The organism is Pseudomonas sp. C1C7 (genome assembly GCF_013359595.1).
In the GTDB taxonomy this organism is placed as follows: Bacteria; Pseudomonadota; Gammaproteobacteria; order Pseudomonadales; family Pseudomonadaceae; genus Aquipseudomonas.
The window spans coordinates 222,195-279,865 of sequence record NZ_JABFMP010000001.1; the positions used below are offsets into that span (position 1 = coordinate 222,195).

Genomic DNA, 57,671 nt, shown 5'->3' on the forward strand with positions numbered 1-57,671 from the left:
ACGTTCATCGAAGAACAGGTCGGCGGAGTCACTTTGCTGTACCTGCCCGACAGCCCCGATGGCCGCTTTCTGCGTCGATACGACAATCTGGAAACGGCACGCAAGGCCCTGTTCAACCTGTGTCAGCAGGACTGGATGATCCGCTACCTGGCGGGTCGGGCTTTGCACGGTGATCCGCGGGCCCATGAAAGCCGCATCAATGCAGCGGTCCAGAAAAACTTCGACACTTTGATCGAAACCGGCACCGCCTGGCCGGCCACCACGTCGCTGGCCGCCCACCTGCTCGATGCTCATATGGGCCGCCTGATTGCCACCCACCGCGACACTTCTCGCTCCAACGCGACGCTGTACCTGGAGCGGTATGCCCTTGAGGGGCCGCGCGCGTTCAATTACATCAAAATGGCTCTGGGGATGATGCCCTTCATCGGCACCGCCATTGCCCTTTACGATGCCTGGACCGCCGCGAATCAGGCGGCGGCAGCCTTCTTGCGCGGCGACGTGGCCGATGGGGTGGAGGAGCTCAAAACGGTTCTGCTGTGCCTGATCGACGCAGCCATGGACCTTGTTCCGGGTGAGGCGGCAGTCTCCGGGCCATCCCGCGCCGCTCGCGCGTTGACCCGCACCCGGCAATTGCGTGGATTGGCCAGCGGTGCCGCTGCCTTGCAGATACCCTCCTTGCGCCAGGCCCGGCATGTGGCGGCCCGCTTCGCCGGTTATGACTATGAACAACCGATTTCGCTGTCCGGGTTGCAGCCGGCGCCCCATGGCATTTACCGCAATGTTTACCGACATGCCGATGGCGACTTCATCGTGCGCCAGGGACGCATCTTCAAGGTGGAGCTCGGCAAGGATTCACGCCAATGGCGTTTGTCCGGCAATTCCCGAAAAACCTACAAACAACCCATTGCCCTGGATGAGTCCGGCCACTGGGACACCCACTTCGGGGTTTACGGCACGACGTTCGAGGGCGGCGGGCTGGGTGGCGGAAACGTACAAGGAATGCTGCTCGATGTACTTGATCCGCTCTGGCCGCAGGCCATTCGTGAACGGTTGCCACGCTGGTGGACCGATCAAGCCCTTCGTCGACATCATGCATTGACCGAAGCCTGCGATCAGATTGGCTTGCGTACTCAATCACAAAAGCAGCGCACCGACACTATTTTGGCCAGGTATGACAACACAGCTGCCAGTCAACGCGCAAAGTCGCTGATTCTGGAGGCCGATCTGTCATGTACGGCCGATATTGCGTTGGCACGTCAGCATTACCAGAAGTTGGTCGAGCTGTTTCCCCTGACCCAGGGCAACAAAAGGCGGAAAAACCTGGATATCCAGAGCAAAGCCGCCTCGTTGTTAACGCTGCGGTACGGGCAACGCATCAATCTGGCCCATCATCGAGCCCTCCCGCTGCTGGAGCGCATCGATGCGCTGACGGCCGATCTGGGGGCGTTACCTCGAGAAGCCGTTTCCGAACATCTCAAGCTGCTGGGGGACAAAAGAAAAATACGGTTGCAACTGATACAAGAACTGGACGCGATCAATTCCCTCATGGGTGAGATGAACTATTGGCATCAGCGCATCACCCTCAGCGCTTATAAAGCGGAATTGACTCCACACGTCGCACCATTGAACAAGCGGTTTAGTGATCTAAAAATCGCTCACTTGAAAACGGGTCAGTTATTGGAAGTCGTGACACGATATGAACTCGAAACTGATGTGTCCTGGTTCTATCTCCAGAGCCAGGTAGGCCCCATCAGACGCCAGGCCGACCAATCGCTTCTCATCCATCTCAGTCTGCCGGAAGTCAATGCCACCAGGCCTCAACGCAACCAGATTCTTCAAGAATGCATTGATAACTACACGAGACTGATTCGCGAAATGAGGGTCTGGACCATCCGCTATCCACAACACTTTCATTTGGATGCGGTAGAGCTGCTGCTGACCGGACTTGAGCGAATGATCGTCCAGGCTCGCAAGGACATACACGAACTGCCTTCAGCTCCAGTGAGGACTGCCGGAACATCGAACAAACGTGTGTTCACTACTGAAAATGACCAGTTGTTGATCGGCGTGGAACGATGGGAAACGACGACACAGCGGCGCCAGTACATCATGACCGGCAGTGGTGGACGGGAGGAAGTTTGGGAACAGGCCAGCAACGGCAAATTCCGCCTGTTGAATCCGCAAACCAGCACATCACTTGCTCCAGGAATGAGCCTTGCAGCGTTAGTGGCCGGTGCGCAAAAGCGCCTGGACGAACAACCGGCGTACCTGACAAAAGTGCGCTCCTATGCCGAGCAAGACATGCTACCGGTCGACCTTGAACACATGATGGTCACCGAGGCCGATGACCTGAGCCGTCGCGCTGATGACATCCAGGCACTGGCTGCACAGGATGCAATCATCGCCCGATTGCGCGACAAGGCCACCGAGCTGAAAACCATTGGCCGGCAATTGCGTACCCGGCAGTCATTGATCAGTAAAAAGCCTACCGATGGCATGCTGGACGACCTGGTCAGGCAAAACGCAGTGGACATCCGCAAGAAAGCGCCCTTGAAACACCTTGGCAAGCGCAAGGATGGCCGGACCGATTACATGCAGGAATACGAAGTCTGGGACCTCACGTCCACACCTCAAAAAGTGCTTTGGTATGCCCACTTCCACTATTCCAAGGCCGCGCCGGGTTTAAACGAATTCGAAAAAGCCCATCTGAAATTGCCGGAACATCGCTACCAGACCCACGCGGACAACCCCGACCTGCCCTTTGCCGATATCGGTAAACGGTCGGCGGTGTTACCGCACTTCGAAAATCTCTGACACAACACCCGACCCCTGTGGGAGCAAGCCTGCTCCCACACAGGCACTACAACTGGCAAACGCGTCAAGCCAACTGACTGCGCAACTGTCGCGCCGCCGCGACCATGTTCACCAAAGCCGCTTCCGTCTCCGGCCACGCCCGGGTCTTCAAACCACAATCGGGGTTGACCCACAGGCGCTCGGCCGGGATTCGTTTCACCGCCTTGCTCATCAGATCCACCATCTGAGCCGTATCCGGCACCCGTGGCGAGTGGATGTCGTAGACGCCCGGGCCGATGTCGTTCGGGTAGTCGAATGCCTTGAACGCTTCAAGCAGCTCCATGTCCGAACGCGAGGTTTCGATGGTGATCACGTCGGCGTCCATCGCCGCGATGGCTTGAATCACGTCATTGAATTCGCTGTAGCACATGTGGGTGTGGATCTGGGTTTCGTCCCGCACGCCGCTGGCGCTCAGGCGGAACGCTTCCACCGCCCACTCCAGGTATTCCTGCCATTGCTCACGACGCAGCGGCAGGCCTTCGCGGAACGCCGCCTCATCGATCTGCACGATCCGGATGCCGGCCGCTTCCAGGTCCACCACTTCATCGCGAAGGGCCAACGCCAACTGCTGCGCCTGGACCTTGCGCGACACGTCTTCGCGGGGGAACGACCACATCAGCATGGTCACGGGACCGGTGAGCATGCCCTTCATGACCTTGTCGGTCTGGCTCTGCGCATAGCTGATCCAGTCCACCGTCATGGCCTGCGGACGGCTGAGGTCGCCGTAGATCACCGCCGGTTTCACACAACGCGAACCGTAGCTCTGCACCCAGCCGAAACGGGTGAACAGGTAGCCGTCCAGTTGCTCGGCGAAGTACTCGACCATGTCATTGCGCTCGGCCTCGCCATGCACCAGCACGTCCAGCCCCAGGCGCTCCTGAATCTGAATGGCATGGCGAATTTCGTGGCGCATGGCGTCGTGGTAATCGTTGGCCGAGAGCTTGCCCTGCTTGTACGACTGACGTGCCAGACGAATCGACCCGGTCTGCGGGAACGAACCGATGGTGGTGGTCGGAAACGCCGGCAGCTTCAAACGCGCACGCTGCTGCTCGATGCGTTGGGCAAACGGCGACTGACGCTGACTGTCCCTGGCATCGATGGCATTGACCCGCGCCTGCACGTCTGCCTTGTGAATCCGCGGCGACTGCGCGCGACCGGCGGCAATGGCGCGGCTCTCGGCAAGAGCGGCCTGCACCTTTGGCGCTTGCGGATCGTTGAGCGCATCGCGCAGTACGGCGATTTCGCCACACTTCTGCACCGCGAACGCCAGCCAGCTTTTCAGCTCGGGGTCGAGTTTGTCTTCGCGCTCCAGATCCACCGGACTGTGCAGCAGCGAGCAGGAACTGCTGACCCACAGGTTCTCGCCAAAACGTTCCTGGGCGAACTGCAGTTGCTCGAGTACCGGCTCCAGCTCGCAACGCCAGACGTTGCGGCCATTGACCAGCCCCACCGAGAGAATCTTGTAGATCGGCAGGCGATCGAGCACGTGCAGCAGTTGATCCGGCGCACGCACGGCGTCGATGTGCAGGCCTTGCACCGGCAGGCCGACCGCCAGGCCGAGATTGTCCTGCAGGCCGCTGAAGTAAGTCGCCACCAGCTTTTTCAGCGGCGAGTACTGGAGGATGTGGTAGGCGCGCTCGAAGGCGTTTTTCCATTCCTGAGGCAGGTCGAGGGTCAGGATCGGCTCATCGATCTGCACCCACTCCACGCCCTGGGCAGCAAGACGGCCGAGGATTTCGCCGTAGATCGGCAGCAGGCGCTCCAGCAGGTCGAGCTTGTCGAAGTCGGCACCTTTGGCCTTGCCCAGCCACAGGTAGGTCAACGGACCGATGATTACCGGCTTGACGTTGTGCCCCAGGGCTTTCGCTTCATCGACCTCGTTGAACAGCTGCTCCCAGCTCAGCTTGAACTGTTGGTCGGCGCTGAATTCCGGCACCAGGTAGTGATAGTTGGTGTCGAACCACTTGGTCAGCTCCTGGGCGTACTGCCCCTGGCCGTGTTCGCCGCAGCAGCTGGCGGTGGCGCCACGGGCCATGGCGAACAGCGTGTCGAGGGTCGGCAGGCCGCGTTCGTCGCGGGTGCTGGCGAAACGCTCGGGGATGACGCCGAAGGCCAGGGAATGGCTCAGCACCTGGTCGTACCAGGCGAAGTCGCCGACCGGTAGCAGGTCGATGCCGGCGTCTTTTTGCAATTGCCAGTGGGTGGCGCGCAACTGGCGGCCGACGTTTTCCAGCGCGGTCCGGTCCAGATCACCTTTCCAGTAGGCTTCGAGGGCTTTTTTCAGTTCGCGGTCGGCGCCGATGCGCGGGAAACCCAGGGTATGTGCCACGGCCATGGTGAAGGTGCTCCTGTATAAAAGATGGCGCTATTGTCGACAGCCAGAGCATCATGAGACAAACTCAACCTTTTCGTGTTGATCACAAGTTTTCCTCATGGAGCCATTCCGGTGCTTGAACTCCGCCACCTGAAAACCCTGCACGCCCTGCGCGAAGCCGACAGCCTGGTGGACGCCGCCGACCGCCTGCACCTGACCCAGTCGGCGCTGTCCCACCAGTTCAAGGAACTGGAAGAGCGCATGGGCATGCCGCTGTTCGTGCGCAAGACCAAGCCGGTGCGCTTCACCAGCGCCGGCCTGCGCCTGCTGCAACTGGCCGACGCGACACTGCCGTTGCTGCGCGCCGCCGAACGGGACATCGCGCGCCTGGCCGGTGGCACCGCGGGGCGCCTGCACATGGCCATCGAATGCCACAGCTGCTTCCAGTGGCTGATGCCGACCATCGACCAGTTTCGTGATGCCTGGTCGGAAGTCGAACTGGACCTGGCCTCGGGCTTCTCCTTTGCGCCGCTGCCGGCCCTGGCCCGTGGCGATCTGGACCTGGTGGTGACCTCCGACCCTGTGGATCTGGTGGGGATCACCTACGTGCCGCTGTTCACCTACGAAGCGATGCTCGCGGTGGCCAACCAGCACCGCCTGGCAAGCAAACCCTACATCGTCCCCGAAGACCTGCTGAGCGAAACCCTGATCACCTATCCGGTGGAGCGCGATCGCCTGGACATCTTCACGCGTTTTCTGGAACCGGCCGACATCGAACCGGCCCAGGTGCGCACCTCGGAGCTGTCGGTGATGATGATGCAACTGGTGGCCAGCGGCCGCGGCGTATGCGGCATGCCCCACTGGGCGCTGCATGAATACAGCTCACGGGGTTATGTGAAGGCCAAGCGGCTGGGCGAGAAGGGATTGTTCGCGACGCTGTACGCGGCGATTCGGGCGGACATGCTGGATGCGCCTTACATGCGCGACTTTCTGCTGACGGCGAAGGACACATCGTTTTCTACGTTGGATGGGGTGAGTGCGGTCCGCTGATATTTCCTGAAGGAACGCAGACAACATGTGGGAGCGCGTGACAATCAGATTTCGCGCCACATGTGAATCTTGTCGAAGTATTCCTCCCCCACCCGCACCGCCATCGGCTCCAGCCCGAACTGGATGAAGCCACAACGCTGGTAGAGGTTGATCGCCGCCTGATTGCCAGCGGTGACGGTCAGCTTGACCAGCCGCAAGCCCTGATGCCTGCCCGCCTCGTCCAGCACCGCCTGCACCAGTTGATACCCCAACCCCTGCTGCCGCACGCCGGACGATACATACATGCCAAACAACGTCGCCTTGTGCCGGGCCTTTTCCCGGGGCTCGAACGCCAGCCCGGCGATGCCCGCCAGGCGCCCCTCGACGAACCCGCCGAACACCGCGTCCAGCTTGCCGCTCAGGCGCGCCTCCCACCAACTCAAGGGCAGTGATGAGCGTTCGCGCACGCTGGAGGTGAACGCCTGGGGATGACGGTCATAGGCCTCGAGCGTCAGGGCCCGATAGTCGAGGGCATGACTGGCATTGAGCCGCTCGATCCACATGTTCAGGCCATCCGGCGCTGTTCAAGTATCAGCCGCAACGCCAGCGCCGACAGCACAAAGCCCATGAAATAACGCTGCATCGCCAGCCAGGTCGGGTTGTTGACGAACCAGGAGGCGATGCCGGCGGCGAACAGGGCGATCAGCAGGTTGACGCAGAAGCTGACGCTGATCTGGGTCAGGCCCAGCACGATGCTCTGGGTGAACACCGAACCGTGCTCGGGGGAAATGAACTGGGGAAACACCGACAGGTAGAACACCGCGATCTTCGGGTTCAGGGCGCTGGTGAGAAAGCCCATGGTGATCAGTTTGCGCGAAGAGTCCGGTGGCAGCTGTTGCGCCTCGAAGGGCGAGCGAGCGCCGGGTTTGACCGCCTGCCAGGCCAGCCACAACAGGTACAGCGCACCGGCCCACTTCAATGCTTCGTAGGCCATCGGCACCGCCAGAAACACCGCGGTAAGGCCCGCCGCCGCAGCGAACACATGCACGAAAAAGCCCGCCACCACGCCCAGCAACGAGGTCACGCCGGCCTTGCGCCCCTGGCAGATCGTGCGCGAGATCAGGTAGATCATGTTCGGCCCCGGTGTCAGGACCAGCAGAAAGGCAGCAGCAGCAAAAATAAGCAAGTCCTGGAGCGGGATCATGGCGGGTCCTTGGCGTGGATGATCAGGCGATCGCCGTCAGCGAATTGCGATAAAACGGCAGGATCAGGTCCCGCGTCAATGGCGCCAGCACGAGCTCGCCATCGGTCGCAGGGTCGATCCACACCACCTCTTCGATCTCGGCGGCCGGGGTTACGTCGGCATCAATGTTCAGCAGGAAGATCTCGGCCTTGACGACGTGTCCAGGCTCGTTGGCGGCGGGGGCGGAGAATTGACCGAGGAAGTTGGCTTGCTCAGGATTGATGTCCAGCCCCAGCTCTTCTTCCAGCTCACGGGCCAGCGCGTGGACGGGCAGTTCATGGGGTTCGATCTTGCCGCCCGGCTGCATGAACGCTTCGGTGCCGCGCTTGCGTACCAGCAGGGTTCGGCCGTCGGGGCCGATCAGCAGGGCGGCGGCGATGTGGATAAGTGCAGGGATGGAGGTCGACATGAACGAAAGGCCTTTGACTCGAAAACGGCAAGGATCACATGTCCGCCACCTCCAATCAAAGGCCTCACGTCGCCGCTTTTGCGCAGGGTTTATGCCGCTTCCTGGAAATCCATCTCCGGCGGCTGGCGGCGGAAACCGCCAGTCAGCACGGCCAGGTACACCACGCCGATCGCCAGCCAGCTGAGACCCAGGTAGATCGCCAGGTGGTCGAGGCTGACCATCAGCCACAGGTCCGCCGCCAGGCCGATGAACGGGAACAGCAGGAACAGCACGAACTCGCGCAGGCCCTTTTTCTCGCCGCCGATCCAGTAATGAAAGATCACCGACAGGTTCACCAGGCTGAACGCCAGGAACGCACCGAAGTTAATGAACGAGGTCGAGGTGGTGACGTCCAGTTTCAGTGCCAGCAAGGCCACCACGGCGCACAGCAGGATGCTGTTGATCGGCGTGCCAAAGCGCTCGTGCAGGGTGCCGAAGAAGGATTTCGGCAGCACGCCGTCGCGGCCCATGGCGTACAGCAGACGCGAGCCGCTGGCCTGCGCCGACAGGCCCGAGGCGAACTGGCCGACGATCAGGCCGATCAGGAAGATCGAGACAAACAGGTCGCCGCCGATGTTGCGGGCGATCTCATAGGCCGCCGAATCCACGCTGTCGAACTGGAACGAAGGATGGGCGATCTGCACGAAGTACGACACGCCAACGAAGATCAGCCCGCCGATCAGGGTGATCAGCATGATCGCCCGTGGAATGGTGCGGCGTGGGTCGCGGGTTTCTTCGGTCAGGGTGCTGACCGCGTCGAAGCCCAGGAACGAATAACAGGCGATGGCCGCGCCGCTCATGATCAATGGCATCTGCATGTCGCCATTGAAGAACGGTTTGATCGACCACAGCGGCGTACTCGCATCACCGCCGACGTAGTGCACGCACAGCGCGACGAAGGCCACCAGCACCAGGAACTGCACCAGCATCAGCAAGGCGTTGACGCCGTTGGCCAGTTTCAGGCCGACGATGTTGATGGCGCTGGTGATGCCGATGAACGCCAGCACCCAGATCCACTGCGGCACCGCCGGGAACGCGGAGTTGAGGTACGCCGCGCCGATCAGCCAGATGGCCATGGGCAAAAACAGATAGTCGAGCAGCACCGCCCAGCCGGCGATAAACCCGAGTTTCGGGCTGATGGCCTTGCGCACGTAGCTGTAGGCGGAACCGGCGACCGGGAAAGCCGAGGCCATGCGGCCGTAGCTCATGGCGGTGAAAAACATCGCCACCAGCGCCGCGAGATAAGCGGCCGGAACCATGCCGGCGGTGGATTGAGCGAGGATGCCAAAGGTGCCGAGCACAATGATAGGCGTCATGTAGGCGATGCCAAACAGCACCACCGAGCCTAATGACAGGGTGCGTTGCAAACGAGCCATGGGCGACTACTCCGGATGTTATTGGATTTATGGCAGAGCCGAGTTCGGCGCAGGGTGTTCGGGTGTTGCTTTGTTGTTCTTGGGAGATCAAACAGGTGTGTCGCCTGTCATGGCCTCATCGCTGGCAAGCCAGCTCCCACATTGGTTTCGTGAACGCCTGAAATCCCTGTGGGAGCTGGCTTGCCAGCGATGGCGTCTGCCCAGGCGGCAGAAAATCCAGATCAGCTCGCAGGAATCAGCAACTCCCGAAGCCCGCCCGCATGCTCGACCAACTCTCCGGGCAACTTCAGCCGCTGATCATCCAGATACCGATAATCCTGGCGCGCCGCCGTCAGCCGGTTCAGGTCCAGCTGCACCGCGAACTGACCTTCCTCGCGGCCCGCCTCGAACAACAGCGTGCCCAGCGGATCGACCAGCGCACTGCCGCCGGCGAACAGCAACCCGCCGTCGCCCTCTTCCACCCGGTTGACCATCAGCGCAAACGCCTGGTTTTCCTGGGCACGGGCCATGATTGCGGTGCGGTGGGTCGGGCCGTAGGGGTCCATGTTGCCGTTGGTCACCAGCAGCAATTCAGCACCCAGTTGCGCCAGGGCGCGGGCAGACTCGGGGAATTCGATGTCGTAGCAAATCAACAGGCCCACTCGCAGGCCATTCCACAGGCAAGTGGCGTAGCGATCGCCGGCTTCATAGACACCGCGATCCGACGCCCACAGGTGCGTCTTGCGGTATTTGAGTGCAATGCCTTCGGGGGTGATCAGCAGTGTGGTGTTGAAAAAACGACCGTTATCGTTTTCGGAAGTACCAATGACCACCGCAATGTTGCGCTCACGGGCGGCCGTAACAATCGCGCTGACGGTCGGGCCGTCCAGGGGCTCGGCGACATCGGCCACCGACTCGGCGCTCGAGAAGCCCATCAAGTGGCTTTCCGGGAACATGATCAGCTGCGTGTCGGCGGCACAGGCGTTGATCGCCATCAGCGCGCGTTCTAGGTTATAAGCCGTGTCGTTGTCACGGCCCGCCAATTGGGCGAGTTCGACTTTCATGGGTAGTCCTTGTTCTGCGCGCCGGAAAGATTGCCCGGTCGCTGTCTGTGCGCCAGTATGCGCAGCAAGCGCACGGTGGGGGAATTACGCCGCCGGGGTAACACGATAGGGGTAGATGCATGACACTCTCGTTGGACGACATCGCCTGGCACCGTTCGGTGGGGCAACTGATCGACGCCCTGGACAAGCCCAACTTCTGGACGCAGCTTGTTCGATTGTTGGACCAATACGTCCCCTGCGACAGCTGGGTGGTGCTGATGTTCAGCGCCGATCAGCACCCGCAGGTGTTCGCCGAAAGCCCGGGTGTCGACGGCAGTCCCGACCAGCTGTTCCAGGATTACCTGCGCGGGCTGTATCTGCTCGATCCCTTCTACATCGCCTGCCGCGAACAGTCGCGCACCGGTCTGTACCGCCTGTCCGAGGTGGCGCCGGAGCATTTCGAACTCACCGAGTACTATCAACGATACTTTCGTGTGAATGTCGTGGCCGACGAAATCCAGTTTAATTGTCAGCTTGAGGGCGACCGCACGCTGTGCCTGTCACTGGGCAGCCGGCAGCGTTTCACCGCCGGGCAGATCGCCATGCTATCGCTGATTCAGCCATGGGTGCTGGGCCTGTTGCGCCAACGCCTGCCCTACGAGATCAACGAAGTGGTGGCCCTGGCGCCCGCGCCGGTGGCTGCCGATTGGCGGGTGCAGCTGGAAGCCTCGGTGCAGCAACTCAAGGGCGCGCAATTGACCGCCAGGGAGCTGGATGTCGGGCGCCTGATGCTCAGCGGCTGCTCCAGCAAGGAAATCGCCCGCAAACTGGAAATCTCCATCGAAACCGTGAAAGTCCATAAGAAACACATGTACAGCAAACTGGGGATCAAGTCCCAGTCGGAGCTGTTTTCGATATTTCTGCAGGCGCAGAATGCCTGATGCTCCGCTGACCGCTTCTCTGTGGGAGCGGGCAAGCCCTCTCCCACAGGGGTAATGCAAAATGAGTCCGAACCCAAGGAAACCGTATGAGCCTGTCACTCCTGAGCCGCTACGCCTTCTTTGCCGTCTGCGTGATCTTCACCCTCGCCAGCCTGCCGTTCCTCGAACATGACTGGCTCTGGCCGATTACCGCCATCACCGGCGTGCTGAGCCTGATCGGCATCTTCGACCTGCTGCAAAGCCCCCACGCGGTGCGGCGCAACTACCCGATCCTGGGCAACATCCGTTATCTGGTGGAAGGCATTCGCCCGGAAATCCGTCAGTACCTGCTCGAATCCGACAGCGATGCCCTGCCCTTCTCCCGGGCCCAGCGCTCGCTGGTCTATTCGCGGGCCAAGAATGAAAGCGCCGACAAACCTTTCGGCACCCTGATCGATGTGTATCAGTCCGGCTTCGAATTCATCGGTCATTCGATGCGTCCGGCGCCGTTGAGTGACCCCAGCAGCTTCCGCGTCACCGTCGGCGGCCCGCAGTGCACCCAGCCGTATTCGGCGTCGGTGTTCAACATCTCGGCCATGAGCTTCGGCTCGCTCAGCGCCAACGCCATCCGCGCGTTGAACCAGGGCGCCAAGCTCGGCAACTTTGCCCACGACACCGGTGAAGGCAGCATCAGCTCCTATCACCGGGAAAACGGTGGCGACCTGACCTGGGAACTGGGCAGCGGCTACTTCGGCTGCCGCACCGCCGAAGGTCGCTTCGACCCGGAGCGCTTTGCCGCGCAAGCGCAAACACCGCAAGTGCGGATGATCGAAATCAAGCTGTCCCAAGGCGCGAAGCCCGGTCACGGGGGGATCCTGCCCAAGCACAAGGTCACCCAGGAAATCGCCGCGACCCGCGGCATCATGATGGGCGAAGACTGCATCTCGCCGTCGCGGCACAGTGCGTTCTCCACGCCGATCGAGATGATGCAATTCATCAAGCAACTGCGTGAACTGTCCGGCGGCAAACCGGTGGGCTTCAAGCTCTGCCTGGGGCATCCGTGGGAATTCATGGGCATCGCCAAGGCCATGCTCGAGACCGGGATCCTGCCGGACTTCATCGTCATCGACGGCAAGGAAGGCGGCACCGGCGCCGCACCGCTGGAGTTCACCGACCACATCGGCGTGCCGATGCGCGAAGGCCTGCTGTTCGTGCATAACACGCTGGTGGGCCTGAACCTGCGGGACAAGATCAAGCTCGGCGCCAGCGGCAAGATCGTCAGCGCCTTCGACATTGCCAGCGTCCTGGCCATCGGCGCCGACTGGGCCAACTCGGCGCGCGGCTTCATGTTCGCCATCGGCTGCATTCAGTCGCAAAGCTGCCACACCAACAAATGCCCGACCGGCGTCGCCACCCAGGACACTCTGCGCCAGCGTGCGCTGGTGGTGCCGGACAAGGCCCAGCGCGTCTACAACTTCCACCGCAACACCCTCAAGGGCCTGGCAGAAATGCTCGCGGCTGCCGGTCTTGAACATCCGTCGCAACTGTCGGCCAAGCATCTGGTGCGACGCATGTCGGCGACCGAGATCAAGCTGTTCTCGCAGTTGCATGTGTTCTTGAAGCCCGGTGAATTGCTGACCGGGGAAGTGAATGGCGAGTTCTATTCGCGGATGTGGCAGATGGCGCGGGCCGACAGTTTCGAACCGAACGAGATCGTGGCGGCCTGACACCGACGCAGCGGCGCTGAAGGTCTGAAGACGTCAGCGCCCACCTTCCAAAATAAACAGCCGTGCTTCGACTTCATTGCCCCTGACCGTGAGCGTCTGCTGCCAGTTCTTGGGAAAAGTCACCACATCCTCCGGCTTGGGTTTTCCAGTCACCCACCAGACTCTTTTGCCGACGGGTTTCAATGCCGCGACATCGCTGAAAAAAATCCAGTCCAGGCGCTGGGGGATGAGTCGCCAGCCACCATAGTCATAAGGCCCTCGGGTCTTCCCGTCCGGCGACCGGGAAATGTAGAGCCGCGGCTGGATGCCCGTGGTGTTGTAGTAACTGAAGGGCAAATACCAGTACAAGCCGTCGACCACAATCTCATCGCCTGCCTGGGCCTGGTCGTTGATGCCTTGCGCAACCGTATCGAGTCTGGCCAACTTGCGCACGTCCGTGCCATTCAATCCGTCATCCTGCGCATACACCTTGAGCACGCCATACCCTTGCGCGGCGATAAACAGACTCATACAGAGGTAGGCCGCCAGCGGCCTCTGTTTTGCCAGGCCATCCAGGGCCAGCGCCGCCATCAAAGGCAAGCCAACCGAGGCAAAAACCAGGTATCGGGTCACGAACACTGGCACGATCAAGGAGACCAGAAAAACAGTGATCGCCGGCACACAGAAATACGCTATCAACAGGAGCGTCGAGCGGCGATCCGCGCGCCCCTGCATCAAGGCCAGCAAACAACAGGCGATCATCGAGGCCGAGATCAGCAGTGCCCACCACAACCCGTCACCGGTTGCCGGCACCATCATGATGCAGCGTGAAACCAGCCCCGGGAACATCTCCCAAGTGGTCGGCGCCACCCATTCAAGCCCATTCATGCGCCTGAGCTGATCCATGAGATGGGGTAGCCAGGGCAGATACAACGCGACAATCGCGGCATTGGCCATGAACCATTTTCGAAAGGGCACCGCCGCAGCTTCGCCACTCCCCAACCCCGACCAGTACAACCAATGCACCAGTACGCAGAGCGCAGCGAAGTAATGGGTGTAGAACGCAGCCGCCATCAACAACACATAGAGCATCGCGTAGCGCTTCGCTTGCGGCTGGCGGCTCCAGCAAACCAGGGCGACCGTGGCCGCCATCAGCCAAAAGCCGAGCAAGCTGTACATGCGCACTTCCTGGCTATAGCGCACCGACAGCGGTAACAACACCAGCATCAGTCCGGCAAAACAGGTCGCCCTGCGCGTGGTCACAAGGCTCATCAGCTTGAGACAAACTATCAGCGTGCCGACATCCGCCACCGCCCCCAAACTGCGCAAGGCAAGCGCAGTGTTTCCAAACATCAGCGTCCAGTAATGAAGGATGAGGTAATACAGGGGCGGATGAACATCACGGGCCGTGGTGGCCCAAATCAGCTTTGGCGAACGCTCGCTGAGCAGCACGCTGAAGGCTTCGTCATACCAGATGACCGGAACTGAAATGCCATGAAAACGGATGATCAGCGCCAGCATGACAAGCAGGATCAGCCCCACACGGTAGAGCCAAGGCTGATTCATGGGCCTATCGGTCAGCAGCACCATGGCATTCAAAGGCTCTTCGTCAGAGGAGGTGTTGCAGTCGTCTCGTGAGGACTTTTGACGATGTCCTTGATGACATAACGGGGCCGGTGCTTGGCCTCGATATAAATCCGTCCGATGTATTCCCCCAGAATGCCGATGCCAATCAACTGCACCCCACCCAGGAACAGAATAGCGGTCATCAACGACGGGTAACCGGGGACGCTGTTGCCGTTGAAAATCTTGTCCAGCACCATATACACCGCGTACAGCACCGCGAACAGCGACACGAAACCACCGACGTAAGTCCACAAACGCAAGGGCACGGTACTGAACGACGTCACCCCTTCCAGCGCCAGGTTCCAGAGTTTCCAGCCATTGAATTTGCTGCTGCCCGCCACGCGCCGGGCGCGCTCGTACTCCACCACCACCGTGTTGAACCCGGCCCAGGACAACACGCCTTTCATGAACAATTGGTGCTCGGGCAAGGTGCGGATCACGTTGACCACCTTGCGGTCCATGAGGCGAAAGTCGCCGACGTTTTCCTCGATAGGGGTGTAGGAAATGCGATTGAGCAGGTGATAGAAAAGGGAAGCGCTGTGGCGTTTCAGATAGCTGTCGCTGTTGCGGTCCTTGCGCTTGGCCAGCACCACATCCGCGCCTTTGTGCCATTGCTCGACCAGTTTCGGGATGACGCAGATGGGGTCTTGCAGGTCGACGTCCATCGGGATCACGGCATCGCCGGTGGCGTACTCCAGGCCGGCAAACAGCGCTGGCTCCTTGCCGAAGTTGCGCGAGAAATTGATCAGCATCACCAGATCGTCCATCTCTGCCAACGCGGCAGCCCGGTCGGCGGTGCCGTCGGTACTGCCATCGTTGATGAAGACGATTTCCACCTCGGCCTCGCCCAGCTTCAACTCCTGGCGTACGGCGCGATAAAACAGATCGATCGCCTGCTCTTCGTTGAACACCGGGACGATCAGCGAGAGCTTCATGCCTCACGCTCGCGAAACACCACGTACTTGGAAAACAGGAAGCCCAGGATCAGGCTCAGTGCCGAGAACAGCGCCACGGTGAGCAAGCCGTGCAAGCGCAACTGGTCACCAATATGGCCGACACCAAAACTCAGGGCGCCCATCGCCGCCATGAACAACAGATAGCCGCCCACCGAGAGTTTACCGTCGAAGGTATAGAGCCCGTTCATGTAGAACGAGAACGAAGCGGCCACGCAGAAGGCCACCAGATTACTGGCTGCCTGGCGCCACCCCGCCGCGACACTCAGCAGAAAAAAGATCTGCCAGTGAATCAGGGTGTTGGCGATGCCGATCACCGTGTAACTGGAAAAGCCTTTCCACAACCGTCGCATAGCAAAGTCCCTGGTTGATCACGCTTCACACTTCCTCAAGTGTTTGAGCTTTTCAACTGTCATAAATCACAGGTGACGCCACCTTTCAGACTAGCGGTTAAACGTCTTATCAACATTCCGTAATATCCCCGTTTTGCAATTACCGCCGAATCGGGCCACCCTGCGCGCCGCCGATGTGCGGCGCGCAACCTTTCGCGCCTTGCGCTACTCCTTTGTTCAACACCCGTTTACGAGCTTGCCGTCATGACCACAGCGCGCGATCACCGGATCGACTTTTTTCGCGGCCTGGCACTGATCTTCATCTTCTGGGATCACGTGCCCCACAACCCATTGGGGCAAATCACCCTGCGCAATTTCGGCTTCAGCGACGCCGCTGAAGTCTTCGTGTTCCTGGCCGGTTTCGCCGCGGTGCTGGCCTACGGCAAAGTACTGGCGCGCGAAGGTTTCCTGATCGCCTGCCTGAAAATCCTGCGCCGCGCCTGGGTGCTGTACGTGGTGCACATCTTCTTGCTGGCGATGCTGATGGGCATCGTGTTCTTCGCCAACAGCCACGTGGAAACCCGGGACCTGGTGGAAGAAATGGGCATGCACCACTTCATCAGCGACCCGCAACAGGCCTTGATCGACGAACTGCTGCTGCGCTTCAAACCCAACCTGATGGACCCGCTGCCGCTGTACATCGTGCTGCTGGCAGGCCTGCCGCTGGCGCTGCCGCTGCTGGTGCGCAAGACCTGGGTGGTGGTCGGCCTGTCGCTGGCCCTGTACCTGATGGTGCCTCTGGCCGGCTGGAACCTGGCCGCGATCAAGGACGGCGTGTGGTACTTCAACCCCGTGGCCTGGCAACTGCTGTTCGTCCTCGGCGGCGCCGCCGCGATCCACTCGCAACGCCCGCGCCCCGCTCAAACCCGCTCCCTGCTGCGCCAGCCCCTGTTCCTGGCCGCCGCTGCCTACGTCATCGCCGCCGGGGTGCTGACGATCGCCTGGCGCTGGCCACACATCCACGACGCCCTGATGCCGGCCGGCCTGAGCAACCTGCTGTACCCGATCAGCAAGACCAACCTCTCACCCGTGCGCCTGCTGCACTTCCTCGCCCTGGCCTACGTCACCGCCAAACTCCTGCCCGACACCGGCTGGACCCAAAACTGGCTGGCCCGACAAAGCTGCCGCATGGGCCGCTTCTCCCTGGAAATCTTCTGCCTGGGCGTGCTGCTGGCGCCCCTGGCGGACATGATCAACGCCATGGCCAATGATGCCTTTGCCATGCAGATCTTTACTGCGCTGGTGGGGGCTGGGTTGATGGCATTGATGGGGGCTTGGCTTGAGTTCAACAAGCGGTTGAATCAGGCGGTCAACAGATCACAGGTTGGGGTTACACCGATTGAAGGGGCTCGTGCTCAACTTTAAGACCAATTGAGGATTACTTCAGATCAGGTGTTATCCCGAACGCCAGTCAGTTCAGGCGCCTCATGCCATTTAGCAGCTGGCGAAGCCTGCGTTCGGCTGCGAAGCAGCCGTGAAATCAGAAAACGCGGTGTGTCAGGCAGAGCTCGCGTTCAGGTTTTGCGACTGCTGCGCAGCCGAACGCAGGCTTCGCCAGCTGCTACACGGACCGCGTTTTACCTCAACTGACGGCTTCAACCAGGCCACAGTTGCATATCTCGCAGGTAAATCTCCACTTCGATCCAGCCCCGAACAAACTGGATCCACACCACTTCCAGCCCCACAATTTTTTCACCATCGCCATCCACCGTCTAAGCTTCAGTCAAGTCCGATCAATCTGCGTGAATGGATCAGTCGACTATGGGCGCTTTATGGCAAACCGATTCGAGTAAAACCGTGGTCCCGACTGAAGAAGTGGATGAGCAAGCGCCTCCCCCTGAAAAACCCCGTCGTTCCAAACACGGCTGGAAGGCTTTCTGGTTGCTGTTGCTGATTATTGCGATTGTCGTGGGGTTGGCGGCGCAAAAAGAGATGCGAACTTCCAGGTTTCAGGCCCGGGAGTTGAGCAAGTTCGCCAAGACCTTGAGTTATGAGCTCGAACCCGGTCCCAGCGATGCGGTTCGCTATCCGGGCGCCGGGCCGTTCGATCTGCGTCTGGGCTATAGCTCGATGGATGAATTCCTGCCGCGCCTGCTCAAGCGCGACTATGTGATTTCCGCCCAGACCCGCTTTTCCCCGGCGTTGTTGAAGTACACCGACAAGGGGCTTTTCGTGCCCTATTCGGAAAAGATCCAGGCCGGTTTGTCGATCACCGATTGCCGCGCCGCGCCGCTGTACCAGTTCAATTACCCGCAACAGCTCTATTCCAGCTTCGATTCGATCCCGCCGGTGGTGGTCAACAGCCTGCTGTTCATCGAGAACCGCTTCCTGCTCGACCCGCGTCAGCCCCTGGCCAACCCGGCGGTGGACTGGCCACGGTTCGGCATGGCGGCCTATACCCAGATTGCGAAGATGCTGCACCTGCCCGGCCAGTCGGCGGGCGGCAGTACCCTGGCGACGCAACTGGAGAAATACCGGCACTCCCCCGACGGCTTGACCGTGTCGGGCGGGGAAAAGATTCGCCAGATGATCTCCGCCAGCGTGCGCGCCTATCAGGATGGCCCGGACACCCTCAAGGCCCGGCAGAATGTGGTGCGCGACTACCTCAACAGCGTGCCGCTGTCGGCCGTGCCCGGTCACGGTGAAGTGCATGGCATGGCCGAAGGTCTGCGGGTCTGGTACGGCGCCGATTTCAATGAGGCGAACAAGCGCCTGATGAGCGACGCCACGGATCCCGAGACCCTCGCCGCAAAAGGCCTGGCCCTGCGCGAGATGCTGTCTTTGATGATCGCCCAGCGCCGCCCTTCCCACTACCTGACCAAGGGTCACGATGAGCTGGCCGACCTCACCGACAGCCACATTCGCCTGCTGGCGCAGAACGGTGTGATCGACAAGCCTTTCGCCGATGCCGCCCTGGCCAGCAAGGTCACCTATCGCGACTGGGCGACCCAACCGACCATTCAGCCGATCGAAACCAACAAGGGCATCAGCGTGGCCCGCAGCCGCCTGGCCGGGTTGCTCAATCGTCCGCTGTACGACCTCGACCGCCTCGATCTCTCCGCCACCAGTACCCTGCAAGGCGAGCTGCAAGCCCAGGCGACGGAGTACCTGAAAAAACTCGCCGACCCTGCCTTCGCCACGCAAATCGGCCTGATGGGCGAACGCCTGCTGACCCCCACCAGCACCACCCAGGTGCGTTACAGCTTCACCCTGTTCGAGCTGACCCCTGACGGTTCGCGGGTGCGGGTACAGACCGACAGCACCGACCAGCCATTCGACATCAACGAAGGCAGCAAGCTGGAACTGGGCTCCACCGCGAAAATGCGCGTGCTGACCACTTACCTGCAAATCATCTCAGAGCTGCACGACAAATATGCCGGCATGAGCGTGCCGGACCTGAAGAAAGTCGAAGTGCCGGATCAGGATCGCCTGAGTCGCTGGGTGGTCGATTACATGATCGAGAACAAGGACCGTAATCTGCCGGCCCTGCTCAGCGCCGCGCTGGACCGCAAATACTCGGCAAGCCCGGGCGAGGCGTTTTTCACCGGTGGCGGGCTGCACACGTTTCATAACTTCCGCAAGGAAGACAACGGCCGCCTGCCGACCCTGCGCGATTCGATCCGCGAATCGATCAACCTGCCGTTCATTCGCCTGATGCGCGACATTGTGCGTTACACCATCTATTCCGGCCCCAACAGCAGCGCGGAACTGCTCAAGGACGACCGCGATCCGCGGCGTCAGGAATACCTGGCCTCGTTCGCCGACCGCGAGGGAACCTCGTTCCTGCTCAAGTTCTGGAAGAAGTACCGCAACAAGGACACCCAGGAACGCCTGGAAACCTTCCTCGACGGCATGCGCCCGACCCCGATCCGCATGGCCGCCGTGCACCGTTATCTGCTGCCCCGCGCCAGCCAGGAGAGTTTCAACGCGTTCGTGCGCTCGCACCTCGCGGAGGCCAAGCTCACCGAGAAACTCACCGATGATCGCCTGCTGCAGCTCTACGAGTCCTACGGTCCCGGGAAGTACGACCTGCCGGACCAGGGCTTCATCGCCAAGGTCCACCCGCTGGACCTGTGGATGATGGGCTACCTGCTCAACCACCCGGACGCCACCTTCAAGGACGTCGTCAAAGCCAGCCAGTTCGAGCGCCAGGAAGTCTACAGCTGGCTGTTCAAGAGCCGGCACAAGGGCGCGCGGGACAACCGGATCCGCACCATGCTGGAGATCGAGGCGTTCCTCGACATTCACCAGCGCTGGCAGAAAGTCGGCTACCCGTTCGACCATCTGGTGCCGTCGCTGGCCACCGCCATCGGCAGCTCGGGCGACCGCCCCGCCGCGCTCGCCGAGCTGATCGGCACGATTCTCAACGACGGCGTGCGGATGCCGACGCTGAGGATCGACAGCCTGCACTTCGCAGCCAACACGCCTTACGAGACCAAGCTGATCAACGATCCCGACGTCGGCAAACGGGTAATGCCGTCCGAAGTCGCTACGGCCATGCGCGAAGCCCTGTCGCAAGTGGTGGATGCCGGTACGGCCCGTCGTGTTTCCGGCAGTTTCACCACACCGGACGGCAAACCCCTGGCAATGGGTGGCAAGACCGGTACCGGTGATAACCGCATCGAGGCGATCGGCTCGGGGGGACGGATCCTCAGTTCGAAGTCGCTCAACCGCACCGCGACCTTCGTGTTCTACATCGGCGATCACCATTTCGGCACGCTGACCGCGTTTGTACCGGGCCGTTCGGCGGAGAACTTCACCTTCACCTCAGCGTTGCCGGTGCAGGTGCTCAAGGGCATGGCGCCGATTCTCACGCCTTACCTGCAACCGGGCAACAACACCGAATGCCTGCCGGTTGAAGTGGCGCGCCGCTGACATCTGTGGACCGGCTGCCCGCGGCCGGTCTATCTCTTCTTCATCCCATCCTCTGATCATCGACAGATCGACGCGGACAGGCTCCGCTCGTCGGCCGATGCAAGTCATTCTCAACAAAAGCCTTGCTCATTCCATAAGATATATCTTAAGTTGTATCTAAACATGGAGAGAGTAAGTGCCAATGAGAGACCATCATTCCCCCCACCGCGAGCATGGCGGCGGCTTCGACAAACGCCCGGTCCGCGAACGCGGCGGCCGCGGCCCCCGGGTGTTCGCCCCCGGTGACCTGAAATTGCTGCTGCTGGCGTTGATCGCCGAGCAGCCCTGCCACGGCTATGACCTGATCCGCCAGATCGAAGACATGTTCGACGGCGCCTACAGCCCCAGCCCCGGGGTGATCTACCCGACCCTGACGTTCCTGGAGGAAAGCGACCTGATCCAGGGCGACGCCGATGCCGGCAAAAAACGCTACAGCGTGACCGAGGTCGGTCGTCTGTCTTTAAGCGAGCAGGCGATTGCGCTGGACGGCGTGCGCATGCGCATCGAGGTCAGCAAGCGTTCGCTGCGCGGCCATGACCGGCCGCCGGAAATCCACGAGGCGGTGCACAACCTGCGCCACGCCCTGCAAATGCACCACGGTCGCTGGAGCCCGGAAGAAATCCTGAGGGTGCGCGACCTGCTCAACAACACGGCCAAAGCCATTGTCGACGGCCCTGCCGTTTCGGAGAAAACCGAATGACTGAAGTGATCGAACAATCCATCCACCGTGTCATGCACGAGATCAAACGCCGTCGCCTGGAAGTCCTGCGGGTGGTCGACCTGACGCCGCGCATGCGCCGCATCACCCTGGGCGGGCCCGAGCTGGCCGGCTTCGTCAGCCTGGGCACGGACGACCACGTCAAGCTGCTGTTCCCGCAGAACGCGGCCGAGCAGGCGGCACTGGAGACCATGGTGCTGGGCGGCAAGAACGAAGGACCGCTGCCGGCGATGCGCGACTACACGCCCCGTCGTTATGACCTGAACACGATGGAGCTGGACATCGATTTCGTCCTGCACGGCGACGGCCCTGCTTCCACCTGGGCCGAACAGGCCGAACCGGGCCAGTTCCTGCACATCGGCGGGCCACGGGGCTCGATGATCGTGCCGGACATGTTCGACAGTTATCTGCTGATCGGCGACGAAACCGCCCTGCCCGCCATCGCCCGACGCCTGGAAGGCCTGGCGGCCAACCGGCGGGCGCTGGTGATCGTCGAGGTGGAGAACGGCAAGGAGCAGCAAGAGCTGCAAAGCACGGCGCAGGTCAATGTGATCTGGGTGCTGCGCGAGGGTGGCAAGGACCACCTGCTGACTACGGTGCGACAGATCCAGGTGCCGGGTGGCAGCCTGTATGCCTGGGTCGCGACCGAGACCAAGACCTCACGGCAAATCCGCCGGGTGCTGCTCGATGAGCATGGGCTGGATGAGCAGTTTGTGAAGGCGGTGGGGTATTGGCGGCTGGATGACAGCGAAGAGGAGTAAACAGTAAAAGATCGCAGCCTCGTTTCACTCGACAGCTCCTACACGGAACGCATTCCCCTGCAGGAGCTGTCGAGTGGAACGAGGCTGCGATCTTTTTGGGTCAACGACGCCACCGATCCAACCCGATCATCACCAGCGAAATCCCCACAAACCCCGCCAGCAATCCCCCGGCATTGATGAACACCTGTGGATAACCCAGCTTCCCCACATCAATGAACGGATACGGATACGTCGCCAGCAGATGCCCGCGCAGCAAGGCATAGGCGAAATACGCCAATGGGTAGATCACCCACAGCGCGATATGCCCCAGCCGCAAGGTGCCCTTGGGCACGCAGCACCACCAATAGATCAGAAACAGCAGCGGCATCACGTCATGCAGCAACTCGTCCGCCAACCATTGCCAGCCTTCGGGGTGCCACAGATGGCGCAACAACAGGCTGTACGCCAGGGCCACCACAGCAATGCTCACCGCAATCCCGCTGCTCACCCACGGCTGCAGAAACCAACGACGCGCGGCGGATTCGCGGGACGTCAGTTCACAGGTCAGCACGGTGGCCACCAGGGTGTTGCTGAGTACGGTGAAAAAGCTGAAGAAGCTCACCAGCCCCGCCAGCAGGCTGGCGGCCATGGTCCAGCGTGAATAGAAGATCAGGTACAGCTGGATACTCAAACCGACCCAGCCAAGGACAGCCGCAACGGCCACAAAACGCCGCCGCATGACTGACGGTATGGCCATGTTCAGAGCGGGCGCTTGGTGCGCATCAACTTGACGTACAAGCGTTCGACCTTCTCCCGCGCCCATGGGGTTTTGCGCAGGAAGGTCAGGCTCGACTTGATGCTCGGATCGCTCTTGAAGCAGCGGATATCGATGCGCTCGGCCAGCCCCGACCATTCGTAGTGTTCAACCAGCGCGTTGAGAATTTGCTCCAGCGTCACGCCGTGCAGCGGGTTGTTGTTCTGTTCGGTCATGCCGGGCCTTCAAGCAGGGAAAGAATGGGAAGCCGCGCACCTTAGCCGAGGGTTTCGATTGGGGGAAGCGCTCTGAGTAAATGTAGCCGCAACCCCCGCTCCCACAACAACACAAACCCCTTCGGCAGCTCCTGCACAAGATTGGTGAGACGACGAGGGGAACCATGGCCGCGCAGCACCGTCATCTACTGTGAACCGTTCAGGACAACGCGCAATATCAAGGAGAACTTCACCATGAACGCTGAAGGTGCTTTGACTCGAAACCGTCTGCTGCCGAGCCTGTTGGGCATTGTGCTGGTGCTGATGGGCCTGGTCATGCTGGTCCTCGGGATTCGTCTGAGCCTGCTCGGCGGCTCGTGGTATTACCTGCTGGCCGGGATCGGCCTGGCGCTCAGCGGCGTGCTGTTGATCACCGCCCGACGCGCCGCCCTGGGCCTCTACGCGCTGGTGCTGTTCGCCAGCACGGTCTGGGCGCTGTGGGAGGTGGGCCTGGACTGGTGGCAACTGGTGCCGCGTCTGGCGCTGCTGTTCGCCCTGGGCATCGTGATGTTGCTGCCGTGGTTCCGCCGCCCGCTTGAGGGTCCGGCATCCATGGGCACCGGCGCGCTGAGCGTGGCGGTGGTGCTCGCCGGCGTTACGGCACTGGCCAGCCAGTTCACCAACCCCGGCGAAATCAAGGGCCAACTGGACCGCGACAGCGTGCCGGGCATGACCAACACCGCGCCGCCCATGGCCGACGGTGACTGGAATTCCTACGGCCGCAGCGCCCACGGCGACCGCTACTCGCCTCTGGCGCAGATCACTCCGCAGAACGCGCACAAACTGGTGCCGGCCTGGACCTATCGCACCGGCGACATTCCAGGCCCCAACGACCCTGGAGAAACCACCGCCGAAAACACCCCGCTGAAGGTCAACGGCATGCTTTACGTCTGCACGCCCCACAGCCAGGTGATTGCCCTGGATCCGGACACCGGCAAGGAAATCTGGCGTTTCGATCCCAAGCTGTCCACGCAGAAAGCCGCTAACTTCAAGGGCTGGGCGCATATGACCTGCCGTGGCGTGAGCTATCACGATGACGCGGTGTACGCCTCCCAACAGAGCCCCACCGGCAGCGCCAACCCGCCGGTAGAAAACAACTGCCCGCGGCGGATCTTCCTGCCGACCGCCGATACCCGCCTGATCGCCCTCAACGCCGACACCGGCAAGATGTGCGAAGACTTCGGCGACCAGGGCCAGGTCGACCTGAGCGCCAACATCGGCGGCTTCACCCCCGGCGGCTACTACTCCACCTCGCCACCGGCGGTCACCCGGGACCTGGTGGTCATCGGCGGTCACGTCACCGACAACGGCTCCACCGACGAACCCAGCGGCGTGATCCGCGCCTACGACGTGCACAGCGGCAAGCTGGTATGGAACTGGGACAGCGGCAAACCCGAAGACACGACGCCGATCACCGCGGGCGAGACCTACACCCGCAACTCGCCGAACATGTGGTCGATGTTCGCCGTCGATGAAAAGCTCGGCATGCTCTACCTGCCAATGGGCAACCAGACGCCGGACCAGTTCGGTGGCGCTCGTACTCCTGAATCGGAACTGCACGCCGCCGGCCTGACCGCCCTGGACATCGCCACCGGCCAGGTGCGCTGGCACTTCCAGTTCACCCACCATGACCTGTGGGACATGGACGTCGGCGGCCAGCCCTCCCTGATGGACCTGAAAACCGCCGACGGCGTGAAACCGGCGGTACTGGCCTCGACCAAGCAAGGCAGCATCTACGTGCTGGACCGCAGCACCGGCCAGGCCATCGTGCCGATCAATGAAATTGCGGTGCCGCAAGGCGCGGTGGAAGGCGACCGCACCTCGCCGACCCAACCGAAATCCGACCTCAACCTGATGCCGCCACCGCTGCGCGAGCGTGATATGTGGGGCGTGACGCCGTTCGATCAATTGCTGTGCCGGATCGACTTCAAATCCATGCGCTACGATGGCCCGTTCACCCCGCCTTCGCTGCAGGGTTCGATCGTCTATCCGGGCAACTTCGGGGTGTTCGACTGGGGCGGTATTGCGGTCGACCCGGTGCGCCAGATCGCCTTCGTCAACCCGAGCTACATGGCGTTCAAATCGAAGATGATCCCGGCTGCCGACATCGCCGCCCAGGGCCCGCGCAAAAGCGAAACCGAGGGTGTGCAAGCGAACAAGGGCGCGCCGTACGGCGTGGTCCTCGAAGCGCTGCTGTCGCCGATGGGCCTGCCGTGCCAGGCGCCGGCCTGGGGCTACGTGGCCGCGATCGACCTGACCACGCAAAAAACCCTCTGGATGCACAAGAACGGCACCGTACGCGACAGCTCGCCGGTGCCGATCCCCTTGAGCATGGGCGTGCCCAGCCTGGGCGGCACCTTCACCACCGCCGGCGGCGTGGGTTTCCTCAGCGGCACGCTGGACCAGTACCTGCGCGCCTATGACGTGAAAAATGGCAAACAGCTCTGGGAAGGCCGCCTGCCGGCCGGCGCGCAAACCACGCCGATGACCTACACCGGCAAGGATGGCAAGCAGTTCGTGCTGGTCGTCGCCGGTGGCCACGGCTCGCTGGGCACTCGACAGGGCGACTACGTGATGGCCTACAAATTGTCCGAATAACCCACCGCCCCTCCCCGTGTTGGAGCTGCCGAAGGCTGCGATCCTTTGATTCTGTTGTTAAAACCAGGATCAAAGGATCGCAGCCTTCGGCAGCGCCTACAAAAGGCATCAACGGTGCGGCGAACGCCCAGTATCCAGCTAACCTGAATTGCTGCTGAACACACCGTCGAATGATCCATTAACCCCCAGGCATCATTGAAACCACCGCCGACCTGCCCCATCTAAGACCCATACCCATTGCGCAGGTGCCCAAATGAGCGACCAGCAGGAATTCCCCGAAGACCCGAGCGAATACGCCGACCCGCAAAACGCCCCCCACCACTCCCCCGGTAAAGGCCTGGCCCTGCCCGGCCAGAATCTGCCGGACAAGGTCTACATCATCCCGATCCACAACCGACCGTTCTTCCCGGCCCAAGTGCTGCCGGTCATCGTCAATGAAGAGCCGTGGGCCGAAACCCTGGACCTGGTGGCCAAGTCCGAGCACCACTCCCTGGCCCTGTTCTACATGGACACGCCCCAGGAAGACCCGCGCCACTTCGACACCTCGGCCCTGCCGCTGTACGGCACGCTGGTCAAGGTGCACCACGCCAGCCGCGAAAACGGCAAGCTGCAATTCGTCGCCCAGGGCCTGACCCGCGTACGCCTCAAGACCTGGCTCAAGCACCATCGCCCGCCGTATCTGGTGGAAGTCGAATACCCGCACCAGCCCACCGAGCCGACCGATGAGGTCAAGGCCTATGGCATGGCGCTGATCAATGCGATCAAGGAATTGCTGCCACTCAATCCGCTGTACAGCGAAGAGCTGAAGAATTACCTCAATCGCTTCAGCCCCAACGATCCCTCGCCGCTGACCGACTTTGCCGCCGCACTCACCTCGGCTACCGGCAATGAGCTGCAGGAAGTGCTCGATTGCGTGCCGATGCTCAAGCGCATGGAAAAAGTCCTGCCGATGCTGCGCAAGGAAGTGGAAGTCGCGCGCCTGCAAAAGGAAATCTCCGCCGAGGTGAACCGCAAGATTGGTGAGCACCAGCGCGAATTTTTCCTCAAGGAACAACTCAAGGTCATCCAGCAGGAGCTCGGGCTGACCAAGGACGACCGCAGCGCCGACCTCGAACAGTTCGAGCAGAGGCTGGTGGGGAAAGTCCTGCCGGCGCAGGTGCAAAAACGCCTCGAAGAAGAAATGAACAAGCTGTCGATCCTCGAAACCGGCTCGCCGGAGTATGCGGTGACCCGCAATTACATCGACTGGGCCACTTCGGTGCCATGGGGCGTGTATGGCGAGGACAAACTCGACCTCAAGCACGCACGCAAGGTGCTGGACAAGCACCACGCGGGCCTGGATGACATCAAGGACCGCATCCTCGAATTCCTCGCGGTCGGCGCCTACAAGGGCGAGATCAGCGGCTCCATCGTCTTGCTGGTAGGCCCGCCGGGCGTGGGCAAGACCAGCGTCGGCAAGTCCATCGCCGAATCCCTGGGGCGGCCGTTTTACCGCTTCAGCCTCGGCGGCATGCGTGACGAGGCCGAGATCAAGGGCCACCGCCGCACCTACATCGGCGCGCAGCCGGGCAAACTGGTGCAGGCGTTGAAGGACGTCGAAGTGATGAACCCGGTGATCATGCTCGACGAGATCGACAAGATGGGCCAGAGCTACCAGGGCGACCCGGCCTCGGCGCTGCTGGAAACCCTCGATCCGGAGCAGAACGTCGAATTCCTCGACCACTACCTCGACCTGCGGATGGACCTGTCAAAAGTGCTGTTCGTCTGCACCGCCAACACCCTGGACTCCATTCCCGGCCCGTTGCTCGACCGCATGGAAGTGATTCGTCTGTCGGGCTATATCACCGAAGAAAAAGTCGCCATCGCCAAACGTCACCTGTGGCCCAAGCTGCTGGAGAAAGCGGGGGTGTCCAAGACCAGCCTGAGCATCAGCGACAGCGCGTTGAAAGCCTTGATCGATGGCTATGCCCGCGAAGCCGGCGTGCGCCAGTTGGAAAAACAACTGGGCAAACTGGTGCGCAAGGCGGTGATGAAGCTGATCGATGACCCCAACGCTGTGATCAAGCTCGGCCCGAAAGACCTCGAAGCCTCCCTCGGTCATCCGGTGTTCCGCAACGAGCAGGTGCTGGCCGGTACCGGCGTCATCACCGGTTTGGCCTGGACCAGCATGGGCGGCGCCACCCTGCCGATCGAAGCGACGCGGATTCACACGCTGAACCGTGGCTTCAAGCTCACCGGGCAGTTGGGTGATGTGATGAAGGAATCGGCGGAGATCGCCTACAGCTACGTCACTTCCCACCTGAAGTCGTTCGGCGGCGATCCGAAATTCTTCGACGAAGCGTTCGTGCACCTGCACGTGCCGGAAGGCGCGACCCCGAAAGACGGCCCGAGCGCCGGCGTGACCATGGCCAGCGCCCTGCTCTCGCTGGCACGCAACCAGCCACCGAAAAAAGGCGTGGCCATGACCGGCGAACTGACCCTGACCGGGCATGTGCTGCCGATTGGCGGCGTGCGGGAAAAAGTTATCGCGGCGAGGCGGCAGAAGATTTTCGAGCTGATCCTGCCGGAAGCGAACCGGGGCAATTTCGAGGAATTGCCGGAATATCTGAAAGAAGGTATCACCGTGCACTTCGCCAAGCGGTTTGCGGATGTGGCGAAGGTGTTGTTCAAGTAGTTGGGGTGGAGCCTGTTTCACCGCTATCGCGAGCAGGCTCGCGATGGCGGCGGCTACAGGTTCTGCGGTGTACGCATCATTTGCGAACGACACCCATCCCTGTGGGAGCGGGCTTGCCCGCGAAGGCGTCAGCCCTGCCAACCCACTACTTCCCGCCTGTCACATTTTGTCTCATCTCGGTTATGCTCGCCGTTCGTCGTGAACGCCGGAGCCTCTATGTCCCCCACTCGCCTGTTCATCCCCCTCGCCCTCGCGCTGCTGGCCGGTTGCGCCACGCCCCCGAAACACAACGTGACCGTGGAAAAACAAAGCGAATGCCCGGTGAAGCTCATCAGCGGGCAGAACCTGATCCTGACCCTGCCCAGCAACCCGACCACGGGTTATCGCTGGTCGATCCAGGATTCGGCCGGTGGCGTACTGCGCTCGTTGGGACCTGAGGTGTATCGCAATCCGGAAGACGCCGGTGTGGTGGGCGCCGCCGGTGTATCGACCTGGCGCTTCCAGGCCTTTGCCCCCGGCACCGGACGTCTGCGCCTGACCTCGCAACAACCCTGGGCGCCGGAAGTGCTGCCGGTGGACGCCTTCGACTGCGCCATCTCGGTCAACTGACCATGGGCTGGCTGATCCTGGCGCTGATGGGCGCAGCGACCTTCCTCTACGGTCTAAGCGTGCACGCGTCGCTGCTGTGCCTGCTGGTCAAGCCGTTGCCCATTCTCGCCCTGCTTGGCTGGCTGCACGACGCCCCGCCCGGCGAATACCGTCGCTGGATCAGCCTGGGACTGATTTTTTCCCTGATCGGCGATGTGCTGCTGGCGTTGCCGGGGGATCTGTTCGTGTTTGGCCTGGGCGCGTTTCTGGTGGCGCACTTGGCTTATCTGAAAGCCTATCTGAGCGATTGCCGGCGGTTGGCGTTGTTGCCGTTGATCATCGCCCTGGCTGTGGGCGTGGTGTTGCTGGGGATTCTGATCTCTCACGGCCTGGGGCCATTGCTGATCCCGGTGATCGTCTACGGCCTGACCATCAGCGCCATGCTCTGGCGCGCACTGGCGCGGCTTGGCACCGACGTGCCCAAGCGCTCGGCGCTGCTGGCGGCGACAGGTGCTGTGGCGTTCGTGTTCTCGGACAGCGTGATTGGCATCAGCCGGTTTGTCGCGCCGTTCGATGCGGCGCCCTATGTGATCATCCTCAGTTACTGGCTGGGGCAGTGGGGGATCACGGCTTCGGCGTTCAGCCAGAAATCGCGTTCTGCATGAGAAAAAGATCGCAGCCTTCGGCAGCTACTGCATTGGAATGCGAATACCTGTAGGAGCTGCCGCAGGCTGCGATCTTTTGATTTGGCGGTTTATCAGACAATCCGCGCATCCGCCCGCCAACTTGGCTAAAATGCCGGCCTTTTCCCCGACACCGCCGGAACCGCCGTGAGCAAAGAACCCGATCGCCTTTTCGCCCAGCCTTTGGCCCAGGTGCCTGACTTCGCCTTCAACGAGGACGTGGTGCGGGTGTTCCCGGACATGATCAAGCGCTCGGTGCCCGGCTATCCGACCATCGTGGAAAACCTCGGCGTGCTCGCCGCGCAGTTCGCTCAACCCAATAGCGTGCTCTACGACCTCGGCTCATCCCTGGGCGCGGTGACTCAGGCCCTGCGCCGTCACGTGCGCACCGAAGGTTGCCGGGTGATCGCTGTGGATAACTCCGCGGCCATGGTCGAGCGTTGCCGCGAATACCTCAACGCTCAGGACTCGATGTTCCAGGAGTTGCTGCCGGTGGACGTGATCGAAGGCGATATCCTCGCCCTCGACTTCCAGCCCGCGTCGGTGGTGGCGATGAACTTCACCCTGCAATTCATCGCCCCGCCGCAGCGCGGCGAATTGCTCTCGCGCATCCGTCAGTCGCTGCTGCCCGGCGGCGCGCTGATCCTCTCGGAAAAACTGCGCTTCGAAGACGAGCAGGAGCACGCGCTGCTCACCGACCTGCACATCGCCTTCAAACGCGCCAACGGCTACAGCGAACTGGAAATCGCCCAGAAGCGCAGCGCCATCGAAAACGTCATGAAGCCCGACAGCCTCGAAGAACACCGCGAACGCCTTTTGGCCGCCGGGTTCTCGAAAGTCGTGCCGTGGTTCCAGTGTCTTAACTTTGCCTCGTTGATTGCCTTGCCATGATTGATCTATCCCCCCTCGCCCGCCGTCTGGCCGGCACGCCGCTGGCCGATTGGGCCAGCACCCTGCAAGTGCAACTCGACAAGAAAATGGAAAAGGGTCATGGCGACCTCGAACGCTGGCAAAGCGCGCTGGATGCCCTGCCGAAGATCCAGCCAAGCGAAGTCGACTTGTTGAACGGCCTGAAGCTGGACACCGATTGCGACGACGAGACTCGCGCGCAAATGCGCACCGCCCTGATGGGCCTGTCGCCATGGCGCAAGGGACCGTTCGACCTGTTCGGTGTGCATGTCGATACCGAATGGCGTTCGGACTGGAAGTGGTCGCGGGTCGCCCCGCACCTGGATCTGAAGGGCAAGCGCATTCTCGATGTCGGTTGCGGCAACGGCTACTACATGTGGCGCATGCTCGGCGCCGGCGCGGACAGTGTGATCGGTGTCGATCCGAACTGGCTGTTCTTCTGCCAGTTCCAGGCGGTGCAGCGTTACTTGTCCGAACCCAACGCCTGGCACCTGCCATTTCCTTTTGAAGACCTGCCGCCGAATCTGGAGGGCTTCGACACGGTGTTTTCCATGGGCGTGTTCTACCACCGCCGCTCGCCGATCGAACACTTGCTGGCGTTGAAGGATTGCCTGGTCAAGGGCGGCGAACTGGTGCTCGAAACACTGGTTATCGAAGGCGATCAGCATCAAGTACTGGTGCCGGAAGACCGTTATGCGCAGATGCGCAACGTGTGGTTCCTGCCGTCGGTGCCGGCGCTGGAACTGTGGCTGCGAAGAGCCGGGTTCAGTGATGTAAAATGCGTGGACGTCAGCGTGACCACGGTCGAGGAACAGCGCGGGACGGAGTGGATGAAGTATCAGTCGCTCAGCGATTTCCTCGATCCGGAGGATCACAGCAAGACGATTGAAGGGCTGCCGGCGCCGATGCGGGCGGTGATCGTGGCTCGTAAGTAATAACCCGATCTACCCAACACCGAATAAACCTGTGGGAGCGAGCTTGCTCGCGATGGCGGACTGACAATCAGTATCTTTGTTGGCTGAAAGGGCCTCATCGCGAGCAAGCTCGCTCCCACAGGGGTTTGGTGTTCAGTCTGCCGGCTTGGCGCGGCGGGCCTTGAAGAATTCGCTGAGCACCGTCCCGCACTCCTCCGCCAACACCCCTCCCTCATACAACACCCGGTGATTCAGAAAGCCCTGGGTAAAAAACTGCCCCTGGCTCTGCACAATCCCGGCCTTGGGCTCCAGCGCGCCGTAGACCACCCGCGCAATCCGCGAATGCACGATCAGCCCGGCGCACATGCTGCAAGGCTCCAGCGTGACGTACAGGGTGCTGCCCGGCAGCCGATAGTTGCTCACCGCCTGTGCAGCGGCGCGGATCGCGACCATTTCGGCGTGGGCGCTGGGGTCGATGCCGCTGATCGGGCAGTTGAAGCCGCGACCGATGATTTCGCCATCCTGCACCAGCACTGCGCCCACCGGCACTTCACCAAGCGCAGCGCCCTGCGCGGCGAGGGCCAGGGCTTCGCGCATGAAGTCGCGGTCTCGGCTGCGGTCGATGATTGCCGCAGGTCTGATCTGACGCATCACGCCACCTCGATGGCGGCCATCAGGCCGGTTTCCATGTGGTCGATCACGTGGCAGTGGAACATCCACACCCCGGGGTTATCCGCCACCAGCGCCACTTGCGCGCGCTCGTTCTTGCCCAGCAGGTACGTGTCGGTGAAGTACGGAATCACCTTGTGCCGGTTCGAGGCGATCACCTTGAAGCTCATGCCGTGCAGGTGGATCGGGTGCTGGTACTGAGTCATGTTCTTCAATTCGAAAATGTAGCTCTTGCCCTTCTCGAGTTTGGCGATCGGGCGATCGGCGCAGGTCTTGTCGGTGATGTCCCAGGCCTTGCCGTTGATCTGCCACAGGCTCGGCGGCTTGCCGTTCTCGACGTTGACGGACACCGAGCCCACCCATTCGAAATTGAAGTTGAGTTTCTCGGCATTGGCCAGGTCCGGCTCGGCCACAGGGTTGGCGGGCAGCGCAGGTGGCCACTCGGTCGGCGCATCGCTGTTGGCCACCGAGCGGAAGGTGCCCAGGCGTACCGGGCCGTTACGCAGGGACAGTTCTTCACCCTCTGGCGGTGCCTTGATCGCCAGGCAAATACGCATGCCAGGGCCGAGCCAGTACTCCTTGCCCAGCGGGCGCGGTTCGATGGGGTTGCCGTCCAGCGCATAGATCTGCGCTTCGACGCCAGGAATGTTGAGGCGATAGGTCAGGGTGTTGTCGAGGTTGAGCAGGCGTACGCGGGTGATCTGCCCGGCCGGCAGGTCGATGACCGCTTGCGGCACGCCGTTGATTGTTGCCAGACGCCCCGCCGTACCACCACGGGCCGCTTCACGGGGAATGCTGAACTCGACGAAATTACCCACTTCGTCGACATGCCAGCTCTTGAGGCTCAAGGTCTTTTCATACTTGAAACCCGTCGGCTCACGCTCCTCGACAATCAGCGGTCCCACCAGGCCACGGCCGAGTTCTTCGCTGCTGTTCACGTGCGGGTGATACCAGTAGCTGCCGGCATCCGGCACACGGAACTTGTAGTCGAAGTATTCACCCGGCAGCACCGGCAATTGAGAGACGTAAGGCACGCCGTCCATTTCCAGCGGCAGGCGGATGCCGTGCCAGTGAATGGTGGTAGCGACCGGCAGGTGGTTGATAAAACGCACCCGCAACCATTCGCCCTGGCGCACCCGCAACTCGGTGCCCGGCGCCGACGGGCCGAACGCCCATGCTTGGGTCTTGTGCCCGGCGACCAGTTCGACGTCCAGCGGCGCGGCAATCAGTTCATAGTCGTGGCCCGCCTCGGCATCAGCCATCTTGCCGAGCCAGTAACGCGAAGCGCCCCCCGCTCCGACGCCAACGACAACAAGACCGGCCAGGCCACCGAGGATTTGGCGACGTGTAAAGGACATGAACTCAACTACCTCACGAATCTGCGACAGGCACCAAGCCTGCAAAAGGCGAATACGATACACCTGCGATTGCGAAACAGTAAGGGCAGCGCGGCGGATGGACGCAGGCGATGGGGGTACATATTTAGCGCACGGGCCTTGAGTGCAAACACCATCCTTTGCGCCCCTCTCTCAAGGAATAGAGCAAATGAACCCGACACAAACCCGCCCACTGCCCAACGCAGCCGACAAGACTGCACTCAAAAGCATCGCCGCGCAGGTGACCCAGGCGTGTCCGAGCCTGCAGGACACCGCCCATGAGGTCGCCGCACAGTTGCTTGAAAAATACGGTGTCGTCGGCCTCGATCCCGATAAAGTCTATTTTCACCGGTTCAAGACCGCTCAGAATCTGGGGACGTCGTTCACCGGCTGGCAGCATTACGATGAGAAACCCTACCAATCCCTGACGCTGACGCAGCTGGTCATTCATCGCTTTCGCGCGACCGACCAGGACAATGCCGATCTACTGGACTTGTACGGGGGCTTCTATACCGCAGGACCGGAAGAAAGCAACTTCGATGCAACCAATGAAGTGCGCTTGCATGGCAACGACGTATTGAAGGACTTCTGGGCCATCGACTTCAGTGACCTTTACCGCAACAAGCTTCAGAGGTTCTGGAACGACTATGCCGGTGATTTCCGGACATTGGCCAAATGCAACTTCCTCGGCAAAGCCGTTGAAGCTCGAGAAAATGGCCATCTTAATGACGAAGACTTCCAGATCATCCTCGATGCAGTGATCGGCCCACTGACCTGGCCGGTCAGCCTGTCAATGCTGCAATCCGAATCCTCCACTGGCCAGGGCCTACAGGTGTATTGCCTGGATGTGGACGGCCATGTGACAACGAACATCCTGCGCATCGTAGACGCCAAGGCCCGCCAGATCCTGTACGTCCCGGGTGATGACCAGGCCTTTCATGTGCTGGAAACCGCCACGGATATGCACTGGTGGATCTTGCAAAAGTTGAACGAAAAAGCACCACGCACACAGTTCCTCGAGCATTTTGCGCTGGCTGACCGACAGCAGATCTCCGAGAACATCAGCGACCTGATGAATCGGCTGGTGAGCACCTGGGGCCAGTCCGACCATCATCTGATCAACCAGAAAAACCAGGTCGTGACGGGTGATGCGTTCAGCTGGCTGCGCGATTCGACCCGCGCAGCGATGTTCGCCGAAGCCGATCTGTCCCTCACCTCCAACGCTGATCTGCGCAAGAAACTGTGGATCGGTTACTTGAGCGCCGGCGTGAAGATGTTTGGCCCGATGGCCGCCGTCGGTTGGCCAGCGGCATTACCCGTGATTGGCGCCAGCCTCGCCAACATGGGACTGAACATCGATCAGGCGGTCAACGCCAGGACGGCCGCCGAGCGCAAGGCGGGAGTGATTGGCGCAATCCTCAACGCCATTGATGTGCTGTTCAATCTGCCCTTTCTCAAGGGTGCCGGTTCAATGGCCGAAGTGGGTGCCGAAGTCGATGCCGCAGAGGCAGCCGAATGGGATAAATATTCAGAGATCACGGATGAGCCTTCACCTCAGGAGACCGAGGGAATATCACCTCCTGTCGGGGAGGTAACTCCCATGCCGGATGAACCGGAGCAGCCGTTCAACATTGAGCAAAAGTACCAATCCAATGAACTGCTGGACGGACTCACACCGGTCTCCGAGCCGGGAAAATTCCAGGGCATCTATCGGCTCGACGCCGACCCTCCTTACGCCATCATGATGAATGACACGGCCTATTACGTGCGTTACTACGCTGACTCGCAGGGCGGCGGATTCTGGGCAATCGTCGATCCGGAGCGCCCCAACCAGCTGATCCACTCACTGCCGGTGCGCTTGAATGCCGATGGTGTATGGGAGCGGATGACACGGCTGGGGCTCAAGGGTGGTGGTCAGTGCCTGGGCAAAGAGTGCACCGTGGATCTGGAACTCAACGTACGCGATCCATCCCCCTCCGAGCTACCCCCGACCATCGAGCCCGCCCCGCCTGTCATCGAGCCCCAGCCCTCGACATCGACATCGACATCGACATCGACATCGAGGGAAATTGGCCTGATAAGAACCCCCTACGACGTTGAAGCCGGGCGGCAATTTGCGCTGCAAAAATGGGCAATGAAACTTCCCGAGACGCACATCCAGGTTCAGATCGGCCCCAATGGCGCCCTGATCGCACCGGATCGGTACGCTCTGTTCTTCGCTGAAAAAGCCAGAACGCTAATACTCTCCGCCAGGCGTTTCTACAGCAACCTTGCGTGGGCCAATTTGCCGCCACGTCCGCACGTTCCGGCCGTGACTTCTGCCACGACCATTACGGAACTCATTACCCAGGTCTTCGAATCCGCCCCCGGTCTTGTTATCGGTGAAACGCTTGGGCGCATTACCAGCATGCGCTTCATGATTGAAAACATGGCCACCCTGGCGCGGCAAGGCGTAAAGACCCTCTATGTACGCCGCCTGCTCAGCGATTTTGCCCAGGCTGAGCTGAATGCCTACTTCAAGACCGGTGTCATGTCCGATGACCTGGAACAGTACCTGACCCGACTCGGAGCCGACCCTTCAAGGCAATTCGATGAACTGGAATTGGTGAAAACCGCCAGGCAGAACGGCATTCGTGTCCAGGCCACCGATTGTGCGGCGACCTACAGAAGGCCGGTTTCGCTGACACGCATCGAAGAACAGATCAGCACCAACCACCTGACCTCCGACATCATGTTCATGGATAACACCAGCAATGGCTCTGCCAAGTGGGTCGTGCTGACCGGCGCTGAAAACACCAATACGTTCAGAGGACTAGCCGGTATCAGTGAGCTGGAGGGTGGCATCGGTTTGCGAATTGAAGAGGTTGACCCAGGAGTAGGCGAGCGCGTGATGGTGGACCCTGGCATCGAGGTAGAAAAAGGGCCGTCACCCCAGGAAGAAATCATGCGCGGAACTTCCCACCCCCTTCATGCCGATCTACTGCTCCAGATGGAAGCGCCACCCGTTACCCGTAATGAACAGCAGATCAACCGGCTGCTTACTCGACGGGGCATGTTTATTTTTGAGCGTTCGGACGATACCTACTCGCTGGTTCATCGCAACCAGAACGATATGATCGTTCAGACACCCGTACAGACCCTGCCCGACGGCCGTTTCTACATTGTTCGTCCGTCATGGACTGGGATCAGCGGCATTCCCTATGCGAGCCTGGAGCAACTCTCCAGGGGGCTTGAACAGAGAGGCATGAGCCTGCAGAGTCGACTTCCCGGCTGATTCGATCGCAAAAATCACACTCAAAAAAAACCCTGGCCGAGGCCAGGGTTTTCTTTTTTTATCACCGCAACGCGTGTCGCAGGATCATTCCCACTCAATGGTCGCCGGCGGCTTGCTCGACACGTCGTAGGTCACGCGGGAGATGCCTTCGATTTCATTGATGATGCGGCCGGAAACGGTTTCCAGCAGTTCGTAAGGCAGGTGTGCCCAACGCGCGGTCATGAAGTCGATGGTTTCCACGGCACGCAGGGCCACGACCCAGGCGTAACGACGGCCGTCGCCCACCACGCCAACCGATTTCACCGGCTGGAACACCACGAAGGCCTGGCTGACCTTGTGGTACCAGTCGGCCTTGCGCAGTTCTTCGATGAAGATGTGGTCGGCGCGACGCAGCAGGTCGGCGTATTCCTTCTTCACTTCACCGAGGATGCGCACGCCCAGGCCCGGGCCCGGGAACGGGTGACGGTAGACCATGTCGTACGGCAGGCCCAGTTCCAGGCCCAGACGACGGACTTCGTCCTTGAACAGTTCGCGCAGTGGCTCGACCAGTTTCAGGTTCATTTCTTCCGGCAGGCCGCCCACGTTGTGGTGCGACTTGATCACGTGGGCCTTGCCGCTTTTCGCGCCAGCCGACTCGATCACGTCCGGGTAGATGGTGCCCTGGGCCAGGTACTTGATGTTGTCCAGCTTGCAGGATTCGGCATCGAACACGTCGATGAAGGTACGGCCGATGATCTTGCGCTTCTTCTCAGGGTCGGCTTCACCGGCCAGGTTGTTGAGGAACTGGTCCTCGGCGTTGGCGCGGATCACCTTGACGCCCATGTTCTCGGCGAACATGGCCATCACTTGCTCGCCTTCGTGCAGACGCAGCAGGCCGTTGTCGACGAAGACGCAGGTCAGCTGGTCGCCGATGGCCTTGTGCAGCAGCGCGGCAACCACGGAAGAGTCGACGCCGCCGGACAGACCCAGCAGCACGTTGTCGGTGCCGACCTGGGCGCGAACCTGGGCAATGGCGTCTTCAGCGATCTTCGACGGGGTCCACAGGGCTTCACAGCCGCAGATGTCGAGAACGAAGCGCGACAGGATGCGACCGCCCTGCTTGGTGTGGGTCACTTCCGGGTGGAACTGCACGCCGTAGTAAGCGCGGTCGTCGTTGAACATGCCGGCGATCGGGCAGCTCGGAGTGCTGGCCAGGATGTGGAAGTCGCCAGGCATACGGGTGACCTTGTCACCGTGGCTCATCCAGACGTCGAGGCCGAACATGCCGTCGGCGTCCACGTGGTCTTCGATACCGTCCAGCAGGCGGCTCTTGCCGACCACGTCGACACGGGCGTAACCGAACTCACGCAGCTCGGAGCCTTCAACCTTGCCGCCCAGTTGCTCGGCCATGGTCTGCATGCCGTAGCAGATACCGAAAACCGGTACACCCAGGTCCCAGACCGCCTGTGGCGCGCGCGGGCTGTCGGCGACGTGTACCGACTCCGGGCCGCCTGCGAGGATGATCCCCTTTGGCGCGAATTCGCGGATCGCTTCGTCATCCATGTCGAACGGGTGCAGTTCGCAGTACACGCCGATCTCGCGCACGCGGCGGGCGATCAGTTGGGTGTACTGGGAACCGAAGTCGAGGATCAGGATGCGGTGAGCGTGAATATCGAGGGCCATGGATAAAGACTCAAAAAGCAGTTGCAAGCTTCAAGCTGCAAGCTGCAAGTAATCGGAAGCTGTGCGGTGACTGCACAAACGCAGCACCGCTTGCAGCTTGTAACTTGTGGCTTCTAGCTGGAGGCGTCAGCCGACCCGGTAGTTTGGCGCTTCCTTGGTGATCTGTACGTCGTGTACGTGGGATTCGGCCATGCCAGCGCCGGTGATCCGCACGAACTCAGGGATGGTGCGCATCTGTTCGATATTGGCACTACCGGTGTAGCCCATCGAGGAACGCAGGCCGCCCATCAATTGGTGGATGATCGCGCTCAGGGTGCCCTTGTAAGGAACACGGCCTTCGATGCCTTCCGGAACCAGTTTCTCGGCGCCGGCCGAGGAGTCCTGGAAGTAACGGTCGGAAGAGCCTTGAGCCTGGGACATGGCGCCCAGCGAACCCATGCCGCGGTAAGCCTTGTACGAACGGCCCTGGAACAGCTCGATCTCGCCCGGGGCTTCTTCGGTACCGGCGAACATCGAGCCCATCATCACGCAGGAGGCACCGGCAACGATGGCCTTGGACAGGTCACCGGAGAAACGGATGCCGCCGTCGGCGATCAACGGAACACCGGTGCCTTCGAGGGCAGCGGCGACGTTGGCGATGGCACTGATTTGCGGGACGCCGACACCGGCGACGATGCGGGTGGTGCAGATCGAGCCAGGGCCGATACCGACCTTGACTGCGTCAGCGCCGGCTTCGGCCAGGGCCTTGGCGGCAGCGCCGGTGGCGATGTTGCCGCCGATGACCTGCACTTGTGGGTAGTTTTCCTTGACCCAGCGAACGCGGTCGATCACGCCCTTGGAGTGACCGTGAGCGGTGTCGACCACCACCACGTCCACGCCGGCATTGACCAGGGCGGCAACGCGGTCGCCGGTGTCTTTACCGGTACCGACGGCGGCGCCAACGCGCAGACGACCTTGATCGTCCTTGCTGGCCAGCGGGTAAGCCTTGGCTTTTTCGATGTCGTTGACGGTCATCATGCCCTTGAGGGCGAACTTGTCGTCGACGATCAGGACGCGTTCGATGCGGTGCTTGTGCAGCAGCTCGCGAACGTCGTTCTTGTCGGCGCCTTCCTTGACGGTGACCAGACGCTCTTTGGGCGTCATCACGTCGCGGACGCTGATGTCCAGGCGGCTTTCGAAACGCACGTCACGGGAGGTGACGATGCCGATCAGGTCGCCATCGTGCAGTACCGGTACGCCGGAGATGTTGTGCAGGCGGGTCAGTTCGAACAGGTCACGAACCGTGGCGTCGGCCTCGATGGTGATCGGGTCTTTCACGACGCCGGCTTCGAACTTCTTGACCTTGCGGACTTCGGCAGCTTGCTGCTCGATGGTCATGTTCTTGTGGATGATGCCGATGCCACCTTCCTGAGCCATGGCGATTGCCAGACGGGCTTCAGTGACGGTGTCCATGGCGGCAGAAACCAGAGGAATGTTCAGCTCGATGCCACGGGTAAGGCGGGTCTTCAGACTGACTTCGTTAGGAAGTACCTCGGAATAACCGGGCACGAGGAGAATGTCGTCGAATGTCAGAGCTTCTTGGCTGATACGCAGCATCGCGGGGGCTCCCGAGCGGGAAAATGGAAGCGCGCCATTATAGTCAGACACCCCCTCGGGTTCAATGTAAAACTCTGTCTAATATTGGCATTGCTGATATACGGGGATTTTCGCTCTTTGCAGGAGCTGCCGAAGGCTGCGAGCTTTTGACTTTGCTCTTATCTGCAGGAGCGAAGCTTGCTCGCGAAGAGGCCCTTGCGGTCGGCATAAAAATCAAAATCAAGATCAAAAGATCGCAGCCTTCGGCAGCTCCTGCACGGGAACGCGGTGTTTCAGAGTTCGACTTTGACCCAGCTGACAGGCTGATCCAGCCAATCGGCGAATTCGTCGAGGAAGCTTTGCTTGAACCCGGCTTCGGCCCAGTTGTTGAAGATGAAGCCCAGGTTGGAGAAGGCGCATTCCTGCAGGTACAAAAAGCCGTTGATGTCGTCTTCGTGCCCGCATTCGGGGCAGGTGAAGTTGTCGGTGCGGCCGGGCATCCAGTCTTCCAGGCTCTCGAACAGCGCTTCGCCGATTTCCTGCCGGCACTCGGCGCAGCCCGCCTCCCCCAGAAAACCCTTGGCCGGCGTATAGATGCAGCGCTTGGTGACGATCTCCAGGCCATTGATCGGTTCGCCGAAGGGCAGCGCTTCCGGGTGCAGGACCACGGCGCGGGCACCTTCGCCGATGGCGTGGGCCATGCGGTTGCCGGTGCGACCGCAGGTGCTGAGCTGTTCTTCGATGATGTTCTTGCGCACCAGCCAACGCACAATCGCCCGGGCCCGGGGCTCGTGCACCGGCAGTGTGGAGATTTTCGGGACGATGATGCTTTGGGAGTTCATGGGTACAGGCCTGAGGCTTTGATGAAGGTGGGCGACATTCACAAATTATAGGGACAACCACAAAAACCTGTGGGAGCGGGCTTGCTCGCGAATGCGGTGGGTCAGTCAATCCATTTGGCGACTGACACACCGCATTCGCGAGCAAGCCCGCCCCCACAGGGATTACGGGCCAACCTGTCTAATGGTTACAGCTCGACGACTACCGCCTTGGACGCACGGGTCGCCTTGGCGCGGGCGGCTTCGATGGATTCGTCGCGCGCCAGGGCCACGCCCATGCGGCGCTGGCCGTTGACTTCAGGCTTGCCGAACAGGCGCAGCGCGGTGTCCGGTTCGCTCAGGGCGGCGCCCAGGTTGGCGAATGCGGTCTGGGTCGACTGGCCTTCCACCAGAATCACCGCCGACGCCGAAGGCCCGACCTGACGGATCAGCGGGATCGGCAGGCCGAGGATCGCCCGTGCGTGCAGGGCGAATTGCGACAGGTCCTGGGAAATCAGGGTCACCAGGCCGGTATCGTGCGGGCGCGGCGACACTTCGCTGAACCACACCTGATCGCCCTTGATGAACAGCTCGACGCCAAACAGACCGCGACCGCCCAGGGCCTCGGTGACCGCCTTGGCCACGCGCTCGGACTCGGCCAAGGCAACCGGGCTCATGGCCTGTGGCTGCCAGGACTCCTGATAGTCGCCCTTCTCCTGACGGTGGCCGACCGGCGCACAGAACGTGGTGCCACCCACGTGACGCACGGTCAACAGGGTGATTTCGTAGTCGAAATCGATGAAGCCTTCGATGATCACCCGGCCCTTGCCGGCGCGGCCGCCTTCCTGTGCATAGTCCCAGGCCTTCTGCACGTCATCGACGCTGCGCAGCAGGCTCTGGCCTTTGCCCGAGGAACTCATGACCGGCTTGATCACGCACGGGAAACCGAGGTCTTCGACAGCCTTGCTGTAGTCCTCGAAGGTGTCGGCGAAGTGGTACGGCGAGGTCGGCAGGTCCAGCTCTTCGGCGGCCAGGCGACGGATGCCTTCGCGGTTCATGGTCAGCTGGGTGGCGCGCGCGGTCGGGATCACGGTGAAGCCTTCGGCTTCCAGTTCCACCAGGGTCGCGGTGGCGATGGCTTCGATTTCCGGCACGATGTAGTGCGGCTTCTCGGCCTCGATCACGGCGCGCAGGGCGGCGCCGTCGAGCATGTTGATCACGTGACTGCGGTGCGCGACCTGCATGGCCGGGGCATTGGCGTAGCGGTCCACGGCAATCACTTCAACGCCCAGGCGTTGCAGCTCGATCACCACTTCCTTGCCCAACTCGCCACAGCCACACATCAATACGCGGGTCGCGGTAGGCGACAATGGAGTTCCGATACGGGTCATCTGCAGGTCCTCAAAGAAGCGATCATCGAGGGAAGCACGCTTCCCTGGGGGAGAAAGCGCGGCATTTTACATGAACTGCAGGGTTTGGCTTCAGCTGGCGACAGCCTGTTTGCGCAGGCGCCAGGCCATGATCAGCCACACGGCGGTGACACCGGCGAACTTCGAGCCCAGCGCGGTGAGGATCACGCCGGGGGTGAGCGCGTCGATCATGCCGAAAAAGATGAAGGTATCGAGGGGAATGCTCAGGGCCGAACTTATCCACAGGCGGTCGTGCAGCGGGCGTTTGGTGATGCTGAACACCAGCCAGTCGATGCACTCGGACACCGCGAACGCCGTGGCGCTGGCCAGGGCGATGGACGGATCGGAGGTGACATAGGACAGCACCAGCGCCACCAGCATGGCTACAATCGCGCCATGGCCGAAGCGGGTTTGCACCATGTCACGCAGGATAAACACCAGCCCGCCCCAGGCCGACCAGATGATGTCCAGGTGCGGGGCGGTGGAAAAGGCGAAGTTGATCAGCACGACGCTGCTGATGTAGGCGATCAGGAAGAACATGGAAGTACCTGTCAGATTGGCGCACAGGGTACTTCAGGCAAGGGCAAAATCAAAAGATCGCAGCCTTCGGCAGCTCCTGCAGAGAATGCGATCCCCTGCAGGAGCTGCCGAAGGCTGCGATCTTTTGCTCTTCTGTTATTGACCGGGTGTCTTGCCGATCATCCACACCAACCCGCTGGCCTTGGCCCGCTCATGGCACAACCCCAGCACCTTGCGGCGCTCGTCGTTGTCCATCCGGCTCCAGCGGGTGATTTCCTCGACGGTGCGCTGGCAACCGGTGCAGATGTCGTCATCGTCCAGCGCGCAAATGCTCACGCAGGGCGATGCGACGGGGCGTTCGGGGGGCGTCATTCTTCCTGCTCGGCCAGATCACGAGCATAACGCTGGGCGTTATGCACATAGTGGGCGGCGCTGGCCTGGAGCATCTGGATCTGCGCTTCGGTCAGTTCGCGCACCACCTTGCCCGGCGAGCCCATGACCAGCGATCCGTCCGGAATCTCCTTGCCTTCGCCGATCAGCGAATTGGCGCCGATGATGCAGTTCTTGCCGATCTTCGCACCGTTGAGGATCACCGAGTTGATGCCGATCAGGCTGTTGTCGCCGACCGTGCAGCCGTGGAGCATGACGTTGTGGCCGATGGTCACCCCGGTGCCGATAGTCAGCGGGTAACCCATGTCGGTGTGCATCACGGTGCCGTCCTGCACGTTGCTGTTCTTGCCGATCAGGATCAATTCGTTGTCGCCGCGCAATACGGCGTTGAACCAGACGCTGGCGCCCTCTTCCAGTTTGACCTTGCCCACCAGCACGGCATTGGGGGCGACCCAGCTCTGTGGGTGAGTCTCGACACGGGCGTCGCCCAGGCGGTATTTCATCGGATTGTCCTCAGGGCATCACGTGTTCAGGCCATTCGAATGATGGCTCAAGTATTGATAAAGCTTTTGGGTGGCTGGTGCAGGCTGATCCGGGCGTCATAAAGCAGGTTGATCAGTTCGACCACCATGATCGCCGTCAGCCCCCAGATCTTGTACCCCCCGTAACGGTAGCTCGGGACGTACCAGCTGCGGCCCTGATAGTCGATGCGATGGGTGTGTTCGCGCGGGTCCTCGCGGAAGAACTCCAGCGGCACGCTGAACACCGCGGCGATTTCCGCATCGTTGGCCTGGTATTCGACGAAATCCGGAATCACGCCCACATAAGGGGTGACCTTGATGCCGTGCAGGGAGATCAACGGGCTGAGCGGGCCGATCACTTCCACCAGTCCTGGCGGCAGGCCGATCTCTTCTTCGGCTTCGCGTAGCGCGGTGAATACCAGGTCCGGGTCTTCGGGGTCGCGGCGACCACCGGGGAAGGCGACTTCGCCGCCATGGGTCGAGAGCCCGCTGGCGCGCAGGGTCAGTACCAGCTCCGGCTCATCACTGCGGGTGATGGGCACCAGTACGGCGGCCTCGGGGAAACGATGGTCGGTTTCCAGCGTGCGCGGTGTGTGGTTACTGACCCGATGCAGTAGCTCATCCAGCATGAGTGTTCTCGATCTGTGCCTTACCCCGCATCATGCACCAATCGCTGCGGTCGCCCAACCCCCCGGACAACGGCGTGTCGCGAAACGACAACTTGCCGACAGACACCGGCGCACGCCAAGATAGGCGCAGCATTCAGGAACCCAAGCATGAAATTTTGCAGCCAGTGCGGCAACCCGGTCACCCAGCGCATTCCCGAAGGCGATTCGCGTCTGCGTTTCGTCTGCGACAGTTGCCAGACCATCCATTACCAGAACCCCAACATCGTCGCCGGCTGCGTGGCGACCTGGGGCACCAAGGTCCTGCTGTGCCGCCGCGCCATCGAGCCGCGCCTGGGTTACTGGACCCTGCCCGCCGGATTCATGGAGAACGGTGAAACCATCGAACAGGCCGCCATGCGCGAAACCGCCGAGGAAGCCTGCGCCCGGGTGCGCAACCTCTCCATCTATACCCTGATCGACGTACCGCACATCAGCCAGGTGCATGTGTTCTTCCGCGCAGAGCTGGCCGACCTGGACTTCGCCCCGGGCCCGGAAAGCCTGGAAGTGCAATTATTCGACGAAGCGGACATCCCGTGGGACGAGCTGGCTTTCCGCACCGTGGGCCGTACCTTAGAATGCTTCTTCGCTGACCGGCGGGCCGAGGTCTACCCCGTACGATCCGAGTCGATCCCGCCACTGGCTCAGCCTGCCAACTAAAAACATCTATAAATAAATAGAAAACACATAGTCGCGACACCGTCTGGGGAATCGTTTCAATGCGCTGGTTGCTTGCCCTGTTCTGCCTGTCGTTCGCTGCGTTCTCCCAGGCTTCCACTGTGGGGATGTACGACGGCAAGGTCATCGAGAAAGTCCTGGTTCTCAAGTCCGCCCACCAATTGCAATTGATCAATGACGGCAAGCCGCTCAAGACCTATCGCATTTCCCTGGGCCGCAACCCCAAGGGACAGAAACTGATGGAAGGCGATCGCCGCACCCCTGAAGGCTTCTATTGGATCGACTGGCGCAAGGTCAGTGACAAATTCAACCTGTCGATGCATATCTCCTACCCGAACATCAGCGACGCCGCTCGCTCGCGCCGGGAAAACGTCGATCCGGGCGGCATGATCATGATCCACGGCACCCCGCATACCGAGGAAAATCCCGAGGAACTGTTCCACACCCTGGACTGGACAGACGGTTGCGTCGCCATGCGCAACGTGGACATGCGCGAAGTCTGGAACCTGGTGCCGGATGGCACCATGATCGAAATTCGTCCGTAACCGCCCCGCCATACAATTATCTAACGCCTGCGCACAGGTTGCCCCCTCCATGCTGACGACCCTTCCGTCAGCATGGAGACAGTGCCCATGAGCACATCCGCAGCCGCACCGTCCTTTGAAGAGATCAAAGGCTATCTCAATCAGATCGGTCATTATCTGCTCACGACCGAATCCCGACTCCTGCCAGCCGTGGAACCTACGGCCGAGCAACGCTACCTGAAACGAATAAATGACCATCTGAAAAGCTTCCAGATAGCGTTTATTCGCAAAAGTCGCTCTCACTATCAAGCACTGGAGAACGTCGATCTGCAAAAGCCGGCGGGCAAGCAGCTACTCACCAAGCTCAAGGCGACACTCAATACGCATTTGCTGGATATGGATCTGCGCGAACCAATCGACGCAAAGCCGGCAAAATCCTTCCTGCTTTACGATGCGGGACTCACCGCCATCGAGCACGAAGCTCGACTGGCCGTCCAGGATCGCCTGCTGCATCCCCAGGCCGGCAAAATGTTGGAAAACATAGGGCTTGGCCCAGTATTTCGCCCCGGCCTCTACGCTTTGCAGTTCGGTTATCAGGACCACAGTGTCGAATGGGCTGGCGCCTTTGTCGCCACGCAAAAAAACAGCCCTCTGGCGAGCGACCTTCAGGATAGGCAAGACCTCGGACAAGTGCTGCTTTTTACCCCCTCCAGAGGCATCGAATCTTTCGACTCCCTGTCCGAGCTGAACGCCCACTTACTGAACATCATGGACTCCCCCACAGGACGCGATGAGCTCATGCGGCTACTGCCCATGCGCTATCAAGCATTGACCGTGGCGGGAATCTGGCCGCTGACACTAACGCCTATCGACAGCGAGCCCTTGTTTGAACACCTCTACGACGCCCTGATTGCCAAACGCACGCAGGATGTCGAGTTCGCCCTTGGTTTTGCCGACAACCCGGAGCAAGACGCCGCGCGCTTATATAGCGCTCTGGACCGGGCCATTGGTGATGCCGTGCCCATCCTGACTTCCCGCCTTGAATTGCGCGCTCATACCCTGCTCGAACGGAGCCTCTATGCCAGTGCACCTGACTGGTATCGCAGCACCAACATGACCCGACGAGCCGAGCTATCCCTGCACTTGGGCGAATACAACCAGGCGCGCCAGCGCTTGTTGGATCTCTTGGGGCCGGTCATGAATCCACAATCCCTTGCCCGTCACGCATGGCTTGAGCGCTTGAGCGATGAGCTGGAGATTGATGACCTGGAACCTGAACGACTGCATGTCGTCACACGCCGTCATTTCACCGGAGTCGGTCATTATGAACAGCGGCGGGACATGCTCGAACTGGCCTTGCGTGGTCTTCATAGCGGAGACGAATCCGCGGATTCGGATTTCCAGAAAAACACCACCCTCACCTACAACCACGCGCCCTTGCCCGATGCGTACAAGGACCTGACCCCAGACTGGCTAGCGCAGCAACTGGCGACCCTGCAACCGCGGGTCGATTTTGCCGCTGCACAAAACACTATCCATGCGCTGCCCGACGTCAGGCGTGCCATAGAACACATGCTCGATCGACGAATCAATGCGCTGGCCTATGCTGCCGTTTTGCAAGGCCACTTGCGCGATGAGGATTACCGGTTGATTCAGCGCCTGTGTACAGGTGGCGATAAACAATTGAGCGCCAGCGCTTTGTCATTGCATGGTGCTGTACTTCAAGATCTTTGGGTGCTGCGTGAGGCTGACACCAACGGCACGATCAAACGCGTGTTGCTCTGCACGCCAGAAGCACCGCGAGCCCAGCAATTTCGGGGGTTCGACAGTGAGCGCGAGTGCCAGACCCATATCCTTGCGTGGGCTGATGCCGATCAGGGCACAACCGCATCGCAGAGCATGAGCGAATACCTGATCACGCGCGCCCCCCTGCGTTTTCGCAACAGTCTTCGACAAGTCTTGAACAGCCTGAGCTTCAAGCCCGAAGCGCAGGAATACAAAAAGGTCGAACTCAATACGCCCGGCAGTCACGCCGACTGCCTGACGTCAATGGCAAACCACCTATTGGCCACGAGAGTCGATAACTACGATTTCAGTACTCCGCTCTGGTATCGCTCGGCGCCCCTGGCGACAAGGATCAAGCTCACGACGCTGGCCGAGGACGCCGAAGGTGCCCTGCGCACCTTCAACGATGATCCTGCATCGCAAGCCAATTTCCCGAGCTTTGAAACCTATGTGCACGAACAGGCGAAAAAACGTCTGAACCATTTGCTCAACCGCAGCGCCAACGACGTTGATCCGGACACTGTTTGGGCCTACTCGCCAATAGCCGTTGTCGGAGCATCCACTGCGCAGCCGCAGTCATACACCCAGTTATTTCGTGACGGCTATGCCGATGGAGTAGGTTTTCTCGATGAAAAGTTTTCGCGTGCGGCGCAATTCAAAGGACCGCCAGGTATCGACTTGAGCGCCCTGACCGCAGAAAAATTTGCACGCTCGATCACCGGTGTCTGGATCGGCGAGCGTTACATAGACAAGGTCAAGGCTGAACTGCAAGATCGCCAAAGCGCTGGCTATGCACACAGACGCGACGCGACACTGGCAATCACTCAGCGGCAGATGCAACACGCCGCACTGGAGTGTCAGCTCAAGGGACACATCAGCTCGATTGACCTGCAATGGTTGGAGCAAAGCATCGCCAGCATGGGCGAAACCGCTTCGCCGACGCGAACTCGCTACGCAATCCATCGCCTGATGATTGATGGTGAATGGGTGATAGATACCTGGTTATTCAGCCACGGTGATAATCCTGTCCTGCTTTATACCCCTGGCGCCCCCGATGGCATCAGCATCAGGTATGCCCGGACGTTCAACTATCTGCTGAAACAGCAGCCCGGGATGCTCCAATACCTCATTAGCCGAGTCAGCGCCCAATCCCAAGTCAAAATCCGCACATTTCTGGAGGCAGCCAAGTCGCAATTGCCCGCCGATCTGGATAAAAGCACGGCAAGCCCGGCGCTTTACGACTCGATCATTTCGGTAAAACCGGTGTCCGATCTGCGCCTGGCGCTGTACGACATGAAATTGCAACGCAGGATTGATGACGTTTACGCAAGTACGACCAACCGCACACAGATGATCACCGGCATACTCTGGACCTGTGTCGAATGGGTGACGACCATTGCCACCGCCCCTTTCCCGATCCTGAGCTTGAGTAGCGGTCTGTTACTGGCTTTCAAGGATGCCATGCTCGCCCTGCACGCCTACAACCAGGGTGATGCGTCGACTGCACTCGAGCACTTCGCAGGTTACCTGCTCAACAGTGCCGGCGCGCTACTCACCGATCTGCGTCCGGCGCTACGCGCCCTCCCACCGATCCGCCGATCAACACGACTGACCACCGCTGGCCCGGAGCACGTCCAGGCCATGAAACTGATCGATCGACTGGAACCTGCGCGGCCCAACGTGGCGGACATGCAACCGGTACTCTTCGAGGGGCGAGCACTCTGGGCGCCGAAAACTCCGGATGCGATCGGCCGCTACTTGCTGCATCGGCTTGATCCCGACGGTAAGTGGCTCTCGACCGGTCGCCTGGCGATGCTCAACACCGACGGCACGATGGTCCGTAGCGGCGTGTCGGGAGGTGCGCCGAAGTACAACGCGGTGCCGGAAACATCAGGACCGCATAAAGACTATGGGATGCCGCCAGCAAACTGGAGCATGATGGAGCTCGCAATGAATCCGAACTTTAGAACCACGCTGACCGCTGGCGCAGAGGAGTTCCCGGGTTCCAACAGCGGCATCGTGAACAATGCAGTCGAGCGACTCAGTGCAACGCGAGTCATCTACCGTAAACAAGTCGAGCGCCTGACAACGGACGCGCAGCGCTACTTCAGCGAACTCGCCCCTCTCCCCTCCCAAGTTAATCTTCCAGCTATCGATACGGGATCATCTCTGACGCATCTGATCGACAGTAATGCCTTTGCGGGTAACAAAAACCTGATCATCGGCGCCGTCACCGGATCCGTAGCCAGTAAACAGGCATTGATCGCCAACATGGATGCCTTGATCGAAAAGGGGTTCAAGCATCTATATGTAGAGTTTCTGCCGGGGGACATATTTCGCCTGAAAATTGAGAAGCTCAACAGGGGTAAGTCCTGGCGACACATTGAGCAGCACTTGAAGGCCATCGATTGGTCCCTGGGCTTCGCGCCGAACGCAGAGCACTCTCACCTCGCACTCGTGCGCAAGGCTCGGGAAAAGGGCATAAAAATCCATGCACTGGATGCCTCCACCAGTTACCAATTGGACGATGTCCTGCTCCTGCGTCAGAGCTCGCCGACGATTGCGCAACCCAACCCACTGAGGAATTTTTACTCTCATAAAGTCATTGAAGGCGATTTTGTCGACTCACCACAGGAGCGCTGGATCGCCTTGGTCGAACAATCACGTATGCGCGCGCACAATGGAACGCCCGGTCTGGCAGACCTGCAAAACGCCGTGGCATTGCGCATTGAAGATGTCGGGCCGAACACGCCAGTGGGTATCAGCCTGGACACTCCAGGCGCGATTGCGGGTGATGCACGGGCCAAAGGTGATTACCGCATGGCAATCCACACGTCGTACAAGTCACCCGAGCCGATGCCATCGGCTACCGTCGAACCCGCTTCCAGCGTTCAGCATTTCAGCGACTTCGACCTTGAGCCCTCTTTGCGCGATGAGATTGCACGTCAGTCCACTGGGCGACATGGCCTGAATCCTGAATACTTCATGACCGACCCTGCGTCCCAACATGCGCTCAACACCTTCATCGACCATCGCAAACACCTGAAAGACGCGGCCGACAGTTTTTTCGCTGACTATGTACCACCCGCCAGGCCTGCATTGCCCGATATCACTGCGAGCACCACGCCTCAATCGTTTCTGAAACAGGTGGCAGAGAGTCCAGTGGCGGGACTTGTCATCGGCGAAGGACATGCTCATCAGTCAAGCAAGGCCCTGTTGATAAAACAGATGAAAAGTTTCAAGGAGGCAGGATTCAAGACGATCTACGTTGAACATTTGCTGACTGACTTGCATCAGGCTGAACTGGACATGTTCCATCTAACCCAACAGCTTCCCGAAGGACTCAAGAATTACCTTATCCGCCAGGACAGAGGCCATATGCTCTCTTACAGCGGCCCCAATACCTACTCGGGAGTGGTACAAGCGGCAGGCAAATATGGTATTCGCATCAGGGCCCTCGACTGCCTTGCCAGCTATCACCTCAAAGGTATTAACAACCCGGACCTTTCAAGAAACAGGATGTTCAGTTACTTCGCGACCCGCGTCATCGAGGCCGATCAGGCGGCACAGGGGCCGCATAAGTGGATCGCCTTTGTCGGCAGTGCCCACACCAACAATAACCTTGCAGTTCCCGGGCTGACCGAGATGCTTGGCGCTGTCAGCCTGCATGTCAAGGACACTCACCCGAGACTGTCCAGAGGTATCCATCGCGGCTTCTGGCAGATCGGTCCCGCGACAGACAGGTCACAAGCTCTTCGCGGCGATTTCTACCTGAATGTCGCGGACGCCAAAATACCAGCACCCGAGGTCTTCCCGCCCGTCGACAGGACACGACTAACCCAGTCGGGACACTTTTTGCTGGAACAGCCATCGAACGCCGAAACCAATCTGATACACCGTTCCGGAACTGGAGAAATTGTCAGCACACCGATCCAAGTGGACGACAAAGGACTGTTTTTCATAGATCGCTGGGACAAAAAAGAGCAGCGTTTTGAAAAGCTGTTCACGCTGATTGAAATGCTCAAATCGGATGTAGGACTCAGATCCGCCCCTTCAGCCACGTAACATAGACATAAAAATCACGCGCAAAAAAAACCCGCTGATATTCATGGCAGCGGGTTTTGCTATGACAGTCCGAGAATCAGAAATCCTCCAACCGCCACACTTCATAAGCCGGTGTCTCGTAGGGATGGCTCTGTTTCAGCGCCGCCACTACCGGGCGAATCAGCTCATCGGCCACCACCAGCTCAACCTTCCACTCCTCGACGCGTTCGACCTGCCCTGCTTCGCCAATGAACGGCTGACTGCCGTCCAATGGTCGAAACTGGCCTTGGCCCAACACCTGCCAGGCGCAGTGGTCGTAAGCGCCGATCCGTCCGCCACCGGCGGCGAATACAGCGCTTTTGACCGTCTCGACATGGCTGTCGGGAACGAAGAAGCTCAGCTTGTACACAGCTCTTAGTTAACCCACACACGAGCATTACGGAACATACGCATCCAAGGTGCGTCTTCGTTCCAGTCGTCCGAACGCCACGAGTTCTGCACGGCGCGGAACACACGCTCCGGGTGCGGCATCATGATGGTCACGCGACCGTCGCGGCTGGTCAGACCGGTGATCCCGCGCGGCGAGCCGTTCGGGTTGGCCGGGTATTTCTCGGTGACCTTGCCGTGGTTGTCGACGAAACGCATCGCCACGCAACCGGACAGATCGGCTTCCAGCAGTGCTTCTTCGCTGGCGAACTCGGCATGGCCTTCACCGTGGGCAATGGCGATCGGCATACGCGAACCGGCCATGCCTTGCAGGAAGATCGAGTTGGACTCCTGGATCTGCACCATCGCCACACGGGCTTCGAACTGCTCGGAACGGTTACGCACGAAGTGCGGCCAGAATTCGCTGCCCGGAATCAGTTCGTGCAGGTTGGACATCATCTGGCAACCGTTGCACACGCCAAGGGTGAAGCTGTCGGTACGCTCGAAGAAACCCTGGAACGCATCGCGGGCGCGGCTGTTGAACAGCGCCGACTTGGCCCAGCCTTCACCGGCACCCAGTACGTCACCGTAGGAGAAGCCGCCGCAAGCGACCATGCCCTTGAAGTCGTTCAGGTCGACACGGCCGGCCAGAATGTCGCTCATGTGCACGTCGATCGCGTTGAAGCCGGCGCGGTCGAACGCGGCCGCCATTTCCACCTGACCGTTGACGCCCTGCTCGCGCAGTACGGCAACCTGTGGACGAATGCCTTTCTTGATGTAAGGCGCGGCGACGTCCTGGTTCACGTCGTAGCTGAGCTTGAAGTTCAGGCCCGGGTTGTCTTCTTCCAGCAGCACGTCGAACTCTTGATCGGCGCAGTCGGCGTTGTCACGCAGACGCTGGATCTGGTAGCTGGTCTCGGACCACTGGCGTTGCAGCAGACGACGCTGGCCTTCGAACACGCTTTCGCCGTTGAAGCTGATGTTGATCTCGCCGTTGTTGATCGGCTGACCAATCACCGCCACGCAGTCGCCCAGACCGGCTGCGCTGAACTGCGCGAGGATGTCCGGAGTGGCGTCCTGGCGAACCTGGATCACCGCACCCAGTTCTTCGTTGAACAGGATCGCGGCGATGTCGGCGGAAGTTTCCGCCAGGCTGTCGAGGTTCAGGTTCAGGCCGCAGTGACCGGCGAAGGCCATTTCCACGACGCTGGTCAGCAGACCGCCGTCGGAACGGTCGTGGTAAGCCAGCAGGTGACCGTCGGCGTTGAGGCCCTGGATCACCGCGAAGAAGGCTTTGAGGTCTTCGGCGTCATCGACGTCCGGCGCCTGCTTGCCGAGCTTGCCGTGAACCTGGGCCAGGATCGAGGCGCCCATGCGGTTCTGGCCACGGCCCAGGTCGATCAGGATCAGGTCGGTGGTGCCCTTGTCCATGCGCAGTTGCGGGGTCAGGGTCTGGCGGATGTCGGTCACTGGCGCGAAACCGGTAACGATCAGCGACATTGGCGAGGTGACGGTTTTCTCCACACCTTCTTCGTTCCAGCGGGTGGCCATGGACATGGAGTCCTTGCCCACCGGAATGGTGATGCCCAGCTCAGGGCACAGTTCCATGCCGACCGCTTTCACGGTGTCGTACAGACGCGCGTCTTCGCCCGGGTGACCGGCGGCGGACATCCAGTTCGCCGACAGTTTGATGTCGGAGATCTTGCCGATGCGCGATGCCGCGAGGTTGGTCAGGGTTTCGCCGATGGCCATGCGGCCCGACGCCGGAGCGTCCAGCAGTGCCAGCGGAGTACGCTCACCCATCGCCATGGCTTCACCGGTGTAGACGTCGAAGCTGGTGGCGGTAACGGCAACGTCGGCCACCGGAACCTGCCATGGGCCGACGAACTGGTCACGGGCCACCAGGCCGGTGATGGTACGGTCGCCGATGGTGATCAGGAAGCTCTTGCTCGCCACGGCCGGGTGATGCAGGACGCGCTCGATGCTCTCGGCGATGTCCAGGGTCGACGGATCGAAATCGTCGCCCAGCTCGGCTTCGCGCTTGACCGAACGGTGCATGCGCGGCGCCTTGCCCAGCAGCACTTCCAGTGGCATGTCCACCGGGCTGTTGCCGAAGTGGCTGTCGGTGACGGTCAGCTGCGGCTCGGCAGTGGCTTCGCCGACCACGGCGAACGGGCAGCGCTCGCGTTCGCAGATCGCCTTGAAGCGCTCGAAGTCGGCCGGGCCGACTGCCAGGACGTAACGTTCCTGGGATTCGTTACTCCAGATTTCGTGCGGGGCCATGCCCGGCTCGTCGTTTGGAATGTTGCGCAGTTCGAAACGGCCACCACGGTCGCCGTCGTTGACCAGTTCCGGGAAGGCGTTGGACAGACCGCCCGCGCCCACGTCGTGGATGAAGCTGATCGGGTTCTTGTCACCCAGTTGCCAGCAACGGTCGATGACTTCCTGGCAGCGACGTTCCATTTCCGGGTTTTCGCGCTGTACCGAAGCGAAGTCCAGGTCCGCCGAGCTGGTGCCGGTGGCCATGGAGGAGGCAGCACCGCCACCCAGGCCGATCAGCATTGCCGGGCCGCCAAGCACGATCAGCTTGGAGCCGACGACGATCTCGCCTTTCTGCACGTGCTCTTCACGGATGTTGCCCATGCCGCCGGCCAGCATGATCGGCTTGTGGTAACCGCGTACTTCGTCGCCGTGCGGGGTGGTAATCGACTGCTCGAAGGTACGGAAGTAGCCGGTCAGGGCCGGACGACCGAATTCGTTGTTGAACGCAGCGCCGCCCAGCGGGCCTTCGATCATGATGTCCAGCGCGTTGACGATGCGCTCAGGCTTGCCGTACGGCACTTCCCACGGCTGTTCGAAGCCCGGGATCTGCAGGTTCGATACGGTGAAGCCGGTCAGGCCGGCCTTCGGCTTGGCGCCACGACCGGTTGCACCTTCGTCGCGGATCTCGCCGCCGGAACCGGTGGAAGCGCCCGGGAACGGGGCGATCGCAGTCGGGTGGTTGTGAGTCTCGACCTTCATCAGGATGTGCACCGGCTCCTGCACCGCGCCGTATTGGCGGGTTTCAGGGTCCGGGAAGAAACGACCGGCCACGGAACCGACGATCACCGAAGCGTTGTCCTTATAAGCGGACAGCACGCCTTCGTTGTGCATCTGGTAGGTGTTCTTGATCATGCCGAACAGGCTTTTTTCCTGGCTCTCGCCGTCGATGTCCCAACTGGCGTTGAAGATCTTGTGACGGCAGTGCTCGGAGTTCGCCTGGGCGAACATCATCAGTTCGATGTCATGCGGGTTGCGCTTGAGGCCGACGAAGGCGTTGACCAGGTAGTCAATCTCGTCTTCTGCCAGGGCCAGGCCCAGTTCGACGTTGGCCTTCTCCAGTGCGGCGCGGCCGCCACCGAGCAGGTCGATCGCGGTCAGCGGCTTGGGCTCGGCGTGGCTGAACAGACCGGCAGCCTGCTCCAGGCTGCCCAGCACGATCTGGGTCATGCGGTCGTGCAGGGTGTCGGAGATCAGTTGCGCCTCAGCGTCGCTGAACTGGCCGGCCACGTAGAACGCAATGCCGCGCTCCAGGCGCTGGATCTTGGTCAGGCCGCAGTTGCGGGCGATGTCGCTGGCCTTGCTCGACCATGGCGAAATGGTGCCGAAACGCGGCAGCACCAGGAACAGACGACCGGTCGGCTCCTGGACCGGAACGCTTGGACCGTACTTCAGAAGGCGCGCGAGCACCTGCTGTTCGTCGCCGGTCAGGACGCCGGTAACTTCGGCGAAGTGAGCGAATTCAGCGTACAGGCCACTGACAGCCGAAACCTTCTGGCTCAGTTGCTCAAGGAGTTTGCTGTGGCGAAAGGCAGAAAGGGCAGGAGCGCCGCGCAGGATCAACATCTTCGGGACAGCCTCGGGAAGGGGGTGTGCTTTGAGGCCGTGCATTCTAGCCTAAACAGCCCACGAAATCAGCCGTAACGCTCTGCACGGTTGCACCCGGACGTCGGGCGGGCCATTGCGCCCGCTCAAGTGGGCCGATCAGGCCCTTTGCCCGGGGATATTTTCACTGTCACAAAATGCCAGCAAAGCCCATTCCTGCGGGCTCCACAGCGGTTTTTGCCGCTCTAGCAGACTAGCCCTTTGCTGTCGAGATATGGCGCTGCTGGTCCTTTGCGTATACTGCGCAAATGTTTTCCCCAACGGCTTTGCGTCCGCGATACGCCAAATGGCTGATCGCAACCGGACTCTTCCTGATGCTCAGTGGCTGTGTTGATAAACCCAACACCCTCGAGCGCGTAAAGGAGGATGGTGTGCTGCGGGTGGTTACCCGAAACAGCCCCGCCACCTACTTTCAGGATCGCAACGGTGAAACCGGCTTCGAATACGAGCTGGTGAAGCGCTTCGCCGACGATCTGGGGGTCGAACTCAAGATCGAGACCGCCGACAACCTCGACGACCTGTTCAGTCAGGTCGGCAAGCCCAACGGCCCGGTGCTGGCCGCCGCGGGTCTTGTCAGCAGCGAGGAACGCAAGAAACAGGTGCGTTTCTCCCACTCCTATCTGGAAGTCACCCCGCAGATCATCTATCGCAACGGCCAGTCCCGGCCGACCGACGCCAAGGATCTGGTGGGCAAGAAGATCATGGTGCTCAAGGGCAGCACCCACGCCGACCAGCTGGCACAGCTGAAACAGAAATTTCCCGGCATCGAGTACGAAGAGTCCGACGCGGTCGAGGTCGTTGATCTCCTGCGCATGGTGGACGAAGGTCAGATCGACCTGACCCTGGTGGACTCCAACGAAGTGGCGATGAACCAGGTGTATTTCACCAACATCCGGGTTGCTTTCGACCTGGGCGATGCCCGGGACCAGGCCTGGGCCCTGGCAGCCGGGGATGACAACAGCCTGCTCAACGAGGTCAACGATTACCTCGACAAGGTCAAGAAGAACGGCACCCTGCAACGTCTGAAGGACCGGTACTACGGGCACGTCGACGTCCTCGGCTACATGGGCGCCACCACCTTCGCCCAGCACCTGCAACAACGCCTGCCCAAGTACGAACAGCACTTCAAGGCCTACGCCAAGAAGGAAAAGGTCGACTGGCGCCTGCTGGCGGCGGTGGGCTATCAGGAATCCCTCTGGCAACCGACCGTGACCTCCAAGACCGGCGTGCGCGGCCTGATGATGCTGACCCAGAACACCGCGCAGGCCATGGGCGTGTCCAATCGCCTCGATCCGAAGCAGAGCATCATGGGCGGCGCCAAGTACCTGGCTTATATGAAGGATCAGCTGGACGAGTCGATCCAGGAGCCGGACCGCACCTGGTTTGCCCTGGCGGCCTACAACGTCGGCAGCGGCCACCTGGATGACGCGCGCAAGCTGGCGGCCAAGGAAGGACTCAATCCGGACAAATGGCTGGATGTGAAGAAGATCCTGCCGCGCCTGTCCGAGAAGAAGTGGTACAGCAAGACCCGCTACGGCTACGCCCGCGGCGGCGAGCCGGTGCATTTTGTGGCGAACATCCGCCGCTACTACGACATCCTGACCTGGGTCACGCAGCCACAGCTTGAAGGCGATCAGGTGGCCGAGGGCAACCTGCATGTGCCTGGCATCGACAAGAGCAAGCCGGCGCAGGAAACCCCACCGCTCTGACAGACACCGCGCCCCCACAGGTTCATGGGGCTACTGCAGACTTTGTGAACAACA

Annotated in this window: 42 protein-coding genes (1 of these 42 only partly in view); 19 read left to right on the forward strand and 23 right to left on the reverse strand. The window is 60.9% G+C overall.

What is annotated here, in order from left to right:
* Positions 1-2,814 carry the 3' portion of a dermonecrotic toxin domain-containing protein gene (locus tag HNO86_RS01150; protein ID WP_175375191.1) on the forward strand. 2,766 nt of this gene lie to the left of the window's left edge, so only the last 2,814 of its 5,580 coding nucleotides appear in the window; its start codon lies beyond the left edge, outside the window; it ends in the stop codon at positions 2,812-2,814.
* A 64-nt stretch (positions 2,815-2,878) separates the two neighbouring features.
* Here HNO86_RS01150 and metE read toward each other — a convergent pair whose 3' ends face one another.
* Positions 2,879-5,188, reverse strand: a complete 2,310-nt coding sequence (gene metE / locus HNO86_RS01155) for a 5-methyltetrahydropteroyltriglutamate--homocysteine S-methyltransferase (RefSeq protein ID WP_175375192.1) — start codon at positions 5,186-5,188, stop codon at positions 2,879-2,881.
* Positions 5,189-5,299: 111 nt separating this feature from the next.
* Between metE and metR the strand changes: the two genes are divergently transcribed.
* On the forward strand, positions 5,300-6,217 hold the full coding sequence (gene metR, locus HNO86_RS01160; protein ID WP_175375193.1) for a transcriptional regulator MetR: 918 nt from the start codon (positions 5,300-5,302) through the stop codon (positions 6,215-6,217).
* 44 nt (positions 6,218-6,261) lie between these two features.
* Here the strand turns inward: metR and HNO86_RS01165 are convergent, their stop codons facing one another.
* From HNO86_RS01165 to HNO86_RS01185, 5 genes are all read right to left on the reverse strand, one after another.
* Complete coding sequence (locus HNO86_RS01165; RefSeq protein ID WP_175375194.1) at positions 6,262-6,759, reverse strand: GNAT family N-acetyltransferase; 498 nt, start codon at positions 6,757-6,759, stop codon at positions 6,262-6,264.
* Positions 6,760-6,761: 2 nt separating this feature from the next.
* Positions 6,762-7,400, reverse strand: a complete 639-nt coding sequence (locus HNO86_RS01170) for a LysE family translocator (RefSeq protein ID WP_175375195.1) — start codon at positions 7,398-7,400, stop codon at positions 6,762-6,764.
* 22 nt (positions 7,401-7,422) lie between these two features.
* Positions 7,423-7,848 carry an NUDIX domain-containing protein gene (locus HNO86_RS01175; RefSeq protein WP_175375196.1) on the reverse strand — a complete coding sequence of 142 codons (426 nt, stop codon included), beginning with the start codon at positions 7,846-7,848 and terminating at the stop codon, positions 7,423-7,425.
* 89 nt (positions 7,849-7,937) lie between these two features.
* Positions 7,938-9,263 carry an APC family permease gene (locus HNO86_RS01180; RefSeq protein ID WP_175375197.1) on the reverse strand — a complete coding sequence of 442 codons (1,326 nt, stop codon included), beginning with the start codon at positions 9,261-9,263 and terminating at the stop codon, positions 7,938-7,940.
* Positions 9,264-9,484: 221 nt separating this feature from the next.
* On the reverse strand, positions 9,485-10,306 hold the full coding sequence (locus tag HNO86_RS01185) for a carbon-nitrogen hydrolase family protein (protein WP_175375198.1): 822 nt from the start codon (positions 10,304-10,306) through the stop codon (positions 9,485-9,487).
* Positions 10,307-10,425: 119 nt separating this feature from the next.
* Between HNO86_RS01185 and HNO86_RS01190 the strand changes: the two genes are divergently transcribed.
* Positions 10,426-11,226, forward strand: a complete 801-nt coding sequence (locus tag HNO86_RS01190) for a LuxR C-terminal-related transcriptional regulator (RefSeq protein ID WP_175375199.1) — start codon at positions 10,426-10,428, stop codon at positions 11,224-11,226.
* Between the two features lie 86 nt (positions 11,227-11,312).
* Complete coding sequence (locus HNO86_RS01195; protein WP_175375200.1) at positions 11,313-12,932, forward strand: FMN-binding glutamate synthase family protein; 1,620 nt, start codon at positions 11,313-11,315, stop codon at positions 12,930-12,932.
* Between the two features lie 33 nt (positions 12,933-12,965).
* Here HNO86_RS01195 and HNO86_RS01200 read toward each other — a convergent pair whose 3' ends face one another.
* Genes HNO86_RS01200 through HNO86_RS01210 form a run of 3 tightly spaced genes read right to left on the reverse strand, consistent with a single transcriptional unit; the run spans position 12,966 to position 15,843 of the window.
* Positions 12,966-14,501, reverse strand: a complete 1,536-nt coding sequence (locus tag HNO86_RS01200; RefSeq protein ID WP_175375201.1) for a glycosyltransferase family 39 protein — start codon at positions 14,499-14,501, stop codon at positions 12,966-12,968.
* 5 nt (positions 14,502-14,506) lie between these two features.
* Complete coding sequence (locus tag HNO86_RS01205; RefSeq protein ID WP_175375202.1) at positions 14,507-15,472, reverse strand: glycosyltransferase family 2 protein; 966 nt, start codon at positions 15,470-15,472, stop codon at positions 14,507-14,509.
* Positions 15,469-15,843, reverse strand: a complete 375-nt coding sequence (locus tag HNO86_RS01210; protein WP_175375203.1) for a GtrA family protein — start codon at positions 15,841-15,843, stop codon at positions 15,469-15,471. Before HNO86_RS01210 ends, HNO86_RS01205 begins: the two co-directional genes overlap by 4 nt.
* A 243-nt stretch (positions 15,844-16,086) precedes the next feature.
* On the opposite strand from HNO86_RS01210, the gene HNO86_RS01215 reads away from it, so the two are divergent.
* The 4 genes from HNO86_RS01215 to HNO86_RS01230 all read left to right on the forward strand — a co-directional run bounded on the left by HNO86_RS01215 (position 16,087) and on the right by HNO86_RS01230 (position 22,275).
* A complete protein-coding gene (locus tag HNO86_RS01215) occupies positions 16,087-17,247 on the forward strand; it encodes an OpgC family protein (RefSeq protein WP_175375204.1) in 1,161 nt (386 codons plus the stop codon).
* Positions 17,248-17,643: 396 nt separating this feature from the next.
* Positions 17,644-20,757, forward strand: a complete 3,114-nt coding sequence (locus HNO86_RS01220) for a transglycosylase domain-containing protein (protein ID WP_175375205.1) — start codon at positions 17,644-17,646, stop codon at positions 20,755-20,757.
* 181 nt (positions 20,758-20,938) lie between these two features.
* Positions 20,939-21,496: a PadR family transcriptional regulator gene (locus tag HNO86_RS01225; protein WP_175375292.1), complete on the forward strand. Its 558-nt coding sequence runs from the start codon at positions 20,939-20,941 to the stop codon at positions 21,494-21,496.
* A complete protein-coding gene (locus HNO86_RS01230; protein ID WP_175375206.1) occupies positions 21,493-22,275 on the forward strand; it encodes a siderophore-interacting protein in 783 nt (260 codons plus the stop codon). The genes HNO86_RS01225 and HNO86_RS01230 overlap by 4 nt, the downstream gene beginning before the upstream one ends.
* Before the next feature lie 100 nt (positions 22,276-22,375).
* Here HNO86_RS01230 and HNO86_RS01235 read toward each other — a convergent pair whose 3' ends face one another.
* Both HNO86_RS01235 and HNO86_RS01240 read right to left on the reverse strand, forming a co-directional pair.
* Positions 22,376-23,011 carry a Pr6Pr family membrane protein gene (locus HNO86_RS01235; protein ID WP_175375207.1) on the reverse strand — a complete coding sequence of 212 codons (636 nt, stop codon included), beginning with the start codon at positions 23,009-23,011 and terminating at the stop codon, positions 22,376-22,378.
* Positions 23,012-23,013: 2 nt separating this feature from the next.
* The gene (locus HNO86_RS01240; protein WP_007903672.1) at positions 23,014-23,244 is read right to left on the reverse strand and encodes a VF530 family DNA-binding protein; all 231 of its coding nucleotides are present in this window, start codon (positions 23,242-23,244) and stop codon (positions 23,014-23,016) included.
* A gap of 234 nt (positions 23,245-23,478) precedes the next feature.
* Here HNO86_RS01240 and HNO86_RS01245 point away from each other — a divergent pair, with 234 nt between their 5' ends.
* The 6 genes from HNO86_RS01245 (at position 23,479) to cmoB (ending at position 31,670) form a co-directional block, all read left to right on the forward strand.
* Positions 23,479-25,881 carry a glucose/quinate/shikimate family membrane-bound PQQ-dependent dehydrogenase gene (locus HNO86_RS01245; protein WP_175375208.1) on the forward strand — a complete coding sequence of 801 codons (2,403 nt, stop codon included), beginning with the start codon at positions 23,479-23,481 and terminating at the stop codon, positions 25,879-25,881.
* Positions 25,882-26,134: 253 nt separating this feature from the next.
* Complete coding sequence (lon, locus tag HNO86_RS01250; RefSeq protein WP_256672525.1) at positions 26,135-28,555, forward strand: endopeptidase La; 2,421 nt, start codon at positions 26,135-26,137, stop codon at positions 28,553-28,555.
* Positions 28,556-28,771: 216 nt separating this feature from the next.
* A complete protein-coding gene (locus HNO86_RS01255; RefSeq protein ID WP_175375209.1) occupies positions 28,772-29,164 on the forward strand; it encodes a protease inhibitor I42 family protein in 393 nt (130 codons plus the stop codon).
* A gap of 2 nt (positions 29,165-29,166) precedes the next feature.
* Positions 29,167-29,808: a lysoplasmalogenase gene (locus HNO86_RS01260; protein WP_175375210.1), complete on the forward strand. Its 642-nt coding sequence runs from the start codon at positions 29,167-29,169 to the stop codon at positions 29,806-29,808.
* Positions 29,809-29,973: 165 nt separating this feature from the next.
* Entirely contained in the window at positions 29,974-30,717 is a 744-nt protein-coding gene (cmoA, locus tag HNO86_RS01265; protein ID WP_175375211.1) for a carboxy-S-adenosyl-L-methionine synthase CmoA, read from the forward strand.
* Positions 30,714-31,670, forward strand: a complete 957-nt coding sequence (cmoB, locus tag HNO86_RS01270; RefSeq protein WP_175375212.1) for a tRNA 5-methoxyuridine(34)/uridine 5-oxyacetic acid(34) synthase CmoB — start codon at positions 30,714-30,716, stop codon at positions 31,668-31,670. The genes cmoA and cmoB overlap by 4 nt, the downstream gene beginning before the upstream one ends.
* A gap of 132 nt (positions 31,671-31,802) precedes the next feature.
* On the opposite strand, the gene tadA is transcribed toward cmoB, so the two are convergent.
* The gene (gene tadA / locus HNO86_RS01275; RefSeq protein WP_175375213.1) at positions 31,803-32,300 is read right to left on the reverse strand and encodes a tRNA adenosine(34) deaminase TadA; all 498 of its coding nucleotides are present in this window, start codon (positions 32,298-32,300) and stop codon (positions 31,803-31,805) included.
* The gene (locus HNO86_RS01280; RefSeq protein ID WP_175375214.1) at positions 32,300-33,676 is read right to left on the reverse strand and encodes a multicopper oxidase family protein; all 1,377 of its coding nucleotides are present in this window, start codon (positions 33,674-33,676) and stop codon (positions 32,300-32,302) included. The genes tadA and HNO86_RS01280 overlap by 1 nt, the downstream gene beginning before the upstream one ends.
* 187 nt (positions 33,677-33,863) lie before the next feature.
* Here HNO86_RS01280 and HNO86_RS01285 point away from each other — a divergent pair, with 187 nt between their 5' ends.
* Positions 33,864-36,968, forward strand: coding sequence for a membrane-targeted effector domain-containing toxin (locus HNO86_RS01285; RefSeq protein ID WP_175375215.1), 3,105 nt, complete (start codon positions 33,864-33,866; stop codon positions 36,966-36,968).
* Positions 36,969-37,052: 84 nt separating this feature from the next.
* On the opposite strand, the gene guaA is transcribed toward HNO86_RS01285, so the two are convergent.
* From guaA to HNO86_RS01325, 8 genes are all read right to left on the reverse strand, one after another.
* The gene (gene guaA, locus HNO86_RS01290; protein WP_175375216.1) at positions 37,053-38,630 is read right to left on the reverse strand and encodes a glutamine-hydrolyzing GMP synthase; all 1,578 of its coding nucleotides are present in this window, start codon (positions 38,628-38,630) and stop codon (positions 37,053-37,055) included.
* A gap of 126 nt (positions 38,631-38,756) precedes the next feature.
* Positions 38,757-40,226 (reverse strand): IMP dehydrogenase, encoded by a 1,470-nt coding sequence (gene guaB / locus HNO86_RS01295; protein ID WP_175375217.1) that lies wholly within the window; start codon positions 40,224-40,226, stop codon positions 38,757-38,759.
* 272 nt (positions 40,227-40,498) lie between these two features.
* Complete coding sequence (locus tag HNO86_RS01300; RefSeq protein WP_175375218.1) at positions 40,499-41,047, reverse strand: sugar ABC transporter ATPase; 549 nt, start codon at positions 41,045-41,047, stop codon at positions 40,499-40,501.
* Positions 41,048-41,232: 185 nt separating this feature from the next.
* Positions 41,233-42,414 (reverse strand): formate-dependent phosphoribosylglycinamide formyltransferase, encoded by a 1,182-nt coding sequence (gene purT / locus HNO86_RS01305; protein ID WP_175375219.1) that lies wholly within the window; start codon positions 42,412-42,414, stop codon positions 41,233-41,235.
* Positions 42,415-42,504: 90 nt separating this feature from the next.
* On the reverse strand, positions 42,505-42,972 hold the full coding sequence (locus HNO86_RS01310) for a preQ0 transporter (RefSeq protein WP_175375220.1): 468 nt from the start codon (positions 42,970-42,972) through the stop codon (positions 42,505-42,507).
* Between the two features lie 135 nt (positions 42,973-43,107).
* Positions 43,108-43,323 (reverse strand): DUF1289 domain-containing protein, encoded by a 216-nt coding sequence (locus HNO86_RS01315; RefSeq protein ID WP_175375221.1) that lies wholly within the window; start codon positions 43,321-43,323, stop codon positions 43,108-43,110.
* Complete coding sequence (locus tag HNO86_RS01320) at positions 43,320-43,844, reverse strand: gamma carbonic anhydrase family protein (RefSeq protein WP_175375222.1); 525 nt, start codon at positions 43,842-43,844, stop codon at positions 43,320-43,322. The genes HNO86_RS01315 and HNO86_RS01320 overlap by 4 nt, the downstream gene beginning before the upstream one ends.
* A gap of 47 nt (positions 43,845-43,891) precedes the next feature.
* Positions 43,892-44,491 (reverse strand): CoA pyrophosphatase, encoded by a 600-nt coding sequence (locus tag HNO86_RS01325; RefSeq protein ID WP_175375223.1) that lies wholly within the window; start codon positions 44,489-44,491, stop codon positions 43,892-43,894.
* Between the two features lie 147 nt (positions 44,492-44,638).
* Between HNO86_RS01325 and HNO86_RS01330 the strand changes: the two genes are divergently transcribed.
* The 3 genes from HNO86_RS01330 to HNO86_RS01340 all read left to right on the forward strand — a co-directional run bounded on the left by HNO86_RS01330 (position 44,639) and on the right by HNO86_RS01340 (position 51,579).
* Positions 44,639-45,187, forward strand: coding sequence for an NUDIX hydrolase (locus HNO86_RS01330; protein WP_175375224.1), 549 nt, complete (start codon positions 44,639-44,641; stop codon positions 45,185-45,187).
* Positions 45,188-45,246: 59 nt separating this feature from the next.
* Positions 45,247-45,750: a murein L,D-transpeptidase family protein gene (locus HNO86_RS01335; RefSeq protein ID WP_175375225.1), complete on the forward strand. Its 504-nt coding sequence runs from the start codon at positions 45,247-45,249 to the stop codon at positions 45,748-45,750.
* 87 nt (positions 45,751-45,837) lie between these two features.
* Positions 45,838-51,579, forward strand: coding sequence for a membrane-targeted effector domain-containing toxin (locus HNO86_RS01340; RefSeq protein ID WP_175375226.1), 5,742 nt, complete (start codon positions 45,838-45,840; stop codon positions 51,577-51,579).
* Positions 51,580-51,655: 76 nt separating this feature from the next.
* Here the strand turns inward: HNO86_RS01340 and HNO86_RS01345 are convergent, their stop codons facing one another.
* Both HNO86_RS01345 and purL read right to left on the reverse strand, forming a co-directional pair.
* Positions 51,656-51,967, reverse strand: coding sequence for a YqfO family protein (locus tag HNO86_RS01345; protein ID WP_175375227.1), 312 nt, complete (start codon positions 51,965-51,967; stop codon positions 51,656-51,658).
* Positions 51,968-51,972: 5 nt separating this feature from the next.
* Positions 51,973-55,869: a phosphoribosylformylglycinamidine synthase gene (gene purL, locus HNO86_RS01350; RefSeq protein ID WP_175375228.1), complete on the reverse strand. Its 3,897-nt coding sequence runs from the start codon at positions 55,867-55,869 to the stop codon at positions 51,973-51,975.
* 287 nt (positions 55,870-56,156) lie between these two features.
* Here purL and mltF point away from each other — a divergent pair, with 287 nt between their 5' ends.
* Positions 56,157-57,617 carry a membrane-bound lytic murein transglycosylase MltF gene (gene mltF / locus HNO86_RS01355; RefSeq protein WP_175375229.1) on the forward strand — a complete coding sequence of 487 codons (1,461 nt, stop codon included), beginning with the start codon at positions 56,157-56,159 and terminating at the stop codon, positions 57,615-57,617.
* The last annotated feature ends 54 nt before the right edge of the window (positions 57,618-57,671 follow it).

Coding starts and splice junctions, on each gene's coding strand:
- HNO86_RS01245 (WP_175375208.1), top strand. CDS start 23,479: ATGAACGCTGAAGGTGCTTTGACTCGAAACCGTCTGCTGCCGAGCCTG.
- HNO86_RS01280 (WP_175375214.1), bottom strand. CDS start 33,676: ATGTCCTTTACACGTCGCCAAATCCTCGGTGGCCTGGCCGGTCTTGTT.
- HNO86_RS01340 (WP_175375226.1), top strand. CDS start 45,838: ATGAGCACATCCGCAGCCGCACCGTCCTTTGAAGAGATCAAAGGCTAT.
- cmoB (WP_175375212.1), top strand. CDS start 30,714: ATGATTGATCTATCCCCCCTCGCCCGCCGTCTGGCCGGCACGCCGCTG.
- HNO86_RS01175 (WP_175375196.1), bottom strand. CDS start 7,848: ATGTCGACCTCCATCCCTGCACTTATCCACATCGCCGCCGCCCTGCTG.
- guaA (WP_175375216.1), bottom strand. CDS start 38,630: ATGGCCCTCGATATTCACGCTCACCGCATCCTGATCCTCGACTTCGGT.
- HNO86_RS01230 (WP_175375206.1), top strand. CDS start 21,493: ATGACTGAAGTGATCGAACAATCCATCCACCGTGTCATGCACGAGATC.
- HNO86_RS01240 (WP_007903672.1), bottom strand. CDS start 23,244: ATGACCGAACAGAACAACAACCCGCTGCACGGCGTGACGCTGGAGCAA.
- HNO86_RS01210 (WP_175375203.1), bottom strand. CDS start 15,843: ATGCGACGGTTGTGGAAAGGCTTTTCCAGTTACACGGTGATCGGCATC.
- HNO86_RS01215 (WP_175375204.1), top strand. CDS start 16,087: ATGACCACAGCGCGCGATCACCGGATCGACTTTTTTCGCGGCCTGGCA.
- HNO86_RS01185 (WP_175375198.1), bottom strand. CDS start 10,306: ATGAAAGTCGAACTCGCCCAATTGGCGGGCCGTGACAACGACACGGCT.
- HNO86_RS01165 (WP_175375194.1), bottom strand. CDS start 6,759: ATGTGGATCGAGCGGCTCAATGCCAGTCATGCCCTCGACTATCGGGCC.
- HNO86_RS01205 (WP_175375202.1), bottom strand. CDS start 15,472: ATGAAGCTCTCGCTGATCGTCCCGGTGTTCAACGAAGAGCAGGCGATC.
- HNO86_RS01335 (WP_175375225.1), top strand. CDS start 45,247: ATGCGCTGGTTGCTTGCCCTGTTCTGCCTGTCGTTCGCTGCGTTCTCC.
- HNO86_RS01300 (WP_175375218.1), bottom strand. CDS start 41,047: ATGAACTCCCAAAGCATCATCGTCCCGAAAATCTCCACACTGCCGGTG.
- purL (WP_175375228.1), bottom strand. CDS start 55,869: ATGTTGATCCTGCGCGGCGCTCCTGCCCTTTCTGCCTTTCGCCACAGC.
- purT (WP_175375219.1), bottom strand. CDS start 42,414: ATGACCCGTATCGGAACTCCATTGTCGCCTACCGCGACCCGCGTATTG.
- guaB (WP_175375217.1), bottom strand. CDS start 40,226: ATGCTGCGTATCAGCCAAGAAGCTCTGACATTCGACGACATTCTCCTC.
- lon (WP_256672525.1), top strand. CDS start 26,135: ATGAGCGACCAGCAGGAATTCCCCGAAGACCCGAGCGAATACGCCGAC.
- HNO86_RS01285 (WP_175375215.1), top strand. CDS start 33,864: ATGAACCCGACACAAACCCGCCCACTGCCCAACGCAGCCGACAAGACT.
- HNO86_RS01325 (WP_175375223.1), bottom strand. CDS start 44,491: ATGCTGGATGAGCTACTGCATCGGGTCAGTAACCACACACCGCGCACG.
- metE (WP_175375192.1), bottom strand. CDS start 5,188: ATGGCCGTGGCACATACCCTGGGTTTCCCGCGCATCGGCGCCGACCGC.
- HNO86_RS01190 (WP_175375199.1), top strand. CDS start 10,426: ATGACACTCTCGTTGGACGACATCGCCTGGCACCGTTCGGTGGGGCAA.
- HNO86_RS01220 (WP_175375205.1), top strand. CDS start 17,644: ATGGGCGCTTTATGGCAAACCGATTCGAGTAAAACCGTGGTCCCGACT.
- HNO86_RS01170 (WP_175375195.1), bottom strand. CDS start 7,400: ATGATCCCGCTCCAGGACTTGCTTATTTTTGCTGCTGCTGCCTTTCTG.
- HNO86_RS01255 (WP_175375209.1), top strand. CDS start 28,772: ATGTCCCCCACTCGCCTGTTCATCCCCCTCGCCCTCGCGCTGCTGGCC.
- HNO86_RS01330 (WP_175375224.1), top strand. CDS start 44,639: ATGAAATTTTGCAGCCAGTGCGGCAACCCGGTCACCCAGCGCATTCCC.
- HNO86_RS01195 (WP_175375200.1), top strand. CDS start 11,313: ATGAGCCTGTCACTCCTGAGCCGCTACGCCTTCTTTGCCGTCTGCGTG.
- HNO86_RS01180 (WP_175375197.1), bottom strand. CDS start 9,263: ATGGCTCGTTTGCAACGCACCCTGTCATTAGGCTCGGTGGTGCTGTTT.
- HNO86_RS01260 (WP_175375210.1), top strand. CDS start 29,167: ATGGGCTGGCTGATCCTGGCGCTGATGGGCGCAGCGACCTTCCTCTAC.
- HNO86_RS01200 (WP_175375201.1), bottom strand. CDS start 14,501: ATGGTGCTGCTGACCGATAGGCCCATGAATCAGCCTTGGCTCTACCGT.
- HNO86_RS01320 (WP_175375222.1), bottom strand. CDS start 43,844: ATGAAATACCGCCTGGGCGACGCCCGTGTCGAGACTCACCCACAGAGC.
- tadA (WP_175375213.1), bottom strand. CDS start 32,300: ATGCGTCAGATCAGACCTGCGGCAATCATCGACCGCAGCCGAGACCGC.
- HNO86_RS01315 (WP_175375221.1), bottom strand. CDS start 43,323: ATGACGCCCCCCGAACGCCCCGTCGCATCGCCCTGCGTGAGCATTTGC.
- HNO86_RS01235 (WP_175375207.1), bottom strand. CDS start 23,011: ATGGCCATACCGTCAGTCATGCGGCGGCGTTTTGTGGCCGTTGCGGCT.
- HNO86_RS01225 (WP_175375292.1), top strand. CDS start 20,939: ATGAGAGACCATCATTCCCCCCACCGCGAGCATGGCGGCGGCTTCGAC.
- mltF (WP_175375229.1), top strand. CDS start 56,157: ATGTTTTCCCCAACGGCTTTGCGTCCGCGATACGCCAAATGGCTGATC.
- HNO86_RS01310 (WP_175375220.1), bottom strand. CDS start 42,972: ATGTTCTTCCTGATCGCCTACATCAGCAGCGTCGTGCTGATCAACTTC.